General features: G+C 71.9%; 47 protein-coding genes and 1 riboswitch (2 of these 48 cut by a window edge). Of the genes, 21 read left to right on the forward strand and 26 right to left on the reverse strand.

What is annotated here, in order from left to right; genetic code table 11:
* Window positions 1–1,065, forward strand: partial view of a hypothetical protein gene (locus ACIBAD_RS12245; RefSeq protein WP_398906207.1) — the 3' portion only. Its footprint begins 954 nt before the window's first position; only the last 1,065 of its 2,019 coding nucleotides appear in the window; the start codon falls outside the window, past its left edge; it ends in the stop codon at window positions 1,063–1,065.
* 17 nt (window positions 1,066–1,082) lie between these two features.
* On the opposite strand, the gene ACIBAD_RS12250 is transcribed toward ACIBAD_RS12245, so the two are convergent.
* Window positions 1,083–1,778, reverse strand: coding sequence for a helix-turn-helix transcriptional regulator (locus ACIBAD_RS12250; protein WP_134071059.1), 696 nt, complete (start codon window positions 1,776–1,778; stop codon window positions 1,083–1,085).
* A gap of 336 nt (window positions 1,779–2,114) precedes the next feature.
* Between ACIBAD_RS12250 and ACIBAD_RS12255 the strand changes: the two genes are divergently transcribed.
* Together ACIBAD_RS12255 and trxA are read left to right on the forward strand one after the other, a co-directional pair.
* On the forward strand, window positions 2,115–2,510 hold the full coding sequence (locus tag ACIBAD_RS12255) for a MerR family transcriptional regulator (protein WP_053689464.1): 396 nt from the start codon (window positions 2,115–2,117) through the stop codon (window positions 2,508–2,510).
* 15 nt (window positions 2,511–2,525) lie between these two features.
* Complete coding sequence (gene trxA, locus ACIBAD_RS12260) at window positions 2,526–2,873, forward strand: thioredoxin (protein ID WP_134074387.1); 348 nt, start codon at window positions 2,526–2,528, stop codon at window positions 2,871–2,873.
* Here the strand turns inward: trxA and glgB are convergent.
* From glgB to ACIBAD_RS12280, 4 genes are all read right to left on the reverse strand, one after another.
* Complete coding sequence (glgB, locus tag ACIBAD_RS12265) at window positions 2,863–5,151, reverse strand: 1,4-alpha-glucan branching enzyme (protein WP_398906210.1); 2,289 nt, start codon at window positions 5,149–5,151, stop codon at window positions 2,863–2,865. The genes trxA and glgB overlap by 11 nt on opposite strands.
* On the reverse strand, window positions 5,148–6,599 hold the full coding sequence (locus ACIBAD_RS12270; RefSeq protein WP_398906212.1) for a maltokinase: 1,452 nt from the start codon (window positions 6,597–6,599) through the stop codon (window positions 5,148–5,150). The genes glgB and ACIBAD_RS12270 overlap by 4 nt, the downstream gene beginning before the upstream one ends.
* Window positions 6,600–6,752: 153 nt before the next feature.
* Complete coding sequence (treS, locus tag ACIBAD_RS12275) at window positions 6,753–8,447, reverse strand: maltose alpha-D-glucosyltransferase (RefSeq protein ID WP_398906214.1); 1,695 nt, start codon at window positions 8,445–8,447, stop codon at window positions 6,753–6,755.
* Entirely contained in the window at window positions 8,444–10,438 is a 1,995-nt protein-coding gene (locus ACIBAD_RS12280; protein ID WP_134071055.1) for an alpha-1,4-glucan--maltose-1-phosphate maltosyltransferase, read from the reverse strand. The genes treS and ACIBAD_RS12280 overlap by 4 nt, the downstream gene beginning before the upstream one ends.
* A gap of 1,172 nt (window positions 10,439–11,610) precedes the next feature.
* On the opposite strand from ACIBAD_RS12280, the gene glgP reads away from it, so the two are divergent.
* Window positions 11,611–14,265, forward strand: a complete 2,655-nt coding sequence (gene glgP / locus ACIBAD_RS12285; RefSeq protein WP_134071053.1) for an alpha-glucan family phosphorylase — start codon at window positions 11,611–11,613, stop codon at window positions 14,263–14,265.
* Window positions 14,266–14,311: 46 nt separating this feature from the next.
* On the opposite strand, the gene ACIBAD_RS12290 is transcribed toward glgP, so the two are convergent.
* On the reverse strand, window positions 14,312–15,334 hold the full coding sequence (locus tag ACIBAD_RS12290) for an AsnC family transcriptional regulator (protein ID WP_134071051.1): 1,023 nt from the start codon (window positions 15,332–15,334) through the stop codon (window positions 14,312–14,314).
* Window positions 15,335–15,500: 166 nt separating this feature from the next.
* Between ACIBAD_RS12290 and ACIBAD_RS12295 the strand changes: the two genes are divergently transcribed.
* A complete protein-coding gene (locus ACIBAD_RS12295) occupies window positions 15,501–17,039 on the forward strand; it encodes an MFS transporter (RefSeq protein WP_134071049.1) in 1,539 nt (512 codons plus the stop codon).
* Between the two features lie 132 nt (window positions 17,040–17,171).
* Window positions 17,172–17,879 carry a hypothetical protein gene (locus ACIBAD_RS12300; protein WP_398906218.1) on the forward strand — a complete coding sequence of 236 codons (708 nt, stop codon included), beginning with the start codon at window positions 17,172–17,174 and terminating at the stop codon, window positions 17,877–17,879.
* 240 nt (window positions 17,880–18,119) lie between these two features.
* Here the strand turns inward: ACIBAD_RS12300 and ACIBAD_RS12305 are convergent, their stop codons facing one another.
* On the reverse strand, window positions 18,120–20,387 hold the full coding sequence (locus tag ACIBAD_RS12305) for a M4 family metallopeptidase (protein WP_134071045.1): 2,268 nt from the start codon (window positions 20,385–20,387) through the stop codon (window positions 18,120–18,122).
* 379 nt (window positions 20,388–20,766) lie between these two features.
* On the opposite strand from ACIBAD_RS12305, the gene ACIBAD_RS12310 reads away from it, so the two are divergent.
* Window positions 20,767–22,254 (forward strand): sugar transferase, encoded by a 1,488-nt coding sequence (locus ACIBAD_RS12310; protein ID WP_134071043.1) that lies wholly within the window; start codon window positions 20,767–20,769, stop codon window positions 22,252–22,254.
* 20 nt (window positions 22,255–22,274) lie between these two features.
* Here the strand turns inward: ACIBAD_RS12310 and ACIBAD_RS12315 are convergent, their stop codons facing one another.
* Window positions 22,275–23,219, reverse strand: coding sequence for a GDP-L-fucose synthase family protein (locus tag ACIBAD_RS12315; RefSeq protein ID WP_398906221.1), 945 nt, complete (start codon window positions 23,217–23,219; stop codon window positions 22,275–22,277).
* 207 nt (window positions 23,220–23,426) lie between these two features.
* On the opposite strand from ACIBAD_RS12315, the gene gmd reads away from it, so the two are divergent.
* From gmd to ACIBAD_RS12335, 4 genes are all read left to right on the forward strand, one after another.
* Complete coding sequence (gene gmd, locus ACIBAD_RS12320) at window positions 23,427–24,440, forward strand: GDP-mannose 4,6-dehydratase (RefSeq protein ID WP_030159241.1); 1,014 nt, start codon at window positions 23,427–23,429, stop codon at window positions 24,438–24,440.
* Between the two features lie 245 nt (window positions 24,441–24,685).
* The gene (locus ACIBAD_RS12325; RefSeq protein WP_398906223.1) at window positions 24,686–27,466 is read left to right on the forward strand and encodes a LamG-like jellyroll fold domain-containing protein; all 2,781 of its coding nucleotides are present in this window, start codon (window positions 24,686–24,688) and stop codon (window positions 27,464–27,466) included.
* Between the two features lie 102 nt (window positions 27,467–27,568).
* Window positions 27,569–28,246 (forward strand): hypothetical protein, encoded by a 678-nt coding sequence (locus ACIBAD_RS12330; RefSeq protein ID WP_398906225.1) that lies wholly within the window; start codon window positions 27,569–27,571, stop codon window positions 28,244–28,246.
* 201 nt (window positions 28,247–28,447) lie between these two features.
* Entirely contained in the window at window positions 28,448–28,660 is a 213-nt protein-coding gene (locus tag ACIBAD_RS12335; protein WP_134071035.1) for a DUF6458 family protein, read from the forward strand.
* Window positions 28,661–28,664: 4 nt separating this feature from the next.
* Here the strand turns inward: ACIBAD_RS12335 and ACIBAD_RS12340 are convergent, their stop codons facing one another.
* Window positions 28,665–29,780, reverse strand: a complete 1,116-nt coding sequence (locus ACIBAD_RS12340; RefSeq protein WP_134071033.1) for a glycosyltransferase — start codon at window positions 29,778–29,780, stop codon at window positions 28,665–28,667.
* A complete protein-coding gene (locus ACIBAD_RS12345; protein WP_398906228.1) occupies window positions 29,777–30,346 on the reverse strand; it encodes a WcaF family extracellular polysaccharide biosynthesis acetyltransferase in 570 nt (189 codons plus the stop codon). The genes ACIBAD_RS12340 and ACIBAD_RS12345 overlap by 4 nt, the downstream gene beginning before the upstream one ends.
* Before the next feature lie 115 nt (window positions 30,347–30,461).
* Between ACIBAD_RS12345 and ACIBAD_RS12350 the strand changes: the two genes are divergently transcribed.
* Entirely contained in the window at window positions 30,462–31,982 is a 1,521-nt protein-coding gene (locus ACIBAD_RS12350; RefSeq protein ID WP_398906230.1) for a hypothetical protein, read from the forward strand.
* Window positions 31,983–32,011: 29 nt separating this feature from the next.
* Here ACIBAD_RS12350 and ACIBAD_RS12355 read toward each other — a convergent pair whose 3' ends face one another.
* Genes ACIBAD_RS12355 through ACIBAD_RS12365 form a run of 3 tightly spaced genes read right to left on the reverse strand, consistent with a single transcriptional unit; the run spans window position 32,012 to window position 36,212 of the window.
* On the reverse strand, window positions 32,012–33,235 hold the full coding sequence (locus ACIBAD_RS12355) for a hypothetical protein (protein ID WP_398906232.1): 1,224 nt from the start codon (window positions 33,233–33,235) through the stop codon (window positions 32,012–32,014).
* Window positions 33,232–35,010, reverse strand: coding sequence for a lipopolysaccharide biosynthesis protein (locus tag ACIBAD_RS12360; RefSeq protein WP_398906234.1), 1,779 nt, complete (start codon window positions 35,008–35,010; stop codon window positions 33,232–33,234). The genes ACIBAD_RS12355 and ACIBAD_RS12360 overlap by 4 nt, the downstream gene beginning before the upstream one ends.
* Complete coding sequence (locus ACIBAD_RS12365) at window positions 35,007–36,212, reverse strand: glycosyltransferase family 4 protein (protein WP_134074385.1); 1,206 nt, start codon at window positions 36,210–36,212, stop codon at window positions 35,007–35,009. The genes ACIBAD_RS12360 and ACIBAD_RS12365 overlap by 4 nt, the downstream gene beginning before the upstream one ends.
* Before the next feature lie 172 nt (window positions 36,213–36,384).
* Here ACIBAD_RS12365 and ACIBAD_RS12370 point away from each other — a divergent pair, with 172 nt between their 5' ends.
* The gene (locus ACIBAD_RS12370) at window positions 36,385–36,855 is read left to right on the forward strand and encodes an adenylyltransferase/cytidyltransferase family protein (RefSeq protein WP_134071025.1); all 471 of its coding nucleotides are present in this window, start codon (window positions 36,385–36,387) and stop codon (window positions 36,853–36,855) included.
* Here the strand turns inward: ACIBAD_RS12370 and ACIBAD_RS12375 are convergent.
* Window positions 36,836–37,558: a CDP-alcohol phosphatidyltransferase family protein gene (locus ACIBAD_RS12375; protein WP_398906236.1), complete on the reverse strand. Its 723-nt coding sequence runs from the start codon at window positions 37,556–37,558 to the stop codon at window positions 36,836–36,838. The genes ACIBAD_RS12370 and ACIBAD_RS12375 overlap by 20 nt on opposite strands.
* A 131-nt stretch (window positions 37,559–37,689) precedes the next feature.
* Complete coding sequence (gene glgX / locus ACIBAD_RS12380; protein WP_398906238.1) at window positions 37,690–39,996, reverse strand: glycogen debranching protein GlgX; 2,307 nt, start codon at window positions 39,994–39,996, stop codon at window positions 37,690–37,692.
* Between the two features lie 180 nt (window positions 39,997–40,176).
* Between glgX and ACIBAD_RS12385 the strand changes: the two genes are divergently transcribed.
* From ACIBAD_RS12385 to ACIBAD_RS12415, 7 genes are all read left to right on the forward strand, one after another.
* The gene (locus ACIBAD_RS12385; RefSeq protein ID WP_134074384.1) at window positions 40,177–41,397 is read left to right on the forward strand and encodes an Ig-like domain-containing protein; all 1,221 of its coding nucleotides are present in this window, start codon (window positions 40,177–40,179) and stop codon (window positions 41,395–41,397) included.
* Window positions 41,398–41,601: 204 nt separating this feature from the next.
* Window positions 41,602–42,846: an Ig-like domain-containing protein gene (locus tag ACIBAD_RS12390; protein WP_166682040.1), complete on the forward strand. Its 1,245-nt coding sequence runs from the start codon at window positions 41,602–41,604 to the stop codon at window positions 42,844–42,846.
* A gap of 85 nt (window positions 42,847–42,931) precedes the next feature.
* A complete protein-coding gene (locus ACIBAD_RS12395; RefSeq protein WP_119095225.1) occupies window positions 42,932–43,699 on the forward strand; it encodes an enoyl-CoA hydratase-related protein in 768 nt (255 codons plus the stop codon).
* A 243-nt stretch (window positions 43,700–43,942) separates the two neighbouring features.
* Window positions 43,943–44,446 carry an ATP-binding protein gene (locus ACIBAD_RS12400; protein WP_134071019.1) on the forward strand — a complete coding sequence of 168 codons (504 nt, stop codon included), beginning with the start codon at window positions 43,943–43,945 and terminating at the stop codon, window positions 44,444–44,446.
* Between the two features lie 397 nt (window positions 44,447–44,843).
* A complete protein-coding gene (locus tag ACIBAD_RS12405; protein WP_398906241.1) occupies window positions 44,844–45,623 on the forward strand; it encodes a polysaccharide deacetylase family protein in 780 nt (259 codons plus the stop codon).
* Window positions 45,620–46,810, forward strand: coding sequence for a YncE family protein (locus ACIBAD_RS12410; protein WP_134071015.1), 1,191 nt, complete (start codon window positions 45,620–45,622; stop codon window positions 46,808–46,810). The genes ACIBAD_RS12405 and ACIBAD_RS12410 overlap by 4 nt, the downstream gene beginning before the upstream one ends.
* A 114-nt stretch (window positions 46,811–46,924) precedes the next feature.
* Window positions 46,925–47,137, forward strand: a complete 213-nt coding sequence (locus ACIBAD_RS12415; protein WP_030159204.1) for an EF-hand domain-containing protein — start codon at window positions 46,925–46,927, stop codon at window positions 47,135–47,137.
* A gap of 65 nt (window positions 47,138–47,202) precedes the next feature.
* Here ACIBAD_RS12415 and ACIBAD_RS12420 read toward each other — a convergent pair whose 3' ends face one another.
* From ACIBAD_RS12420 to ACIBAD_RS12440, 5 genes are read right to left on the reverse strand one after another with little or no spacing between them, the layout of a single operon-like run.
* The gene (locus ACIBAD_RS12420; RefSeq protein ID WP_398906244.1) at window positions 47,203–47,739 is read right to left on the reverse strand and encodes a PadR family transcriptional regulator; all 537 of its coding nucleotides are present in this window, start codon (window positions 47,737–47,739) and stop codon (window positions 47,203–47,205) included.
* 25 nt (window positions 47,740–47,764) lie between these two features.
* Window positions 47,765–48,586, reverse strand: a complete 822-nt coding sequence (locus ACIBAD_RS12425; RefSeq protein ID WP_398906419.1) for an energy-coupling factor ABC transporter ATP-binding protein — start codon at window positions 48,584–48,586, stop codon at window positions 47,765–47,767.
* Window positions 48,587–48,591: 5 nt separating this feature from the next.
* A complete protein-coding gene (gene cbiQ / locus ACIBAD_RS12430; protein WP_398906245.1) occupies window positions 48,592–49,341 on the reverse strand; it encodes a cobalt ECF transporter T component CbiQ in 750 nt (249 codons plus the stop codon).
* A gap of 3 nt (window positions 49,342–49,344) precedes the next feature.
* Entirely contained in the window at window positions 49,345–49,704 is a 360-nt protein-coding gene (locus ACIBAD_RS12435; protein ID WP_398906421.1) for an energy-coupling factor ABC transporter substrate-binding protein, read from the reverse strand.
* Between the two features lie 5 nt (window positions 49,705–49,709).
* The gene (locus tag ACIBAD_RS12440) at window positions 49,710–50,402 is read right to left on the reverse strand and encodes an energy-coupling factor ABC transporter permease (protein ID WP_134071009.1); all 693 of its coding nucleotides are present in this window, start codon (window positions 50,400–50,402) and stop codon (window positions 49,710–49,712) included.
* Between the two features lie 28 nt (window positions 50,403–50,430).
* A riboswitch (cobalamin riboswitch) is annotated at window positions 50,431–50,625 on the reverse strand.
* Between the two features lie 83 nt (window positions 50,626–50,708).
* Here ACIBAD_RS12440 and ACIBAD_RS12445 point away from each other — a divergent pair.
* Window positions 50,709–51,422: a flavodoxin family protein gene (locus tag ACIBAD_RS12445; protein WP_398906248.1), complete on the forward strand. Its 714-nt coding sequence runs from the start codon at window positions 50,709–50,711 to the stop codon at window positions 51,420–51,422.
* Between the two features lie 154 nt (window positions 51,423–51,576).
* On the opposite strand, the gene ACIBAD_RS12450 is transcribed toward ACIBAD_RS12445, so the two are convergent.
* From ACIBAD_RS12450 to gcvT, 6 genes are all read right to left on the reverse strand, one after another.
* On the reverse strand, window positions 51,577–52,077 hold the full coding sequence (locus ACIBAD_RS12450) for a hypothetical protein (protein ID WP_398906250.1): 501 nt from the start codon (window positions 52,075–52,077) through the stop codon (window positions 51,577–51,579).
* A gap of 117 nt (window positions 52,078–52,194) precedes the next feature.
* Window positions 52,195–52,602, reverse strand: a complete 408-nt coding sequence (locus ACIBAD_RS12455; RefSeq protein WP_398906251.1) for an SsgA family sporulation/cell division regulator — start codon at window positions 52,600–52,602, stop codon at window positions 52,195–52,197.
* Window positions 52,603–52,998: 396 nt separating this feature from the next.
* A complete protein-coding gene (locus ACIBAD_RS12460; RefSeq protein ID WP_134071001.1) occupies window positions 52,999–54,381 on the reverse strand; it encodes an L-serine ammonia-lyase in 1,383 nt (460 codons plus the stop codon).
* 360 nt (window positions 54,382–54,741) lie between these two features.
* Window positions 54,742–55,998 carry a serine hydroxymethyltransferase gene (gene glyA / locus ACIBAD_RS12465; protein ID WP_030857337.1) on the reverse strand — a complete coding sequence of 419 codons (1,257 nt, stop codon included), beginning with the start codon at window positions 55,996–55,998 and terminating at the stop codon, window positions 54,742–54,744.
* 15 nt (window positions 55,999–56,013) lie between these two features.
* Entirely contained in the window at window positions 56,014–56,394 is a 381-nt protein-coding gene (gcvH, locus tag ACIBAD_RS12470; protein WP_134070999.1) for a glycine cleavage system protein GcvH, read from the reverse strand.
* 124 nt (window positions 56,395–56,518) lie between these two features.
* Window positions 56,519–57,522, reverse strand: the 3' portion of a protein-coding gene (gcvT, locus tag ACIBAD_RS12475) for a glycine cleavage system aminomethyltransferase GcvT (protein ID WP_134070997.1). Its footprint extends 112 nt past the window's final position; the window shows 1,004 of its 1,116 coding nt (coding positions 113–1,116); its start codon lies beyond the right edge, outside the window — the gene reads right to left on this strand; it ends in the stop codon at window positions 56,519–56,521.

Genomic DNA, 57,522 nt, shown 5'->3' on the forward strand with positions numbered 1-57,522 from the left:
ATGGGCCGCGCCGAATTCGTCCTCGTCGCAGTGGCGGCCCTGGTCTCCGTGACCTTCGTCTACAACCTCTACGGCGTCCTCGTCGGCATCACCCTGGTCGCCGTCCTGGTCGTCCACCGGCGGCGCTTCGCCCCGCACCGCCGCCTGGTCATCGGTGCGCTGGCGGTCGGCACCCTGGTCGCGGGACTGCCCAGTGCCATCTCGGTCCTCGCCGAGCTGGACGTCTCGAAGACGTCCAACCTCGCCGGACCGATGGTCATCCCCGACCGCCCGGTGTTCATCGGCTGCGGACTGCTCGCCCTGGCGGCCGCGTCCCTGCCGCTGAACCGCAGGACGGGCACGGGGCAGATGGTCCTGGCCCTCGTCCTCGGTGCCACCGCGGTGATCGGCCTCTTCGGCGCCTGGCAGAAACACACCATCGGCTACTACTCGTACTACTTCGAGAAGCTGACCGCCGCCGGGCTCGTGATCGCCCTGGTCTCGCTGGGCATGGTCGGGCTGATGCTCCAGCCCACCGCGCGCACGACGGGATCTCCGCTCCGCCGGAGGGCCGGCCTGCTGCTGCGGTCCGGTGTGGCGACGGCCGCCGCCCTCGCACTCTTCGGCCACGTCCAATGGGGCGTGCCGTCCGGGTGGGGTCACCCCTCGGCCTGGTACGACAGCCAGATGGTCAAGTGGGCCCGGGGCGAGCACGAGAACGACATCGGCCCGGCGGCCAAGACGCTGACCGGGCGCGATCTGAAGGGTGTCGACTCACCCGTGATAGCCCTCTACGGGGACGACAGCTACCTGAACCTGCGGGCGACGTTCCTCGCGCAGCTCCTCTCCCACCGGGCGGGCACGATGGTCGGGCTCTACGAGGTCTACCACGTCAAGATCGGCGGCCCGGCCGCCGTCGACGAGAAGGAGTACCAGGCGTCGCTGGGCCGGCTGAAGGGTGCGATCGCGTCGTGCCCGACCCCGCCGACCGTCCTGGTCGGAGACCAGATGGCCGCCGACCGGCTCAGGCAGGACCTCGGCCGCGCGGGCAGCGCCGCGACCGTGGTGTTCGCGCCGCTGAAGTAGGCGCGGCCCGGTTCAGGTCACTGGCGGGGGCCGGAGGCGTAGGACCAGAAGTGGGCCACTATGTCGGCCAGGAACTGGCGGCCCGCGTCGCCCGTGCCGGCGTCGCCCGATGCGCCGCCCCAGCTCAGCGTGGCCACCATCTTCGACTGGTAGTCCCCGTGCAGCCGTTCCAGGACCGGCTCCAGGTGCTGCTTCGGCACCGGCAGCAGCTTGGCCAGCGGCTTCACGTACGCCTGCCAGCGGGTGGTCACCGCGTTGCGCAGCAGCTCGGCGAGCTCGTCCTGCTTGCCCGTCGCCGCCACGAACTGGGCCAGCGACAGCCCGAGCACCTGCGCCAGGGCCACGGACTGCCGCTCGTTGCCCTTCCAGCGCCCGGTGTCCTCCATCTTCTGGTACGCGGCGGTCTCCAGCCCGATCCGCCGGGCCAGCTCGTCCGCGGCCATGCCGCGGGCCATCCGGTGCTCCCGAAGGGTCACGGGCTCGGCGAGCAGTTCACCGGGGGCGCACCACAGGACACCGGCCAGCGCCGTGAGCTCGGCGGAACTCGGCGATATCTCACCGCGCTCCCACGCCATCACGGTCTCGGGCTCGACGATCAGTCCGTACTGGGCGCGCAGGCCATAGGCGACATGACCGGGAGCCATGCCCAGGGCTGCGCGGAGGCGACGCGCGGCGGGGGCATTGAAGGGAGGGCTGGAGTGCACAGGGCACACCGTAGGAGTGCCCAAGGGGTGGCGACTACAGACCGTTCAAACAAGCCCAGAACTCGTAGGAACGTCCTAGGGAGTTCCACGCGGGGGGCGAGCTTCCCGGCGACTGTCCGGTAATCGGACCAGCACTAGATCCATTTCCCAGCGTACGGTCCCGGCCGACGGTGCGAAACCCCTGCGCACGATGTTCACGGATCTTCCGCACCCCCTCCTGAACCGGACTTCCGCCCCGTGCGTGATCCATGTCGGGGCCCTCGCGTACGGGGGTGGCGAGGGCCCCGCCCCTCCCCCCGTTCCGCTGCTTGCCTTGACGTCGGCGTCAAGCCTTACGGTCGGGACATGCGAATCGGCGAACTGGCGGAGCGGGCCGGGACCAGCACGCGGACCCTGCGGTACTACGAGTCGCGCGGACTGCTGCCCGCGCGCCGCGCCGGCAACGGCTACCGCACGTACGACGAGGACGACCTGCGGCTGCTGCGCCAGATCCGCATGCTGCAGGACTTCGGCTTCGAGCTGGAGGAGACCCGTCCGTTCGTCGACTGCCTGCGCGCCGGCCACCCCGCCGGGGACTCCTGTCCCGCGTCCCTGGCCGTGTACCGGCGCAAGCTCGCCGAGCTCGACGGGCTGATCGGCCAGCTGGCCGACGTACGGGAGCAGGTCGCGCGGCAGCTCGCCGCCGCCGAGGACGCCGCCGGGGAGGCGGCGTCTCCGCGCTGTGAAATGACCGGACCATAAGAGAGGGTGAACGAGATGATCCACGCCCAGGGTGTCGCCGAGGTGACCGACCAGGACTTCGAGGCGGAGGTGCTCGCCGAGCGGGGGCGGCCCGTCCTCGTGGAGTTCACCGCCGACTGGTGCGGGCCGTGCCGGCAGCTCGCGCCCGTGCTGTCCGCCGTCGCCGCCGAGGAGGCCGACCGCCTCAAGGTCGTGCAGATCGACGCAGACAGCAACCCCGCCACCGTCGTCCGGTACGGGGTGCTGTCCATGCCGACCCTGCTCGTCTTCCGCGACGGCGAGCCCGTGAAGCAGATGGTCGGGGCCCGCGCCAAGCGCAAGCTCCTTCAGGAGCTCGAGGACGTCACCGCCGTCACGGCCTGAGCCAGACCGTCGCCAGGGGCGGGAGCGTCATGCGCAGGCTCGCCGGGCGGCCCTGCGCGGGCACGGGCTCGGGCCGCAGCGGCTGCAGATGGCGCACGCCGCTGCCGCCGTACTGCTCCAGGTCCGTGTTCAGGACCTCCCGCCACCACGGCACCTCCGCCGGGACGCCGATCCGGTAGCCGTGCCGCACCACCGGCGAGAAGTTCGAGACGCACAGCAGCTGCGAGCCGTCCTGCGCGTACCGCAGGAACGCGAACACGTTGTCCTCCGCCGCGTCCGCCTCCACCCACGCGAAGCCCTCCGGCACCGTGTCCCGCTCCCACAGCGCGGGCGTCGCCGTGTACGTGCGGTTCAGATCGCGCACGAGGTCGCGCACGCCCCGGTGGTCGTCGGCCGCCGTGTACGAGGAGTCCAGCAGCCACCAGTCCGGCCCGTGCGCCTCCGACCACTCCGAGCCCTGCGCGAACTCCTGGCCCATGAACAGCAGCTGCTTGCCGGGGTGGGCCCACATGAAGCCCAGGTACGCGCGGTGTATGGCCCGCTGCTGCCACCAGTCCCCGGGGATCTTCGACACCAGCGAGCCCTTGCCGTGCACCACCTCGTCGTGCGAGATCGGCAGCACGTAGTTCTCGCTGTACGCGTAGATCATCCCGAACGTCATGTCGTGGTGGTGGTACTTGCGGTGCACCGGGTCCTTCGTCGCGTACCGCAGGGTGTCGTGCATCCAGCCCATGTTCCACTTCAGCCCGAAGCCGAGCCCGCCGGCGTCCGTGGGCCGGGTCACGCCCTCCCAGGCCGTGGACTCCTCCGCGATCGTCACCACGCCCGGACAGCGCCGGTACACCGTCGCGTTCATCTCCTGGAGCAGCGCCACCGCGTCCCAGTTCTCCCGCCCGCCGTGCTCGTTCGGCGCCCACTCGCCCTCGCCGCGCGAGTAGTCCAGGTAGAGCATCGAGGCGACGGCGTCCACCCGCAGCCCGTCCACGTGGAACTCCTGGCACCAGTACACGGCGTTCGCGACGAGGAAGTTGCGGACCTCCTTGCGGCCGTAGTCGAACTCCAGCGTCCCCCAGTCGGGGTGCGCGGCCCGCCGCGGGTCGTGGTGCTCGTACAGCGGCCGTCCGTCGAACTCCGCGAGCGCCCACTCGTCGCGCGGGAAGTGCGCCGGAACCCAGTCGACGATCACACCGATCCCGGCCCGGTGCAGCGCGTCCACCAGGAACCGGAAGTCGTCCGGACCGCCCATCCGCGAGGTCGGCGCGTAGTACCCGGTGACCTGGTAGCCCCACGAGCCCCCGAAGGGATGCTCGGCGACCGGCATCAGCTCCACGTGCGTGAAGCCCAGCTCCTTGACGTACGGCGGGAGCTGCTCGGCCAGCTGCCGGTACGAGAGCCCCGGCCGCCAGGACGCCAGGTGCAGCTCGTACACCGAGAACGGGGCCTGGTGCGGCGGGAGGGCCCCGCGGCGCGCCATCCACTCCGCGTCCTGCCACTCGTAGTGGGACGCGGTGACCACCGAGGCGGTGGCCGGCGGGACCTCCGCGGAGCGGGCCATCGGGTCGGCGCGCAGGGTGTGGCTGCCGTCGGGCCGCGTGATGTCGTACTTGTAGAGCGTGCCCTCGCCCACCCCCGGCAGGAACAGCTCCCACACGCCGCTCGCGCCCAGCGAGCGCATCGGGTACGCGACCGAGTCCCAGTACGAGAAGTCCCCGGTGACCCGGACCCCCTGGGCGTTCGGCGCCCACACCGTGAACCGGGTGCCGGCCACGCCCTGGTGCTCCATCGGCCGGGCGCCGAGCGCCGTCCACAGCTCCTCGTGCCGGCCCTCGCCGATCAGGTGCAGGTCCAGCTCGCCGAGCGCGGGCAGGAACCGGTAGGGGTCGTGCACCTCGATCTCGGCGTCGGCGTACGCGACCAGCAGCCGGTAGTCCGGCACGCCGGTCAGCGGCAGCAGCCCCGAGAACAGCCCGTCGCCGTCGTCGTGGAGCTCGGCCCGCAGTCCCTTGGCGATGATCGTGACCGCCTTGGCGTACGGGCGCAGCACGCGCACGACCACCCCGTCCCGCCGGGTCCGGGCGCCCAGCACTCCGTGGGGGTCGTGGTGGCGGCCCTCCAGCAGCCGGGCCCGTTCCTCGGCGCCGAGCGCGGGTGCCGGCCGTACCCCGTGCGCGGGAGCCCGCCGGGCGCGCGGTGCCTGGGCTCTGCGCGGAGCCGCCGCGGCCGGAGCCGGGGGCGGGGACGGCGGGGTGGTGGCGGGTGACTGACGGGAGGGGCTCACGTGTGCGGCCTCCTAGGCGGCTGCGGGCGGGGGTGGGGCGAGAGGGAGGGGAAGCCTTCGCCGGGGGCGGGGCCGGCGCCCGGCTGCGCCCGGCCGAACCCCCGGTCCGATCCGGCGGCCAGCCGCCGGATGGCGGCCATCGGCACGTGCAGCCAGTCCGGGCGGTGCCGGGACTCGTAGCGCGCCTCGTACACCGCCTTGTCGGTCTCGTACGCGCGCAGCAGGACGAGGTCCTCGCGCGGGTCGCGGCCCGTGGTGCGGGCGTAGCCCTCGCAGAAGGCGGCCCGGCAGGCGTCCGCCCAGGCGGGGGCGAACGGACGGTGGGAGCGGGCCGCGTAGTCGAACGAGCGCAGTATCCCGGCGATGTCGCGGACGGCGGGTTCGGGGCGGCGGCGGTCGGCCAGCGGCCGGGCCGGCTCGCCCTCGAAGTCGATCAGCGCCCAGCTGCCGTCGGCGGTGCGCAGGGTCTGGCCCAGGTGCAGGTCCCCGTGGATCCGCTGGGCGGGCACCCCGGCCCCGCGGGACACGGCCAGCGCGTCGAACGCCCCGCGCAGCCCCGCCTCGTACGGCCGCAGCGCGGGCACCTCACGGGCGGTGGCCGCCAGCCGGGCCGTCATCCCGGAGGCGAGCCGGGCGGTCTGCTCCGGGCCCAGCGCGAGGGTGGGCAGGGCGTCGGCGAGCGCGCTGTGCACCTCGGCGGTGGCCCGGCCCAGCGCGTGCGCCTCGGCGGTGAAGTCGGCTCCGGCGCGCAGCCGGCCCAGCGCGAGCTGCCAGCCGTCGTCGGAGCCGCGCAGATAGGGCTGGAGCACGCCCAGGGTCAACGGTTCTCCACCGGGCAGCGCGGCCTCGTACCAGGCGACCGGCGCGGGGACGCGCGCGCACCCGGCGGCGGCCAGCGCTCTGGGCAGCTCCAGGTCGGGATTGACCCCGGGCCCGACCCGGCGGAACACCTTGAGAATGTAGGAATCCCCGTAGATCAGCGAGGAGTTGGTCTGCTCGCCGGACAGCGGCCGGGGGGCGAGCGCCGCCGGGATCAGCGCCATCGGGTCGCGGTCGAAGCGCAGCGGGCCGAGGGTGCCGGGCGCGCGCAACCGCTCCAGCAGCAGCGCGGCCAGCCGCGGATCACCCAGCCCCTCGTACACGCACTGGCCTGCGTACGGGCCCTGTTCGGCCCGCCCGATCAGCGCGGGCGCCAGGGTCGGCGGCAGTGCGGGTCGGACGCCGAGCAGCAGCTGGTAGCAGTCGCCGTCGACATCCAGGAGCAGGTGGACGAGCCGGGGGGAGGAGCCCGGCGGCAGCAGGTCCGCCGCCGAGATCATCCGGAGCCGGCCGATGCGCCGCCCCTTGCCGGCGAACCAGCGTTGGAGCGGCAGCCAGTCCCGGAGCATCGGCTCCAGCGGACTGAGTCCGGTCGTGCTCGTCGTCCCGGCGGATGCAGCCTCCGACATGGCGTCGCGTCCTTTCCCCGGGCCGTCACAGAATGCGGAGAGTGTCCCGGATCGCGTCAGTTGCTTCTCCGGTGGTGTACGAGTGTCGGGTCAGGATGATCCGTACAGGGGCGGGCGATTGACCCATTCGCGCGCCCACCCCGTACTCGGCGGCTACTCGCCCAGCAGGCGGAACCAGTAGAAGCCGTGCCCCGCGAGCGTGAGCAGGTACGGCCACTCGCCGATCGGCGGGAAGCGCACGTCACCCGTGAGCTCCACCGGGGTCCGCCCGTTGAACGACCGCAGGTCCAGCTCGGTGGGCTGCGCGAAGCGGGAGAAGTTGTGCACGCACAGCACCAGGTCGTCCCCGTACTCGCGCAGGAAGGCCAGTACCGCCGGGTTGGACGAGGGCAGTTCGGTGTACGAGCCGAGGCCGAAGGCCGGGTTCGCCTTGCGGACCTCGATGAGCCTGCGGGTCCAGTGCAGCAGTGAGGAGGGCGATGCCATCGCGGCCTCGACATTGGTGACCTGGTACCCGTAGACCGGGTCCATGATGACCGGCAGGTTCAGCCTGCCCGGATCGCAGGAGGAGAAACCGGCGTTGCGGTCCGGGGTCCACTGCATCGGGGTGCGGACGCCGTCGCGGTCGCCGAGCCAGATGTTGTCGCCCATGCCGATCTCGTCGCCGTAGTAGAGCACCGGCGAGCCGGGCAGCGACAGCAGCAGGGCGGTGAACAGCTCCATCTGGTTGCGGTCGTTGTCGAGGAGCGGGGCGAGCCGGCGCCGGATGCCGATGTTGGCCCGCATCCGCGGGTCCTTGGCGTACTCGGCGTACATGTAGTCGCGCTCTTCGTCGGTGACCATTTCGAGGGTGAGCTCGTCGTGGTTGCGCAGGAAGATGCCCCACTGGCAGCGGTCCGGGATCGCCGGGGTCTTGGCCAGGATTTCGGAGACGGGATAGCGCGACTCTCTTCGTACGGCCATGAAGATGCGCGGCATGACCGGGAAGTGGAACGCCATGTGGCATTCGTCCCCGCCGCGCGCGAAGTCGCCGAAGTAGTCGACGACGTCCTCGGGCCACTGGTTGGCCTCGGCGAGCAGCACGGTGTCCGGGTAGTGCGCGTCGATCTCGGCGCGGACCCGCTTGAGGAGCTGGTGGGTGCGCGGCAGGTTCTCGCAGTTGGTGCCCTCCTCGGCGTACAGGTAGGGTACGGCGTCGAGCCGGAAGCCGTCGATGCCGAGGTCGAGCCAGAAGCGCAGCGCCGAGACGATCTCCTCCACCACGGCCGGGTTCTCGTAGTTGAGGTCCGGCTGGTGCGAGAAGAACCGGTGCCAGTAGTACTGCTTGCGGACCGGGTCGTACGTCCAGTTCGAGGTCTCGGTGTCGATGAAGATGATGCGGGCGTCCTGGTACTGCTTGTCGTTGTCGGCCCACATGTAGTAGTCGCCGTACGGACCCTCGGGGTCCTTGCGGGACTGCTGGAACCACTCGTGCTGGTCGCTCGTGTGGTTCATGACGAAGTCGATGATCACCCGCATGCCGCGGTGGTGCGCGGCGTCCACGAACTCCACGAAGTCGGCGAGGTCGCCGAACTCGGTCAGCACGGACGTGTAGTCGGCGACGTCGTAGCCCCCGTCACGGAGCGGCGAGGCGAAGAACGGCGGCAGCCAGAGGCAGTCGACGCCCAGCCACTGCAGGTAGTCGAGCTTGGCGGTGAGCCCCTTCAGGTCCCCTACGCCGTCACCGTTGCTGTCGTGGAAGGACCGTACGAGCACCTCGTAGAAGACCGCCCGCTTGAACCAGTCGGGATCGCGGTCCTTCGCAGGGGTGTCCTCGAACGTGTCGTGGACGGGATCGTTGATCATCATGTGGTGGGTGACCCTCCGGTGGGCGGGGACGGTCGCAGGGCCACGAGCACGTGGGCGGGCGTTCGACCCGGCTCCAGGCGTACGTAGTTGGCCCTGCCCCAGTGGTAGGTCTCGCCGGTGAGCTCGTCGCGCACCGCGAGGGACCCGTGCCAGTCGAGGCCGAGTACCGGCATGTCCAACGACACCGTCGCCTCCTGGGTGTGGTGCGGATCGAGGTTGACGACCACCAGTACGGAATTGGCCCCCGCATGCTTCGAATAGGCGATCACCTGTTCGTTGTCGGTCGTGTGGAAGTGGATGTCGCGCAGCTGCTGGAGCGCCGGGTTGCGGCGGCGCACCCGGTTCAGGGAGGTGATCAGCGGGGCGATCGTGCGGCCCTCGCGGTCCGCGGCCGCCCAGTCGCGTGGCCGGAACTCGTACTTCTCGGAGTTCAGGTACTCCTCGCTGCCCTCGCGGACCGGGGTGTTCTCGCAGAGTTCGTACCCGGCGTAGACGCCCCAGGTGGGGGAGAGGGTGGCGGCGAGTACGGCGCGCACCTCGAAGGCCGGGCGACCGCCCTTCTGGAGGTACTCGTGGAGGATGTCGGGCGTGTTCACGAAGAAATTCGGCCGCATGACGGAGGCGGAGCGCGTGTCCGCGAGCTCGGTCAGGTACTCGGTCAGCTCGGCCTTCGTGTTGCGCCAGGTGAAGTAGGTGTACGACTGCTGGAAGCCGATCGCGGCCAGCGTGCGCATCATGGCGGGCCGGGTGAAGGCCTCCGCCAGGAAGATCACGTCGGGATCGGACTTGTTGATGTCCGCGATCACCTTCTGCCAGAAGACGACCGGCTTGGTGTGCGGATTGTCCACCCGGAAGATGCGGACGCCGTGGTCCATCCAGTACCGCAGGATGCGGACCGTCTCCTCGACGAGCCCGGCCATGTCGGTGTCGAAGTGGATCGGGTAGATGTCCTGGTACTTCTTCGGCGGGTTCTCGGCGTACGCGATCGTCCCGTCGGCCCGGTGCCGGAACCACTCAGGGTGCTTTTCCACCCAGGGGTGGTCCGGGGAGCACTGGAGCGCGAAGTCGAGCGCGATCTCCATGCGCAGCTCGCGGGCGCGGGCGACGAAGGCGTCGAAGTCCTCGATGGTGCCGAGGTCGGGGTGGACGGCGTCGTGGCCGCCCTCGGTGGAGCCGATGGCCCACGGCACCCCCGGGTCCCAACTCCCGGCTGAAAGAGTGTTGTTCGGGCCCTTGCGGTACGTACTCCCAATCGGGTGGATCGGTGGCAGGTACACCACGTCGAACCCCATCGCGGCGACGGCCGGCAGCCGCTCCGCGGCGGTGCGCAGCGTTCCGCTCACGGGCTCCTCGCCGGGCTCGACGACGGCGCCCTCGGAGCGCGGGAACATCTCGTACCAGGAGCCGTAGAGGGCCCGCTTGCGCTCCACGACCAGCGGCAGGGCCTTGGAGGCGGTGACCAGCTCCCGGTACGGGCGCCGGGTGAGGGCGGCCTGCACCGGGGGCGCGAGGGCGGCGGCGTACCGCAGCGAGACCGGGCGGTCCTCGTCGCGCATCGCCGCGGCGGCGGCCAGGACGTGCTCACGCCCGTCCTTCTTCGGGATCCGGGAGCCGGCCCGCTCGTAGAGCTCGGCGCCTTCGAGCAGCGTGAGCCCGGGGTCGATGCCCGCGGGGATCTTGATGGCGGCGTGGGCCTGCCAGGTGCCGACCGGGTCGCTCCACGCCTCGACGGTGTACGTCCACCTCCCTTCGGCCTCCGCGGAGACGCGCGCGCCCCACCGGTCGGTGCCGGGCGCCAGCTCGCGCATCGGCACGGGGGGCCGCAGCCGCCCGCTGGGGTCGCGGAGCACGACGTGGGCGGCGACGGCGTCGTGGCCCTCGCGGAACACGGTGGCGGAGATCTCGAAGACCTCGTCCACGACCGCCTTGGCGGGTCTGGCCCCGCAGTCGACGGCGGGGCGGACGTCCAGCACGGGAATGCGACCGATCATGATGGGATCACCTGGGGGCAGTTCGCGGGGCTCGGTGACAACAGCCCAGCCGGAGCACCGGCTGGTCGTGCACGCTCTGTTCGCTCTGTTTCTAGCCGCTCGGAAGACGGCTGGGCTGCGGGCATGGCCGCTCCTGTCCGCGTTCACTCGGGTGGCGGGAGAGGTGGTGGGGCGGGGTGCCGTGCGTGTACGCGGGGAGCCCTGCCCACTCTCACCCCGCTCAATCCGTGCTCTCGGTTAACTACTCGTACGTAGTGGTGAGGCCCAGACCAAGGTCTTGGCCGACATCCGCCGAGGCTCCGTCAAGTCCGTTGGGACTAACGGATGTACGCCCTGAAACCCCCGCCTCACCGGCATCACAGGCACCGTCTGTGACCGCGCATTTGGGGCGGTGAGGGTGGAATGTCCGCAGTGGCACCGCTCTTCGGAAGAGAGATCACGAGCGCCGTCTCGGCGGATTCCACGAAGCGTTTCGGCTGCCGGAATGTCCGAAATCCGCATCCCTTTTTCCGACGGATCGTTCTTGTTGCGTGCCACTCGTACGGTGGTCCTGCTCACCGCGGGCCTCGTCACCCTTATCGGTGTCCCGGGCACCGCGGCCGCGGACGCACCGCCTCGCTCTACGGCGACGCGGCCGATGCCGCCTGCCCCGACGCCGGGTCCGGTGCACGGGCAGCGCCGTTCCGCACCGTCCCGGCGGCCGCCGAGGCCGTCCCGCCGGGCCGGACCGGTCCGGTCCGGCTCCACATCGGGGAACGGCCGACCTGGACATCGCCCACGGCGGGCTCGAAGACCCCGTCGTACGGATGCGGCGTCACCCGCCCGGGCGCCCGCAGCCTCAACACCCGTCCAGGTGACACCGTTCCCAGCCACGTCGCCACCCCGGTGGCCGACGGCGGCGTCAGCATCTCCCACCGCGAAGGCGGCGGCACCCACGTGACCACCGACCTGCTCGGATGCTGCACACGGCCCCGACGCCCGCCGACCGACCCGCGGCACCCGGCCGCCCCGGCCGCCCGTGCACCGCACCCGGCGGCCGGGGCGGCGGCGGTCGGCGAACGAGGCACCGTGGCAGCGCGGGGGCCGGTGAGGCTAGCCTTCCCGGGGTGATGCGCGGACGCACAGCGTGGTGCGGCCGCTTCGATCCGCAATCGCCTGCGAAGGTAGAACGTGTGAAGGCTATCCGTCGATTCACCGTGCGCCCCGTCCTCCCGGAACCATTGCTTCCGCTTGCCGATCTCGCGCGCAATCTGCGCTGGTCCTGGCATTCCGAGACCCGTGAACTCTTCCAATCCGTCGACCCCGAGGGCTGGCAGGCCGCCGGCGGCGATCCCGTCCGGCTGCTCGGCGCGGTCTCCGCACCCCGCCTTGAGGAACTGGCCGGCGACCGGCGGTTCCTGCGGCGGCTCGCCGTCGTCGCCGCCGACCTCGACGACTACGTCCACGGGGGGAGGTGGTACCAGAGCCACGAGGACCATGCCGAGCTGCCCGCCGGGATCGCCTATTTCTCCCCCGAGTTCGGGATCACCGCCGCCCTGCCGCAGTACTCCGGCGGGCTCGGGATCCTCGCCGGGGACCACCTCAAGGCCGCCAGCGACCTCGGCGTCCCGCTCATCGGAGTGGGACTGCTCTACCGCCACGGCTACTTCCGCCAGTCTCTCTCCCGCGACGGCTGGCAGCAGGAGCACTATCCCGTCCTCGACCCCAACGAACTCCCCGTCTCCCTGCTGCGCGACGGCGAAGGGGCACCGGCCCGGGTGACCCTGAGCCTGCCCGGCGGCCGGGCCCTGCACGCGCACATCTGGCAGGCCCGCGTCGGCCGCGTACCGCTGCTGCTCCTCGACTCCGACGTCGAGGACAACGACTCCGGCGCCCGCGAGGTGACCGACCGGCTCTACGGCGGCGGCAGCGACCACCGCCTCCTCCAGGAGATGCTGCTCGGCATCGGAGGCGTGCGCGCGGTGCGCACGTACTGCCGGATCACCGGGCATCCCGACCCCGAGGTGTTCCACACGAACGAGGGACACGCCGGCTTCCTCGGACTCGAACGCATAAGGGAACTGGAAGGGGAGCAGGGGCTCGGCTTCGAGGCCGCCGTCGAGGCGGTGCGCGCCGGCACGGTGTTCACCACGCACACGCCGGTGCCCGCCGGCATCGACCGGTTCGAGCGCGCCCTGGTCGCCCGGCACTTCGGACCCGGCGCGGAGCTGGCCGCCCTGCCGGTCGACCGGATCCTGGAACTGGGCGCCGAGTCCTACCCCGGAGGCGACCCCGGGGTCTTCAACATGGCGGTGATGGGGCTTCGCCTGGCCCAGCGGGCCAACGGCGTCTCCACCCTGCACGGGGCGGTCAGCCGCGGAATGTTCGCCGGGCTGTGGCCGGGCTTCGACCCGGCCGACGTGCCGATCACCTCCGTGACCAACGGCGTGCACGCCCCGACCTGGGTGGCCCCCGAGGTGGTCCGCCTCGGCGTCCGCCAGATCGGCGCCGGGCGGACCGAGGACGCGCTGTCGGTCGGCGGCTCCCAGCGCTGGGACGCGGTCGCCGACATCGCGGACCAGGACGTCTGGGACCTGCGGCGCGTGCTGCGCGAGCAGCTGGTGCAGGAGGTGCGCGACCGGCTGCGGGCCTCGTGGCTCCAGCGCGGGGCCGCGGAGGCCGAACTCGGCTGGGTGGACTCCGTACTCGACCCGGACGTGCTCACCATCGGGTTCGCCCGGCGCGTGCCCTCGTACAAGCGGCTCACGCTGATGCTGCGCGACCCCGAGCGGCTGCGCGCGCTGCTGCTCCACCCGGACCGGCCCGTGCAGATCGTCGTCGCGGGCAAGGCGCACCCGGCCGACGACGGGGGCAAGCGGCTCGTGCAGGAGCTGGTGCGGTTCTCCGACGATCCGAGGGTGCGGCACCGGATCGTCTTCCTGCCCGACTACGGCATGGCCATGGCGCAGAAGCTCTACCCGGGCTGCGACGTCTGGCTGAACAACCCGCTGCGGCCGCTGGAGGCCTGCGGGACCAGCGGGATGAAGGCGGCGCTCAACGGCTGCCTCAACCTGTCCGTGCTGGACGGCTGGTGGGACGAATGGTTCGAACCGGACTTCGGCTGGGCCATTCCGACGGCCGACGGGCTCGGGACGGACGAGGACCGGCGCGACGACCTGGAGGCGGGCGCCCTGTACGAGTTGATCGAGGACCGGGTCGCGCCGCGGTTCTACGACCGGGCCGGGCGCAGCGGACTGCCGGTGCGGTGGATCGAGATGGTCCGGCGCACCCTCGTCTCGCTGGGGCCCAAGGTGCTCGCGGGCCGCATGGTGCGGGAGTACGTGGAGCGGCTGTACGCACCGGCCGCGCGCGCCCACCGGGGTCTGGACGCGGACGCGGCACGGGACCTGGCCTGGTGGAAGGGCCGCGTCCGGGCGGCCTGGCCGCGGGTCGTCGTCGAGCACGTGGAGGCGCTGGCCGCCGCTCCGGTGAACGGCACCGCCGAGCTCGGGGCCACCCTCACGCTGCGCGTGCGGGTGGCGCTGGACGCGCTCACGCCCGAGGACGTCGAGGTGCAGGCCGTCGCCGGGCGGGTGGATCCGCAGGACGTGATCCGCGACGGGCGGTCCTTCCCGCTCAAGCCGACCGCCGGGCCCGACCTGGAAGGGCGCTGGATGTACGAGGGCCCGCTGGCCCTCGACCGCACGGGGCCCTACGGGTACACCGTCCGGATCCTGCCCGCGCACCCGATGCTGGCGACACCGGCCGAACTGGGGCTGGTCGCGGCCCCGGCGGACACCGAATCGGCCGGTGACGCGGGCGCGGGGGGCGGCGTACTCCTGCGCTAGCGGCCCCGAGCCGACGGGGCCCGGGCTCCGGGCCCCGGTTCCGGGGTCAGGGGGCGGGCGGCGGATCGACCAGCCGCCCGCCCTCCACCAGCATCCCGGCCCGCTTGATGTTGCGCAGGGTCGGGATCACTTCCAGGTGCTGGACGCCGGGCACCGCGCCGATCCGCTCCGTCATGTACGTGTACAGGGCGTCGGTGTCCCGGCACACCACCACCGCCATCAGGTTGGCCGTGCCGGTCACCGCGGCCGCGAAGGGCACCTCCGGGTGCGCGGCGAGCGCGGCGCCCGCCTCCGCCAACCGGGCCGGGGCCGCGGTCAGCAGCAGCGTCGCCTCCGCCTCGAAGCCCAGGGCCGACGGGACGAACTCCACGTCGAAGTAGAGCGCCCGAAGCTCCCGCAGCCGGTCCAGCCTGCGGCGGGCGGTGGACTCCGACAGGCCCGAGGCGCGCGCCAGCTCCGGATAGCCGGCCCGGCCGTCCTGGGCGAGCACCGCCAGCAGCGCGAGTTCGGCTTCGTCCAGGGCGTACCGCTCCTGCTCCGGCCCGCGCACCACGGGGATCCGCGCCGGCGGCCGTTCCAGCGCCGCGATCTGCCCGGGCCGCAGGACGTCCAGACCGCACCACTGCGCCGGGCCGCCGATGTAGACCCGCAGGATGGTGTGGGCGCTGACCCCGGTCACCCGGCGGGTGCGCGGGAGCTTGTCCAGCAGCAGGCCGTCGCGGTCCTGCCGGGTCCGGGCCTTGGTCAGGCAGTTGATCTCGGTGCCGCCGGAGCCGAGCTTCACCCAGGAGATGTCCGGCCGCCGGGCCAGCGCCTCGGCCACCGCGAGCGCGGCGTCCGGCGCGCACTGCACGCGCAGCCAGGATTCGAAGAGCCCGACCCGGTTGCCCAGGGGCAGCCCGACCACCCGGAGCAGGCCCGAGGTCCGCAGCCGGCGGTAGCGGCGCACCACCGTCTGGTCCGAGACCTCCAGCACCTCGGCGATCCTGCTGAACGCGGCCCGGCCGTCGATCGTCAGGGCCTGCATCAGGGCGCGGTCGAGGTCGTCCAGCTGTACGGGCGTGGTCATGGTTTCCATCATGACAGGGGTGGTGATGGGTGAAATCCGGCAGGCACGGGGGTCTGGGTGGGGGATCTTCCGTCCGGATGGGAGTTTGGAACCACAGCCACAGCCACAGCCACAGCCACAGCCACCCCACCCCCTGCCGGGCCTCCGGGTCCCGAGGAGTTCTCCCATGCGTAAATGGCTCCCGCTCACCGCGGTGTGCCTCGGGGCGTTCATGCTCCTGGTCGACGTCACGATCGTGATGGTCGCCCTGCCCGACATGGCCGCCGACATGCACACCGGTTTCGCCGGCCTCCAATGGGTCATGGACGTCTACGCCCTGGCCCTCGCCGCGCTGCTGCTCGGCGCCGGCTCGCTCGCCGACCGGATCGGCCGCCGCCGCGTCTACCTCGGCGGGCTCGGGGTCTTCGCCGCCGCTTCGCTCGCCTGCGGTCTGGCCGGCGGCCCGGCCGCGCTGATCGCCTTCCGCGCCGTCCAGGGCATCGGCGGCGCCGCGATGTTCGCCACCACCATGGCCCTGCTCAGCAGCGCGTACCAGGGCCGCGACCGCGGGGTCGCCTTCGGCGTCTGGGGCGCGGTCAACGGCGCCGCCGCCGCGGCCGGCCCGATCATCGGCGGGCTGCTCACCGAGCACTTCGGCTGGCGCTGGATCTTCTTCATCAACCTCCCCGTCTGCGCCCTGGCCGTCTACGTGACCCTCATGTCGGTCGCCGAGTCCCGCGATCCGCGGGCCAAGGGCCTCGACCTGCCCGGCATGGCCGCGTTCACCACGGGCGCGGCGGCCGTCACGTACGCGCTGATCCGGGTCGGCGAGAACGGCTGGACCGGCGCCGCCACCCTCGGCCTGTTCGGCCTCGGCGCGGCCGCCTTCGCCGCCTTCGTCCTGGTCGAACTGCGCAGTTCCCACCCGATGCTGGACCTCTCGCTGTTCCGCAGCCGCTCCTTCGTCGGCGTCATGGCCGGGGCGCTGCTGCTGTCCGGCGCGGCGTTCTCGTACCTGATGTACGTCTCCTTGTGGCTGCAGTCCGCGGAGGGGATGGGCCCGGTCTCCGCCGGGCTGGTGCTGGTGCCGCTGAGCATCTCCTCGTTCGCCGTCTCCGCGGTGGCCGGGCGGCTGCTGCACGGGGCTCCGGCGCGGCTGACCATCGGCGGCGGGCTGCTGCTGATCGGTGCGGGCGCGCTCCTCCAGGCCTGGATGACGGACGCGGGCGACGGCTGGGCGGCCTTGGTCCCCGGGCTGGTGGTGACCGGGCTCGGCGTGGGCATGGCGACCCCGGCGCTGGCGGCCGCCGCGATGGGGGCCGTGGCCCCGTCCCGGGCCGGCATGGCCGGCGGGGCCCTGAACACCGCGCGGCAGCTGGGCATGGCGCTCGGCATCGCGGTGCTCGGCGCGGTCTTCCAGGCCGGGCTGCGGGACGGTCTCAGCGGCACCGGCCAGGGGCACGGCACGGCCGAGGCGCTGGCCTCCGGGCGGGCCGGGCAGCTGCTGGCGGCGGGGCCGGCGGCCAGGGTCTGGGTGGAGGAGGCCTTCGCGAGCGGGCTGCGGGGGACGTTCCTGGTCTCGGGGCTGATGGGGCTGGCGGGGGCGCTGCTGGTGCTGGTGATGGTCCGTACGAAGGCTCCGGGGCAGGCCCCGGCCCGTGCATCGGCGCCGCTCGCGGGCCCGGCCGCCGCCGGTGCTCCGGCATCCGAACGCGCATCCGCGTAGCGGGTGCGGGCGGGTGAACCTTCGAACGTGCTGCGCATGCCGAAACGTTCCGGCATGGGCCGGCGCTCCTACGCTGCCCGCTGGATGCCACTGGACCGGCATTCAAATGCCCACAGAACGGACTGCCTTCCCATGCGTCTTCGCCCCACCGCCGTAGCGCTCCTCGGCGCTCTCACCCTCGTCCTGCCGACCGCCGGCCCGTCGCTGGCCGGCGGCCACGACGACCTCGGCCGGCTGCAGTACATCATCGACAACGACGAGCGGGCGCAGATCCGCCCGTCGGACAACGACACCTGCTACGAGTTGACGGGCACCTCGCGCAACCGCCCTGCGACGGCGGTCCACAACGACACCGAATCGCGGGCCCTGCTCTACCCGAACCACGCGTGCGGCGGCCGGGTGGAGCGCGAGCTGCAGCCGGGCGACACGGTGTACAACGTCGAGGTCCTCTCGGTGAGCTTCGTGCCGACCCACGGCCGCCGTGACGACTGGGGCGACAACCGCCGCGACGACTTGGGCGACAACCGCCGTGACGACTGGCGCGACGACGAAGACGACTTCCGCTCGCACCGGACCCCGATGGACCAGCCCGGGCAGGAGCAGGGCAAGCAGGAGGAGCACGGCCAGGACGAGGGCAAGGAGCAGGGCAAGCAGGAGGAGCACGGCCAGGACGAGGGCAAGGAGCAGGGCAAGCAGCAGGAGCACGGCCAGGACGAGGGCAAGGAGCAGGGCAAGCAGGAGGAGCACGGCCAGGACGAGGGCAAGGAGCACGGCCGGCACCAGGAGCACCACAAGGGCGGCCACGACCTCTTCGACTTCATCTTCCGCGGCAGGGGCTGACCTCCGGACCCGCTGAGCGCGAGGGCCCGGCACCCACGAGGTGCCGGGCCCTCGCGGGCTTCCGTTCCGGTCTCCGGCGCCCGGGCCCGGGGACGGTCGCTCGCCGAAGGTCCCGGCTCGGCGGGGGAGCGGGTCCCCTACCGCACGGGCACATGGAACAGGGCCGTCCGGGAGGGTTTCTCCCGGACGGCCCCGCGCTTTCATGGGGTCAGCCGATCGGCTTCACCTGCCCCGGTGGGGTCAGAAGGTGAGCTTCCAGCTGTTGATGTAGCCGGTGTCCAGGCTGGCGGCGTCCCGGACGCGGAGCTTCCAGGTGCCCTGGGCGACCTCGGAGGAGGCGTTCACGGTGAAGCTCTGGACGATGTTGTCCGCGCTGCCGCCGCTGCGGTTGCGCAGGTTGTAGACGGAGCCGTCGGGGGCGACGAGGTCGACCACGAGGTCACCGACGTAGGTGTGGACGATGTTCACGTCCACCTTGAGGGTGCTCGGGGCGTTGCCCGTGCGGGTCACGGCGATCGGCGACTCGACGGTCGCGTTGTCCGCGATCTGGTAGTCGTTCGTGTTCTCGAACACGTTCTGCTGGGACGTGCCGACGGCCCAGGTGAAGGACGCCGTGCCCGTCTTGCTCGCCGAGTCGGTCACGGTCACCGTCACGTTGTACGTGCCCGCGGTGGTGGCCGTACCCGAGATCAGACCGGTCGAGGAGTTGATCGACAGGCCGGCCGGCAGGCCGGTCGCCGCGTAGCTCAGCGCACCCGGGTTGGTGCTGGTCGCCTGGACCTGCAGGCTCACGGCGGTGTTGATCTGGGTGGTCTGGGTGGCGATCGGGGTGACCGAGACGCCGGAGACGATGCGGGCGCCGACGTTGATGCCCGCCCAGGCGTTGGCCACGTTGTTGTACGTGGTCGAGCCCTGGCCGTACAGGTCGGCGGCGGCCTGGAGGGTCGCCGTACGGGCGGCCGCGTAGTTGGTGTTCGACTTGAAGTAGCCCACCGTCAGCGCGCGGAACCAGATCTTCGCGGCGGCGTCACGGCCGATCGCGGTGACCGGGAGGCCGTCGGAGGTCGGCGAGTTGTAGCTCACGCCGTTGATGACCTTGGCGCCGGAGCCCTCGGACATCAGGTAGTAGACGTGGTTGGCCGGGCCCGAGGAGTAGTGGACGTCGATGCCGCCGATGCCCGAGTACCACGCGTCCTTGGAGCCGCCGTCCTTGCTCGGCTTGTCCATGTAGCGCAGCGGGGTGCCGTCGCCGTTGATGTCGATCTTCTCGCCGACCAGGTAGTCGCCGACGTCCTGCGGGTTGTTGGCGTAGAACTCGACGTTCGCCGCCATGATGTCGGAGGTCGCCTCGTTCAGGCCGCCGGGCTCACCGCTGTAGGTCATGTTGCCGGTGACCGAGGTGAGGCCGTGGGTCATCTCGTGGGCGGCCACGTCGATGGACGTCAGCGGGTGCGTGTTGCTCGTACCGTCGCCGTACGTCATGCAGAAGCAGGAGTCGTCCCAGAACGCGTTCACGTACGCGTTGCCGTAGTGGACCCGGCTGTACGGGGCCACGCCGTCGTTGCGCAGGCCGTTGCGGCCGTGCACGTTCTTGTAGTAGTCCCACGTCAGCTGTGCGCCGTAGTGCGCGTCGGCACCGGCGGTCGCGCGGTTGGACGCGGCGCCGTTGCCCCACACGTCGGTCGTGTTGGTGAAGAGGCTGCCGGTGCCGGAGCTGCCGCCGTTGAGGTCGTACGTCTTGTGGTTGCCGCGCCCGGCGTCGGTCAGCGTGTAGTTGCTGCCCGACTGCGAGGTGCCCATCGTGACCTGGCCGCTGTACATGGTGTTGCCGGTGCCGGTCTCGATGGCCTGCCACTGGGTGATCTTCGCGCCGGTCTTGGCGTCGGTGACCACGTGCAGTTCGCTCGGGGTGCCGTCGTCCTGGAGGCCGCCGACGACGGTCTCGTAGGCGAGGACGGGGGCGCCCTCGGCGGCCCAGATCACCTTGCGGGCGCTCTTGGACGCCTTGGCGTCCTTGGAGCCCGCGGCGTTCGCCGCCGAGACGGCCTGGCCCTCGGCGCCGGCCGGGGTCACGGTCGCGGTGGTGTCCGCGACCTTGATCTCGTGGTTGGTCGCCTTGGTGATGCTCTTGGTGACGCCGCCCTTGGCATGGACCGTCAGGTCGCCGCCGAGCACGGGGAGTCCGCCGTAGGTGCGCTCGTACGTGGTGTGCGTGGTGCCGTCGGCGTCCTTGACGACGTCGCGTACGACCAGCTTCTCCTGCTCGCCGAGGCCGAGGGCCTTGGCCGCCTGGACGGTGGTCGAGTTGGCGTCCGCTATGAGCGTCGCACGCTCGGACGGACTGAGGTTGACGGCAGACGCGCCCGGGTTGGGCTGAGCGGCGTTGCGTGCCTGCGACGCGGTGGCGTCGGCGCTGGCGGTGCCGGCCTGGATGCCGACGGCGAGCAGTGCGGCGGCGGCGACGAGAGCGCCGGCCGCGGTGGCACGCCTGTGGGGGGTGTGACTCAACGCAGACTCCTTCTGCAAGGGGTTCCGGACGGCTGGGTGGGCCTCCGGGCAGAGCAGGCTGGTGCGGAGAACGGATCGAAGAGTGCCAGCTGCGGGCGTCGATGTCAGGGCCGCGTCAAAATGTTGGCTGGAAACGGTTCGTTGACCGACGAGACGTATCCGGTATCCGGACCATTCACCTTCGCGTGCGAAAGGGGGCTCCGATATCTGGAACGGTTGGTACCGGTTGCTAACACTTGCGCAACAAGAGGTCTCGTTCGCGCAATCGGCATTTGTCGTACGGGTGTTTGTCGTACTGTTTCCCGGTGCGCCAGTTGTCCGGAGCCAGGGGAAGCCGCGGGCACGCGCCACTGTCATAGACCACGTGCCAGGGGGGCCCATGAGGCATGTCCATTTTCCTGCGCAAAGACTGGCCGGAGCGGCAGCAGCGACCGCGGGGCTCGCGGCAGCCCCGGCGAGGCGGATCGGCGACAAGGCCCGCTGGTACCTGCCCGCTGCCCTCACGGCCGACTTCCTCGGCGCCGCGATCCCCGTAGGGCTGGTCTTCCAGGCGGCGCAGCAGGTCCGGCCGGTGTACTGCGCCCTCGGCGCCGCGCTCGCCTGGACCGGGGTGCAGGCGGTGCGCCGGCGCTACGCCTCGCGCGCGCTGGGAGAATCCCGCGGAGTGCTGCCCGTCCTGCACGACTGGCTGATTCTCATCGGTGTTCTGGCCGTGGCCCGCGTAGTGACCGGCGAGAGCACCCCGCGGCTGTCCGCGCTCGGCGCCCTGGTGCCCGCCCTCCTCATCACCGTGGCCTGCCACAAGCTGACCTACCGCCACCTCTCGGCGGCCCGCCGCGAGGCGCACGCCGTCAGCCGGGTGCTGGTGGTCGGCGAACCCGGCGCTGCCGGGGCCGTCATCGAACACCTGGCCGCGCGCACCGACCACCCCTACGTGGTCGTCGGCGTGGTGCCGGTCGGCGCCGGTCCGCTCGAAGGCGGGGTGCCCGTCGCGGCCCGGCTCGAAGAGACCGTGCCCGATGCCCCGAACGCGGACTCCGCCGCCGTCCTCGGCGCCGTCCGCAGCCACCACGCCGACCTCGTCCTGGTCGCCCCGGGCGCGCGGATCGCGGGGGAGCGGCTGCGCAAGGTCGCCTGGGCGCTGCACGACGCGGGGCTGGAACTCGCCGTCTTCCCCGGGCTCGTGGAGGTCTCCGTCAAGCGGTTGGAGACCCTGTCCGCGGGCGGTCTCGCCGTCCTGCGGGTGGCGCCGCCCGTTGGCCGGGGCGTGCAGACCCTGCTCAAGTCGGTCCTCGACCGCACGGGGGCGGCCGTCGGGCTGCTGCTGCTCTCGCCGGTCTTCCTCGGCATCGTCCTGGCGATCCGGCTCGGCTCGCGCGGCCCGGCGTTCTACCGACAGCGGCGCATCGGGCGCGACGGCGTCCCGTTCGTCATGTGGAAGTTCCGCACCATGGTCGTGGACGCGGACCGGCTGAAGCACGAGCTGTCCGGGGCCAACGAGAACGACGGCCTGATGTTCAAGATCCGCCGCGACCCCCGGGTGACACGGGTGGGCCGGCTGCTGCGCCGCACCTCCATGGACGAACTGCCGCAGCTGTTCAACGTGTTGAGCGGGCACATGTCACTGGTCGGCCCGCGCCCGCCGCTGCCGGAGGAGGTGGCCCAGTACGACGAGGTCGAACTGCGCCGGCTCACCGTGCGTCCGGGCATGACCGGGCTGTGGCAGATCAGCGGACGCTCGGACCTCTCCTGGGACGAGACGATCCAGCTCGACCTGCAGTACGTCGACAACTGGTCCTTCACCAGCGACGTCGACGTCATGGGCCGTACCCTCCGAGCCGTCGTCGACGGCCGCGGAGCGTACTAAGGGGTTGCCGGCACGTGCGTTCAGCCCTGCTCGCGCCACCACCGGTAGGTGGCGGCGATCCCGTCCCGCAGCCCGATCTCCGGCTTCCAGCCCAGCGAGGTCAGGCGGGTGACGTCGAGGAGCTTGCGCGGCGTGCCGTCCGGCTTGGACGTGTCCCAGGCGAGCCGGCCGCGGAAGCCGGTCACTTCGGCGACGGTCTCGGCGAGGGCCTTGATGGTGAGGTCCTCGCCGCAGCCGATGTTGACCGGCTCGTCCCCGTCGTAGCCGCCCAGCAGCACCGCGCAGGCGGCCGCCAGGTCGTCCACGTGCAGGAACTCGCGGCGCGGCGTGCCGCTGCCCCACAGAGTGACCTCCTCGCGGCCCTCGGCGGCGGCCTCGTGGAAGCGCCGGATCAGGGCGGGCAGGACGTGCGAGGTCTCCAGGTCGAAGTTGTCGCCCGGACCGTAGAGGTTCGTGGGCATCGCCGAGATGTACGAGGCCCCGTACTGCTTGCGGTACGACTGGACCTGGACGATCCCGGCGATCTTCGCCAGGGCGTACGCCTCGTTGGTCGGCTCCAGCGGGCCCGTCAGCAGGGCGTCCTCGCTGATGGGCTGCGGCGCCAGCTTCGGGTAGATGCAGGAGGAGCCCAGGAACAGCAGGCGGCCGACCCCGGCGGCGTGCGCGCCGCCGATGACGCTGAGCTGGATCTTGAGGTTGTCCTCCAGGAACTGCACCGGGTAGGTGCTGTTGGCCATGATCCCGCCCACCTTGGCCGCCGCCAGCACGACGGCGTCGGGGCGGACGTCCCTCAGGTACGCCTCCGTGGCGGCGGCGTCGCGCAGGTCGAGGTCGGCGCGGCCCCGGGTGAGCACCTCGTGGCCGTCGGCGGTGAGCCGGCGGGCGACCGCGGAGCCCACGAGGCCGCGGTGGCCCGCGACGAAGACGCGGGCGTTCGGGGGCAGGAGCGGCAGCGAACTTGTCATACCGCCGATGATGCCAGTCCGCCGCGGCGGGGTGCGGACGAGGTCCGGCCGCCGGACGGGGCCGCCCGGCCGCCGCGAGCGGAATCCGGGCGAAGGGGGCGGGTGCGGGGCCGTGTACGGTACGCATCCAGCCTCGTACGGGTGGGGCGGCTGGGGCGGGGCCCCGCTCACCAGAACAGACCGACACGATCCCCAGGGGGACCCCAGATGGGCAAGACCGCACTCATAACCGGCGTCACCGGGCAGGACGGCTCGTACCTCTCCGAGCTGCTGCTCTCCAAGGGCTACACGGTGCACGGCCTGGTGCGGCGGTCCTCCAGCTTCAACACCGAGCGGATCGACCACATCTACCAGGACCCGCAGACCGCGAACCGGTCCTTCGTCCTGCACCACGCCGACCTCTCCGACGGCGTCGCGCTCGTGAACCTGCTCCGCGAGATCCGGCCCGACGAGGTCTACAACCTCGGCGCCCAGTCGCACGTGCGGGTGTCCTTCGACGCCCCCCTCTACACCGGGGACGTGACCGGGCTCGGCGCCCTGCGCCTCCTGGAGGCGATCCGGGCCAGCGGCGTGGACACCCGGATCTACCAGGCCTCGTCCTCCGAGATGTTCGGGGCCACCCCGCCCCCGCAGAACGAGAAGACCCCGTTCCACCCGCGCAGCCCGTACGGAGCCGCGAAGGTGTTCGCGTACTGGACGACGGTGAACTACCGCGAGGCGTACGACATGTTCGCCGTCAACGGGATCCTCTTCAACCACGAGTCCCCGCGCCGCGGCGAGACCTTCGTGACCCGCAAGATCACCCGCGCGGTGGCCCGGATCAAGGCCGGCCTCCAGGAGCACCTCTACCTGGGCAACCTCGACGCGGTCCGCGACTGGGGCTACGCCCCCGAGTACGTGGACGCCATGTGGCGGATGCTCCAGCAGGACGAGCCGACCGACTACGTCGTCGCCACGGGCGTGGCCGCCACGGTCCGCGAGTTCGTGGAGTCCTCCTTCGCCCACGCGGGCCTCGACTGGGCCGAACACGTGCGCTACGACCCGAAGTACGAGCGCCCGAGCGAGGTCGACGCCCTTATCGGGGACGCCTCCAAGGCCAACGAACTGCTTGGCTGGAAGCCGACGGTCCTCGTGGCCGAGCTGGCGCAGATCATGGTCGATGCCGACATCCGGCAGGTCGAGGACCAGCTGGCGGGCGCGACGGTCCGCATCGACCGCTGAAGGCCTTATATTTCCCCTACGATTTGCCGTGTCCCGGTCATCTCCACTGGTATCGGTGGGTGTGGCCGGAGCAAACCCGTCGTATGTCCGCTGTGCGCCCTCCAGCCTGAACCGTTCATTCCAAGTTGGTATGCAATGGGTCAAGGGAGGTGACCGGGTCCTCACGCGAGCCCTAGTCTGCGCCAGTACATATGGCTGTTCGGATAGTTCAAGCCATCAAACCGGGCAACTGCCCTGGGGGGCTCATGCGTAGATCCAGAGGGCTGACTGCTGCCCTCGTCCTGTCACTGGCCGGCGCCGGCACCGGCATAGGTCTGGTGCTGATGCCCGAGGCGTCCGCCATCACGCCTCCCGTGGCATTCACCGCCGACGAGCTGCCCACCTGGCAGCCCAACGGCGTCGTCTTTGCGATGGCCCAGGCCAACGGGACCGTCTTCGCCGGCGGCACCTTCTCCGCCGTCCGCCCGCCCGACGGCACCAGCGGTGCCGAGCAGGAGGCGGTCAACTTCGTGGCGCTCGACGCCGCGACGGGCAACCCGACCTCGTGCAAGCTCGCCTTCACCATCGGCGACGGCAGCGCGACCGTGCGCGCCCTCGAAGTCTCCAAGGACAAGAAGACCCTTTACGCGGGCGGGTACTTCGGCGCCGTCAACGGCACCCCGGTCTCCAGCCTGGCCGCGATCGACATCGCGACCTGCACCCCCAAGGCCGCCTTCCACCCGGGCTTCCCCGCCACCGTGCGCGGCCTCGCCGTCACCGACGACACCGTCTACGCGGCCGGCGACTTCGGCACCGTCGAGGGCCAGACCCGCGAGCGGTTCGCCGCCGTGGACACCGGCTCCGGCGCCCTCAAGCCCTTCACCGCCAACGCCGACGAGCCCGGCCGCGCGGTCGAGGTCACCCCGGACGGCAAGAACGTCCTGCTGGGCGGTGACTTCTTCGACGTCAACGGCAAGAGCACGCACGCCCTGGCCGTCGTGAACGCCACCACCGGCGCGGTCACCAAGACGTACAGCAACATCCCGTCGAACTCCGTGGTCAAGGACATCGCCACCGACGCGACCGGCTTCTACACCGGCAACGAGGGCTCCGGCGGCGGCGTCTTCGACGGCCGCATCGGCCTGAACCTCAGCGACTTCAGCGAGAAGTGGCGCGACCGCTGCCTCGGCGCGACCCAGGCCGTCCTGCCGTACGACGGAGTCCTCTACAGCTCCTCGCACGCGCACGACTGCTCGCTGGAGGGACAGTTCCCCGACGGCAAGCGCAACTTCTTCAACGCGCAGCTGACCAACTACGAAGGCGCCGCCCCCGCGCCCGTGGACGGCTTCGTGCGCAGCCCGCGCAAGCTCGGCTGGCACCCCACCGCCAACGACGGCATCGGCGAGGGCATCGGCCCGCGCGCCATGACCATCGCCGAGAAGAACGACGTCAAGTACATGTGGGCCGGCGGTGAGTTCACCGCCATCAACGGCCGACCCCAGCAGGCGCTCACCCGCTTCGCCTCCACCGGCGACGTCGGCGCCCCGACCACCCCGGTCGCGAGCGCCGGCAGCGTCAAGCCCGGCGAGGTCCAGGTCCGCTGGCGCACCAGCTACGACGCCGACGACAGCAAGCTGACGTACCGGATTTACCGCAACGGCTCGTCCAGCCCCATCGCCACCGTCGCCGCCGAGTCCCTGGAGTGGCAGCGTCCGCAGGCCTCCTGGACCGACACCACGGTCAAGGCCGGCCAGTCGTACACCTACCGCGTGACGGCCACCGACGCGGCGGGCAACACCAGCGCCCTGTCGGCCAACGCCGCGGTCACCGTCCCGACCTCGGTCCAGTCGTACCCGGACCAGGTCCGCGCCGACGGCGCCACCCTGTACTGGCGCTACGACGACACCGTCAGCCCGTACGTCGCCGACTCCTCGGTCGCCGGCAACACCAGCGGAGTGCAGCTCAACGCCCCGGCCCTGCGCCAGACGCCCGGCGCGATCAGCGGTGCCAGCACGGCGATGGGCTTCAACGGCACCAGCCAGCAGGTGTACAGCGACCACCGCCAGACGGTGGGCAGCGCGTTCGCGGTCGAGACCTGGTTCAAGACCGGCACCACGCGCGGCGGCAAGCTGATCGGCTTCGGCAACAACACGGACCGCAGCAGCGGCTCGTACGACAAGCAGATCTACATGACCAACACCGGTCGTCTGGTCTTCGGCGTCAGCAACGGCTCGGCCCGCACCATCACCACCGGCCTGTTCGACACGTACAACGACAACAAGTGGCACCACGTCGTCGGCAGCATGGGCGCCGGCGGCATGGAGCTGATCGTCGACGGACAGAGCAAGGGCACGCTGAGCAACGTCACCAGCGCGGTCTCGTACGAGGGCTTCTGGCACGTCGGCGGCGACAACCTCGGCGGCTGGCCGACCAAGCCGACGAGCAACTTCTTCGCCGGCCAGATCGACGAGACGGCCGTCTACCCGAAGGCGCTCACCGCGGCCCAGGCCAAGAGCCACTTCGACCTGGCCAAGGCGCCGTCCGACTCGGTCTCCAAGGTCTCCGCGAGCGAGGACACCTACGTCAACCAGGGCGCCCCCAGCGCTGCCAACGGTGCGACCACCTCGCTGGCCGTCCGCGGCACGTCGGCGTACGAGACGTACCTGCGCTTCAACCTGCCGGCCGCGCCGGCCGGGCAGGTGCTGAAGTCCGCCTCGCTCCAGATCAAGACGTCGACCCAGGCGAACGCCGGTACGACCGACAAGATCTCCGTGGTCCCGGTCACCGGCACCTGGAGCGGCGCGAGCACGACCTTCACCACCAAGCCCGCCCTCGGCACCACCGAGCTCGGCGCGTTCGCGAGCGTGCCGGACGGCTCGGCGATCCAGAGCACCCCGCTGGACACCGCCGCGCTCACCCCGGTGCTGGGCACCGCCTACAGCCTGGCGCTGACGAGCACGGGCACCGACCCGCTGTGGATCTGGTCCATGGAGTCGACGGCAGCGGACGCCGCTCCGCAGCTCGTCCTCACCTTCGGCCCGAAGTAGCCGCCGAGGCCGATGCGGGGCCCGGCACGCACGACGTCCGGGCCCCGCGCTCCACCCCCGAGTTCCGCCGATCAACTGGCACGTAATACAGGAGCCCCAGAGATGTACCGACGCTCCGCCGCGGCTGCTGTTCTGCTGGCCGCGGCTCTGACCCTGACCGCCTGCAGCTCGGGCGGCGACGGCAAGGCCGACGCCGAGGCGGCGAAGCCGAAGCCGCCCGCCGCATCGGCGGTCCCGGACCCGGCGGACGCCTCGGCGGCGCCGGTCTCTCCCGACGCGAAGCCGACCGGCCCGGTCCTGCCGGACTCGAAGCTCACCCCGAAGACGGGCAGCTTCAAGCCCAACGAGAAGCAGTACCTGAGCGGCCGGGTCCCGGAGAAGATGGACCCGGCGGCGGTCCTCCAGACCGGCCAGGAGTCCTGCCAGCGGGTGGAGCGCACCGCGAAGCGCGACAAGGACGCGGCGACCGGGGCCGTCGTGGCCGGGGAGATCCCGGGGGCGAAGGACGCGATCACCTACCTGTGCCCGGAGCAGAAGCCGATCCTGGACGCGGCGTCCAAGGGCTTCGCCGACGGCACCCGCCAGTCGCCCGCAGCGGGCACGTACCGGGCGCTGACCCAGGCCACGACGTGCACCTGGGAGGCGAAGGGCAAGGACGGCGCGGTCCTGGCCTCGGGCCCGGAATCCCCCCCGAAGGCCGGCGACAAGATCACCGCCGCGATCCCCTCGGGCACCGCGACCTTCACCTCGACGGGCTGCTACGCCTGGATCCCGGCCTAGCGAGTCTCGTCGAAGTGGCGTCGGCGGCCCGGAGGACGGGGCCGGCGGGGCCGGACGGGACTTGGACGACACTCCCCAGCCCCGCAGTACGCGTAAGAGGACGCCGCTCCCAGCCCGAACTCCGGGCCGGGGGCGGCGTTTTCGTACGCGCTTCCCGGGTAGCCGCGCGGTCAGACGACCACGACTGCGGAGGCGAATCACATGGGAGGCATCGGCGGCTGCATCGCGCTGATCGTGGTGGGGGCCATCCTCACCTTCGCGACGGACTGGAAGATGGAGAGCGTCAACCTCGACGTCGTCGGGCTGATCATGATGGCGGCGGGCGCCGTCGGCCTCGCCGTCTACGCGAGCGTCTTCAAGCGGCGCCGCGCCGCGGCGCTCCCGGTGGTGGACGAAACCCACCGCGAGCTGTAGCGCGTCAGCGCAGAGCGGCCTCGTAGACCGGGAGCAGGGTGTCGAGGACGGCGTCCATGGAGAAGGAGTCCGCGGCCAGTTTGCGGGCCGACTCCCCGGCCTTGGCGTTCTCGGTGGGGTCCAGGAGGGCCAGGACGGCCTCCGCCACTCCGTCGGGGCCCGGGGTGACCGCTCGGCCGGCGCCCGCGGACGCGATGTCGCGGGCCAGGCCGTTGGAGTGCGTGACCACGGACGGGACGCCCACCGACAGGGCTTCCAGGACCGACATGGGGAACGGCTCGTCCACCGACGGCAGGACGTAGACGTGGGCGCGGCGCAGCTCCGCCAGGACCTCGGCGGTCGACAGCGCGCCCGGGACCGTGAAGCGGGACGCGAGCCCCAGCTCGGCGATCCGCGCCCGGACCGCCGCCAGTTCGCCCTCGTCCGGGCCGGCCACCACGAACTCCGCGTCCGGGTGGGCCGCCAGGACCGCCGGGGCCGCGTCCACGAAGTCCACCGGGCGCTTACGGGCCTGCAGGCGCGCCGAGTACAGGATGCGCGGGGGCCCGGCCGGGGCCGGCCGCTCCTCCTGCGCGGGCGTGCCGTTCACCAGCCGGACGGCCCCCGCGAGCGCGCCGCCCACCACCGCGTCGAGGCCCTCCCGTTCGTGCGGGGTCAGGTACAGCACCGCGTCCGCGCCGCGCAGCAGCCTCCGTACCGCCACCGCGTCCAGCACCTTGGCCAGCGCCTTCTCGCTCGGGTCCACCATGCCGTGGGTCTGCAGCACCAGCGGCTTGCCGGCCCGCAGCGCCGCGAGGGCCACCGGCAGGGTCACCAGGTCCCGCGCCAGGTGGACGTGGACCACGTCCGCGTCCCGGACCAGCCGGCCCGCCGAGGCCAGCAGGGCCGGCGAGGTCATCCCGCTGAAGCCCAGCGGCAGGATGCGGCGGGCCGGGAACAGCTTCGCCGGCACCCCCTCCACCGAGGTCGGCCACGGATCCGGGAAGCCCTCGCCGAGCGCCAGCAGCCCGGCCTCGTGGCCGCGCGCCCGCAGCCCCTTGGCCAGGTTCAGCGCAACCCGGACCGGCCCGCCGAACGCGTGCGAGGGGGAGTGGAGCGTGACGGCGTGCAGGACTCTCACTTGGGCTCCTCGGCCTTCGGCTCCTCGGCCTTGGGCTCCTCGACCGGGCGGCGCTGCCCGTCCATCGTCTGCAGGGTCAGTGCAGGAAGGTTTCTGTGGACCACTGATCCGGCGCCCGCCACCGCGCAGCGGCCCACCGTGACCCCGGCCAGCACGGTCGCCCGTACGGCCACCCACGCACCGTCCTCGACCACGATCGGCGCGTTGCGGTAGCGGAAGTCGGCGGCCCGGTGGTCGTGCGAGCCGGTGCAGAGCATGGCCTCCTGAGAGATGCAGACGTTCGCACCGATGGTCACCGGCTCCAGGTTCAGCAGCCAGGCGCCCTCGCCGATCCAGGTGTGATCGCCGACGGTGAGCTTCCACGGCCACAGCACCCGTACCCTGTGCCGGATCAGCACGCCCTCGCCGATCCGCGCGCCGAACGCGCGCAGCAGCGCCACCCGCAGCCGGGCCGGGCAGAACCACGCCATGAACAGCGTGTTCATCACCGCGAACCAGAGCGCCTGCGTCAGCAGCCCGCGCCCCTTGTCGTATCCGGCCAGGGTGAAGGCAGGAAGATCACGCAACTGTCGCCCCTCATCGTGCGCTGCGGGCTCGTCGCGCTCCGCAGGCGCGCCTCCCCGGGCGCCGCCCGCTCAGACTAGACTGCGCGCGGACCAGGCACATGGGGTGGGGGCAGCAGTGGCAACGGACGTACGCAAGCCCCCGGTGACCCCGCCGGTTCCGCCCGCCCCCGCGCCGGAGGACGTGCACCGGTGGGGCCGGGTCACCACCCCGCGCACCCTGCTCTCGCGCGCCCTGTCCGTCCCGCTCATCCTCGGCTTCACCGTCTTCCTGCCGCTGATCGTCGCCGTCCAGTCCGGCGACGGCCAGCGCGACGCCGCCTTCTGGCTCCAGCTCCTGCTCACGATGTACGCGGGAGCCCGGCTCTCGGCGATGGTCCTCACCAGCCGGCGCAAGCTGCTCCAGGGCTCCTTCTGGCTCTTCGTCTACATGGCGATGGGCGTGGCCCCCCTCGCGCAGGCCGTCCTGGGGCGGGTCCCGACCCCCGTGGTCGGCCCCCGCTCCGACCTCACCGTCGCGATCGGCCTGGTCCTGCTCGGCTGCACGGCGTTCGACGTCGGCGTCCTGCTCGCCCGCCACCGGCCGACCGGGCGGGCCGGCGGCTCCCAGCGGGAGCCGCGGCCGGTGATGGCCCACCGGCGCCGCCTCCAACTGCTGACCGGGCTCGCCTTCCTGTGCAGCGCCGCGTTCATCATGAAGCTCGGCGGCCCGGCGGTGTTCTTCTCCAGCCGCCAGGAGATCATCGCGGGCATCGAGGAGGCGGGCGTCTCCAACGGCGACGGCCAAGCCGGCCAGGCCCTGCTGCGCGGCTTCGGCACGGTCCCCGCGCTGCTCGCCCTGCTGCTGTACACGCGCTGGCTGATCACCTCGACGTACGCCCGGCGCAAGGTGTCGATCATCGTCACCTGGGGGGCGCTGGCCCTGCTCAACCTGGTGGTCAACAACCCGATCTCCAACCCGCGGTACTGGTTCCTCACGGTCATGTTCGCGATGCTGTTCACCGTCTTCCCGGTGAGCGCCGCGATGTACCGGGTGGCGCTGTCGATGGCAGTGGTGATCGCCCTGCTCGTGTTCCCGTTCGCGGACCGCTTCCGGTACGACGAGAAGAACTACAAGCCGGTCGAGACGACGTCGTTCCTGGAGCCGATGGCGCTCAAGGACTACGACCAGATCGGCATGTTCGCGAACACCATCACGTACTCCAACTCCGGACCCGGGCACCTGTACGGGCGCCAGCTCGCGGGATCCGTCTTCTTCGCGGTGCCGCGCTCGGTCTGGCCGGGCAAGCCGAAGGACACGGGCGTGATGGTCGGCGAGTGGATGGGGACGGTCAACACCAACCTCTCGTCCCCGATCTGGGCCGAGCTGTGGCTGGACTTCGGCCCGCTGGGCATGGGCGCCGGCCTCCTGGGCGTGGGGTACGCGGCCGCCCGCGTGGACCGCCGCTACGCGAAGCGCGCCACGCGGCGCTCGCCTCCGGGCAGCCTGATCTCGGTGGTGGTCCCGCTGGTCGCGGGCTACTCGTTCATCCTCCTGCGGGGCCCGCTGCTCCAGGCCTCCGGCCGAGTGGCGATCGCAGCCCTCTGTCTGGCGCTGGTCGCGACGTACCGCCAGGACAAGACGACCGTCCTGCGCTAGACGTTGTCGCCGGGCGAAGACCCGGCAGGTCAGGCCGCCGTCGTCACGGGCGGCTCCGGCGCGCGGGCCGGGACGCGGGAGACGCGGAGCCAGGCCGCCGCGGCCTTCAGGGCCGAGCCCGCCGCCAGCCCCCAGGCGGCGCCGGCCACGCCGGCCACCGCGTAGCCGCCCAGCAGCAGCGCCACCGACAGCAGCGAGAACACCACCTGCAGGGACAGCGTCGCCTTCGGGTTCAGCACCCGCAGGGTCAGCAGGGCGCACGTGCCCAGGCCCATCACCGCGTACTGGGCTCCCGTGGCGGGGAGCAGGGCGGACGCCGCCGCCCACGTGTCGCCCAGCAGCTCCCGGCCCAGGCCGTCGGGCAGCGCGTACAGAGCCGCGCCCCAGCCGGCGCCCAGCGCCGCCAGCACACCGCCCATCGCCGCCGTCAAACGGACCACGCCGCGCTTGCCCGACGCCCGCCCCACCACGGGCGGGCCGAACGCGTTCGCCGAGTTGAACAGCACGTTCAGCGGTCCGAACAACGTCGTCGCACCCCGCAGCGCGCCCACGGCCAGAGGGGTCGCGAACAGGCCGAGCCCCAGCACCGCCAGCTGGCTGGAGCCGTTGCCCACCACGAACTCGACCACGAACCGCTGCCCCAGGTGCCCCCGCCGCACGTACGGCCGCAGATCGGCGACCGAGCCGCGGACGTACGGGCGCAGCAGCCAGAGCCCCAGCGCGAGCGCCGGAAGCGCCGAGACCCCCCACACCAGCACCAGCCGCCCCGCCGAAGCCCCTTCGGGCTGGAGCAGCAGCGCCGCGACGACGCACACCAGCCGCAGCCCGTCCGCGGCCAGCGCCCGCTCGGGCGTGCGCAGCGCGGAGAAGCAGTACCGCAGCCCGTCCTGGACGAGCACCAGCGGCAGTACGAGGCCCAGCGCGAGGAAGGCCCAGCCGCCGGCGCCGGGCACGGCGAGGCCGACGACGGCCAGCGCCGCGCCCGCCGCCGCCGAGGCGGCCCCGGTGAACGCGAGGCCCGAGCGGCAGACCGCGCCCAGCCGGTCCTCGTCCTTCTCCAGCACCACCGTCTGGCCCACGTACGCCATGTTCAGCCCGAGGAGCACGCTGAACGTCACGTACACCATCGAGAAGTCGGCGAAGCCGGACGCCGAGGAGAGCCGGGCGGCCAGCACCAGCACCAGGATGTTGGTGGCGCTGGACGCGGCCTGGTCCAGGACCGAGGAGACGGCGGCGAGGCCGCGCCGGCTCACCTGCGGCCCATGCGCACCGTGCGCAGGGCCACCGTGTCCGTGCCGTCGCCCGGGATGTGCTGCTCCGGTTCGGCCTGCCGGCCCCCGCTCTGCTGCCCGTGGTTCGGCTGCCGCGTGAGCGGCTGCGCCTGCGGGCCGGACGGCCGGGAGGCCTGCGCCGGGGCGGCGGACGCGCCCTTCGCCTTGCCGCCGCGGCCGGCCCGGCCGCGCTTCTCGCCCGGCAGCGGAGCGTGCAGCACCGCGCCGAGCACCGTGCCGCCGGCGCCGCTGATCAGCTCGCGGATCCGGGACAGGTCGGTGCGGTGGACGGCGCGCGGATCGCAGACGACCAGGACGCCGTCGACGCGGTCGACGAGCGCGAGGGCGTCGGCGTAGGAGAGGACGGGCGGCGCGAGTACGACGACCGTGGAGTTGGGGGAATCGGCCTCGGAGATCAGCCGGGTGGCGCGCGGGGAGGTCAGCGCGCGGGCCACGTTGCGCACCGGCTCGCCCGGGATCAGGTCGAAGGCGCCGGACTCCCCGGCGTCGACGACGAGCTGGCGCCCGTCGGGCCAGTCGGTGTCGCCGTGGGCCGCGGCCGCTCCGCCCTGCGCCTGGCTCCAGCGCGGCCGCGCGCCGGCGCCGGTCGGCAGCTGGCTGGCCAGGACCGGCGTGCGCAGGTCGGCCTCGATGAGCAGGACGTCCTTGCCGGTCTCCGCGAAGGAGGCGGCCAGGTTCACCGCCACCGCGGCGGCGGTCTCGCTGCTGCCGCGCGGGGCGACGACCAGCAGGCGGCGCCGGTCGGCGAAGCGGGAGTCGTAGGCGAGCCGGAAGGCCACCGAGCGGAACTCCTCGGCGAGGCGGGGGTCCTCCTCGCCGGCCGCGAGCAGCGGACCGCCGCCGGTCTTGGAGCGCGGAAGGTAGCCGAGTACGGGCGCGCGCAGGGCCCGGGCGACATCGCCCTCGGAGCGCGGCGCGGGGTCGAACACGAGCCGGACCCACGCGGCGAGCAGGCCCAGGGCGAGGCCCACGGCCGCGCCGAGCGCCAGCGACATCACGAGGCCCGGGCCGTCGGTGTCGGACGGCGGGGTCGCGGGGCTGGTGACCCGGCCCGGGCTCATGTCCAGGGCCTGGAGCTTGGCGATGTTGCTGTTGAGGGTGTTGACCTTGCTCTGCAGGTCGGTCTTCGAGGCGTACGCGGCGTCGCGGCCCGTGCCGGCCGGCATGGTGTTGATCTGCTTGACGAGCTCGTCCAGGTTCTTGGCGACCGGGTCGCGCTGGTCCTGGTAGCCCTTGACCATCTTGTCGCGCGTGACGTCGAGGGAGTCCTGCCGCTTGAGCAGGTACGCCTCGGTCATCGCGTTGGCGCGGGTGGCGGCCTCCTTGGCGGAGGACGCGGTGTACGTGAAGCGCAGCACCATCGTCTGCGGCGGGTTGGTCACCTGGAGGCCGCTGCGCAGGCCGGCGAAGTCCTTCGAGGTCACGCCGAGCTTCTTCGCGGCCTCGTTGGCTATGGAGGAGCTGAGCGCGACCTGCCGCTCCGAGCCGATGTTGATCGCCTTGTCGGGCGCGAGGCTCGGGTTGAACGGGTCGTCGGTGGGCGCGCGCAGCACGATGTCCGCGGTGGCGACATAGGTGTCGGACGTGGATATGCCGAGGTAGACGCCGCCCAGCAGGCCGACGCCGATACCCGCCCCGAGGAGGCGGCGGTAGCGCAGGAGCTGTTTGAACTGGTCCCTGAGGAGGTCCGGTTCGTCCTCCGCCGGGACCGACGCGGGGCGGTTGGTCTCGATCACGGCTGCGGACCCCCAAGTGCTTCGTCTATCAGTGCGTCGATGCGGGCCAGGCCCGCGTCACGGCTCAAGTGGGCCGCCACGTGCCGCGGCCCGGCCGCCCCGAGCGCATCCGCGCCCTCGGGGTCCTCGGCGAGGGCCCGTACGGCCTTCAGCAGGGCGTGGGGGTCCTCCGGTGGTACGAGCACCCCCGCGCCCGAGCGTTCCACTTCCTGGGCCGTGCCGCCCTCCGCCGCCACGGACGCGATGACGGGGCGGCCGGCCTGGAAGTAGGAGGTCAGTTTGGACGGCACGCTCATGTCGAGCACGGCCGCGTGCTGCGTCACGGCGAGGACGTCCGCCGCCGCGAGGATATCCGGGAACTCTCCGTCGGCGGCAGGGGGGATGATGTCCAGATTCGGGACGTCTGCCGCGAGGTCGGCCAGGGCCGAGCGCTGACTGCCGTCGCCCATGAGGACGAAACGGACACCCGGATCCAGCCGGGCGGCGCCCACGAGCACTTCGAGGCCTTGCTTGAGGCCCATGTTGCCGGAGTGCAGGACGACCGGCTCGCCGGGGGCCCAGCCGAGGTGGCGCCGGGTCTGGCCCCGCGGCCGGGTGGGCTGCGGGACGTGGGACCAGTTGGGCACGAGGCGGATCTTCTTCGGATCCACGCCCATGCCGACGACCCGGTCCACGAAGGTCTCGTGGATGACGCCGACCAGCGCGGCCCGCTTCAGGGCGAACGCCTCCGCGCGCCCCGCGATCGCGGCCGCCTTGTCGCCGCCGCTGATCCCGCTCTGCGCGGCGGCCGCGCCCATCAGGTCCTGGACGACCGGGATGAACGGGACCTTCCAGCGGGCGGCGAGCCGGGCCGCGAGGACGCCGCCGGCCAGGCTGGGCATCTGGGCCATGACCGCGTCCGGGCGCGGCATCCGGGGCGGCGCCACGGAACCGTGCAGCAGAATCGATCCTTCAAAGAGGGCCCGCTTGACGGCGGTCTGGCGCGGCGGCACGGTGTGCGCACGCCGGTGCACTGTGACCCCCGCGCGCCGTTCCGTGCGCCGGAGCGCCCCCTTGTACTCCGGCTCCAACGACCACGACGGGTAGTGCGGCATGCCGGCGAGCACGTGGGTGTCGTGGCCGAGATCCGCCCAGTGCTCCGCGATCTGGGTGGCGTAGGGCCCAATCCCCGCGTGCTCGGGAGCGTAGTTGGTGGAAACCAGCAGTAGGCGCCGGTGACCGGATCTCGACACTGAACGTCCCCTTCTCCCCAGGATGATGCGCACGTCACCCTATTCGTTCACCGACAGCCTGCGGAACGTGCACGCTATTGTCTGCTAATCCACCACACCGGGGGGTGTGGTCGCTGGGGGGTAACTCATGACGGAGCGCGACATGTCCGACCTTGGCGCACCTGCGCACAGACCGTACCGAGTGGGGTACGCCCCAGGTGCGTACGATCTGTTCCACATCGGACATCTCAATATCCTTCGGCACGCCCGGAGCCAGTGCGACTACCTGGTCGCCGGGGTGGTCTCCGACGAGATGGCGGAACTGGCCAAGGGGCGCCGCCCGATGATCCCGCTCGTGGAGCGGCTGGAAATCGTCCGCAGCGTCCGGTACGTGGACGCGGCGTTCGTCGAGACGGTCCCGGACAAGGTGGAGACCTGGAAGCAGGTCCGCTTCGACGTGATCTTCAAGGGCGACGACTGGAGGGGCACTCCCAAGGGCGACAGGCTGGAGAGGGACTTCGCCGCCGTCGGCGTCGACGTCGTCTACTTCCCCTACACGGTGCACACCTCCAGCACCCAGCTGCGCCGGGCCCTGGACGCGCTGTCCGAGCCGCTCAGCGCGGAACGGCGCTGAGCTCCCGGAACCACTTCGCGAGGAACGCGGCCAGGAACAGCACGGCGACCGCGCCGAGTCCCGCGTACGCCCAGCGGAACAGCCCCCCGCCCCCGAGCGCGACGAACACCAGGCAGAACACGCCGTAGTCGACGGGCAGCAGCGCCACCGCGCGCACGGTCGAGGGCGCGGCGGCGGGGCTCCCCGGCGCCGGCTTCGGCTTGAGCTTCTCGGTCAGCAGCCCGCCGAAGAAGGTGACGACCGAGGCGAACTGGAAGCCCAGCGGCACCAGCAGCCAGCCGTCCTGGCCCGTCCCGTACTCCTCGGGGAAGCGGTAGAACGCGATCAGCACGCAGCTGTGCAGGGCGGTCAGCTTGGCGCAGTCCACGACGTGGTCCAGCCACTCGCCCGCGGCGCTGCCGCCCCCGCGCAGCCGGGCCAGCTGCCCGTCGGCCGAGTCGAAGGCGAAGCCGACGGCGAGCGCGGCCCACACGGCGGCGCCCAGCCCCCACGAGGGCGCGGCGAGCGCCACGCAGGCCGCGGCGGCGAAGCTGAAGGCGGCGCTGACCAGCGTCACCTGGTTCGGGGTCAGTCCGAGCGCATACGACACGGCGGCCAGATACCGCCCCGCGGGCCGGTTGACGAACCGCGAATAGAGCGACACCCCCTTCGCCGACTTCTGCGCCCCGCGCAGCTCCCGCAGCGCGGTCCCCACTCTCGCCATGCGTACCCCTGATCCCTGCCGATGTGGCACACGCGTACGGGTGCACGTGTGTACGAGGCCACATCATCGCAGGACCGGTGAGGGTTCCCGCTCCGGTTCAGCCGACCACCCGCAACACCCGGCCACCCGCCTCAGCCGACCACCCGCAACAGCAGCACCGACCGGGCCGGCACCGTCAGCGTCTCACCACCCCGGTGCCGGGTGCCGGGTGGCGCGGCCTGGTCCTCCCGCGCGGTGTCCAGCACCAGTTCGTAGACCGCCGCCCACGGCGCGCCCGGCAGCACCCACGCCGCCGGCCGGTCCCCGGCGTGCAGCAGCGCCAGGAAGCTGTCGTCGCTGACCTGCCGGCCCCGCTCGTCGCGGCCCGGGATGTCCCGCCCCGACAGGTACATCCCGAGTGCGGCGGCGGGGGCGTACCAGTCCCGCTCGGTCATCTCCGTGCCCGCGGGTGTGAACCAGGCCAGGTCCCGCAGCCCGTCCGCGCCCTGCGGCCGCCCCGAGAAGAAGGCCCGCCTGCGCAGCACCGGATGCTCCTGGCGCAGCGCCACCAGCCGCGAGGCCAGTGCGAACAGCTCCCGCCAGGCCGGATCCTCCAGCAGCGACCAGTCCACCCAGCCCGTCTCGTTGTCCTGGCAGTACGCGTTGTTGTTCCCGCCCTGCGTCCGCCCGAACTCGTCCCCGGCCACCAGCATCGGCACCCCGGTCGACAGCAGCAGCGTGGTCAGCAGATTGCGCAGCTGACGCCGCCGCAGCACCCCGATCCGGGCATCGTCCGCCTCACCCTCCACCCCGCAGTTCCACGAGCGGTTGTCGTTCGTCCCGTCGCGCCCCGCCTCCCCGTTGGCCTCGTTGTGCTTGCGCTCGTACGACACCAGGTCGCGCAGGGTGAAGCCGTCGTGCGCCGTCACGAAGTTCACCGAGGCGTACGGCCGCCGCCCGCCCCACGCGTACAGGTCGCTGGAGCCCGACAGCCGGTACCCGAGGTCCCGCACGTCGGGCAGCGCGCCCCGCCAGAAATCCCGCACGGCATCGCGGTACCGGTCGTTCCACTCCGTCCACAGCGGCGGGAACGCCCCCACCTGGTAGCCGCCCGAGCCCACGTCCCAGGGCTCGGCGATCAGCTTGACCCGCCGCAGCACCGGGTCCTGGGCGATCACCGCGAGGAACGGCGACAGCATGTCCACGTCGTGCATCGAACGGGCCAGGGCCGCCGCCAGGTCGAAGCGGAAGCCGTCCACCCCCATCTCGGTGACCCAGTAGCGCAGCGAGTCCGTGATGAGCCGCAGTACGTGCGGGCGCCCCGCGTGCAGGGTGTTCCCGCAGCCCGTGTAGTCGGCGTACCGGCGCTGGTCCGACTGGAGCCGGTAGTAGCCCCGGTTGTCGATCCCGCGCAGCGACAGCGTCGGGCCCAGCTCGCCCGCCTCCGCCGTGTGGTTGTAGACCACGTCGAGGATGACCTCGATCCCGGCCGTGTGCAGGGCCCGCACCATCCGCTTGAACTCGCCCACCTGCTGCCCGGTCGTGCCGGACGAGGAGTAGCCGGCGTGCGGGGCGAAGTAGCCGATCGAGTTGTAGCCCCAGTAGTTGCGCAGGCCCCGGCGCAGCAGGTGGTCCTCGTGCGCGAACTGGTGCACCGGCAGCAGTTCGACCGCCGTCACGCCCAGCTTCACCAGGTGCTCCACCGCCGCCGGATGGGCCAGGCCCGCGTACGTGCCGCGCAGCTCCTCGGGAACACCCGGATGGCGCATCGTGAACCCGCGCACGTGCAGCTCGTAGATCACCGAATCGGCCCACGGGGTCTTCGGCCGGACGTCGTCCGCCCAGTCGTCGTCATCGTGGACGACGACCCCCTTGGGGACGTACGGCGCCGAATCGCGATCGTCGCGCACGGTGTCCGCGATGTACTGCTGCGGCCAGTCGCGGACGTGCCCGTACACCTCCGGCGGCAGCGCGAAGTCCCCGTCGACGGCCCGGGCGTACGGGTCCAGCAGCAGCTTGGCCGGATTGAACCGGGCCCCCGTCCAGGGGTCCCAGCGGCCGTGCACCCGGAACCCGTACCGCTGCCCGGGACGCACCCCGGGCAGGAAGCCGTGCCAGATCTCGTGCGTCAGCTCGGTCAGCGCGCACCGGGTCTCGGCGCCCGCCGCGTCGAAGAGGCACACCTCCACCGCTTCCGCGCCCTGCGCCCACAGAGCGAAGTTGGTGCCCGCCGTCCCGTCGGGGCCGGTACGGAACCGCGCCCCCAGCGGGTGCGAGGAACCCGGCCACACCGGGGGCCCCGAGCGCGTGACGGCCCGTAAGGCCGCCTCGCGCGCCTGTACCAGCGGCCCGCTCCGCTGACCGTTGACATGCGGGGCGGGCGACTCCACTGAGGTCACTGAGGTCACTGACTCCACGGCGGCGGTATCCACCGCCTCTTGCTCGGCTGCGCTCGACACTGCCCGCCTCCACGGCTCCCGGGTACCGCCGGGGGAAGGGAGTGCGGCCCCGGCGTCCCTGCCCGGGCCCGCCCCCGTCTGGTCCTTCCCACTGTTCTGCCCGGAGAGATCTGCCCGGAACGTGGCCCGCGCTCACGTTTCCCCCGGAGGGGCCCGGTCGTTGGAGGGATCGTGACCATTCTGACGAGGCGGGCAGGGGCGGGCTTGGCCGCCGTGGCGGCATGGGCGGGCCTGTTGGGCGGCCTGGCCGGATGCACCGCGAGCGGCGGTTCCCCCGTCGAGATCCAGCTTCCCGGCAAACCCCGGTCGCCCGACGAGGCCATCCGGATCACCCCCGAGGACAACGCCAAGGGGGTTCCGGCCGAGGGGCCGCTGACCGTCAGAGTGCCCGAGGGCCGCCTCGAACGGGTCGTGGTGACCAAGGTCGAGGACGCCCAGGAGGAGCGCGTGCCCGGCTCCATCGCCCCCGACGGCCTCAGCTGGAGCCCCGACACCGAGGGCGGCCGGCTCGCGCTCGCGGCCAAGTACACCGTGGACGCGGTCGCCCTCGACGGCCACAACCGGCGCCAGGCCCGGCACACCACCTTCACCACCTACGTCCCCGAGGAGCGGTTCATCGGCTACTTCAAGCCCGAGAACCGCTCCACCGTCGGCACCGGCATGATCGTCTCCTTCAACTTCAACCGGTCGATCGCGAACCGCGCCGACGTCGAGCGGGCCATCACCATCACCTCCAAGCCGCCGGTACAGGTCGTCGGCCACTGGTTCGGCAAGGAGCGCCTCGACTTCCGGCCCAAGGCGTACTGGAAGCCCGGCACCGAGGTCACCATCACGATGAACCTGCGGGACGTGCAGGGCGCGCCCGGCTCGTACGGCATCCAGGACAAGTCCGTCACCTTCACGGTCGGCCGCTCCCAGGTCTCCCTCGTGGACGCGGAGGCGCACACGATGGAGGTCCGCCGGGACGGGAAGCTGGTCCAGACGCTCCCGATCAGCGCCGGGGCGCCGAAGCACACCACCTACAACGGGAAGATGGTGGTGCTGGAGATGTTCGACGTGACCCGGATGAACGGCCAGACCGTCGGGTTCGGGGGCGAGTACGACATCCCCGACGTCCCGCACGCCATGCGGCTCACCACCTCCGGGACCTTCCTGCACGGGAACTACTGGGCCAGCCCGGACACCTTCGGCTCCACCAACACCAGCCACGGCTGCGTGGGGCTGCGTGACGACAAGGGCGGCGGCTCGGACACCCCGGCCGGCTGGTTCTTCGACCGGACCCTGGTCGGGGACGTGGTGGAGGTCGTGAACTCCCAGGACAAGACGGTGGCCCCGAACAACGGGCTGGGCGGCTGGAACATGTCCTGGGCGGACTGGGTCGCGGGCTCCGCCATCACCTGAGGCTCGCCGGGCCCCTGCCGGAGGCGCCCGGCGCGCGGCCGCGACGGCCAGGAGTGCACCGAACCCGGTACGGAGGACCGAGCCCGCCGCCGTCCGCCGGGCGTTCCCCCTCTTGGGACGGAACGGTGACAAGACCGTTTCTCTTCGTCATCCCCCCGTGTGATTTCCTGTCGACATGCGCGCGACTGTCCGCGCGCGGGGGACATGGGGAGAAGAAGAGTGAACCTGCAGCCGATACGCGGCCGCGCCCGCCGCACCGGCCTGCCGGCCCTCCTGCTCGGAGCGGCACTGCTGCTCACCAGCGCGTGCAGCGGAGGCGGCAACACGGGTGGGGGAGGCGGCGACAACAGCGGCGCCGGCGGAGGCGGCAAGAACGGCACCGAGGCGTCCAAGGCCGTCGTGAACGTCAAGCCGGACGACGGGGCCAAGGAGGTCGCCACCAGCGGCGTCCTGAAGATAACCAGCACCGGCGGCAAGCTCACCACGGTGACCGTCGCCGACACCAAGGGCAACGCCGTCGACGGAAAGCTCGCCGCGGACGGCGCGAGCTGGGAGCCCGGCCGCAACCTGGCCGCCGCCACCGAGTACAAGGTGCACGCCGTCGCCAAGGACGAGGCCGGCCGCGAGTCCGCCAAGGACACCACGTTCACCACCCTCACCCCGACCAACACCTTCGTCGGCCACTACACGCCCGAGGACGGCGAGACCGTCGGCGTGGGCATGCCGGTGTCGTTCAACTTCACCCGCGGCATCACCAACACCGAGGCCGTCGAGAAGGCCATCACGGTGACGGCCGAGCCGTCGGTCCCGGTCGAGGGCCACTGGTTCGGCAACGACCGCCTCGACTTCCGCCCCGAGAAGTACTGGGCCGCGGGCACCAAGGTCACCGTGAAGATCGCCCTCGACGGCGTCGAAGGCCGTCCCGGCGTCTACGGCAAGCAGACCCGTACGGTCACCTTCACCATCGGCCGCTCGCAGGTCTCCACGGTCGACGCGAGCGAGCACACGATGCAGGTAGTCCGGGACGGCCAGGTCCTCAAGGACCTCCCGATCACCGCGGGCGCCCCGTCGACGACCACGTACAACGGGCAGATGGTCATCAGCGAGAAGTACAAGGTGACCCGGATGAACGGCGCGACCGTCGGCTTCGGCGGCGAGTACGACATCTCGGACGTCCCGCACGCGATGCGCCTGTCGCAGTCGGGCACCTTCGTCCACGGCAACTACTGGGCCTCCTCGGGCACGTTCGGCTCCGAGAACGTCAGCCACGGCTGCGTGGGCCTCAAGGACGTCCGCGGCGCGGGTGACGGCAACCAGCCCGCCGCCTGGTTCTTCAACGAGTCGCTGATCGGCGACGTCGTCATCGTGAAGAACTCCAAGGACAAGCAGATCGCCCCGGACAACGGCCTCAACGGCTGGAACATGGACTGGGCGGAGTGGATCAAGTAGTCCTCTCCCGTACGTAGTCGAGTGGCCCGGTGCTGTGACCCACAGCACCGGGCCACTCGCGTTAGCCACCGCTAACCTTCCGCGTATGACCCTCTCTCTCGAAGTCTCCGAAGGCGTCGGCACCCTCCGCCTGGACCGGCCGCCCATGAACGCCCTGGACATCGCCACCCAGGACCGGCTGCGCGAGCTCGCGGTGGAGGCCACCGACCGGGCCGACGTGCGCGCGGTGATCATCTACGGCGGCGAGAAGGTGTTCGCGGCCGGCGCGGACATCAAGGAGATGCAGACGATGGACCACGCGGCGATGGTCGCCCGGTCCCGCGCGCTCCAGGACGCGTTCACCGCGGTGGCCCGGATCCCCAAGCCCGTCGTGGCCGCCGTCACCGGCTACGCCCTCGGCGGCGGTTGCGAGCTCGCGCTGTGCGCCGACTACCGGATCGCCGCCGACAACGCGAAGCTCGGCCAGCCCGAGATCCTGCTGGGCCTGATCCCGGGGGCCGGCGGCACCCAGCGGCTGTCCCGGCTGATCGGCCCGTCCAAGGCCAAGGACCTGATCTTCACCGGCCGCATGGTCAAGGCGGAGGAGGCGCTCGCCCTCGGGCTCGTGGACCGCGTCGTGCCCGCCGCCGAGGTGTACGAGCAGGCGCACGCCTGGGCCGCCAAGCTGGCCCAGGGCCCGGCGATCGCGCTGCGCGCCGCCAAGGAGTGCGTGGACGCGGGTCTGGAGGCGGACATCGACACCGGCCTGACCATCGAACGCAACTGGTTCGCGGGCCTGTTCGCCACCGAGGACCGCGAGCGCGGCATGCGCAGCTTCGTCGAGGAGGGCCCGGGCAAGGCGAAGTTCGTCTGACCGCAAAGCCGTTGGTCCTCCCTAGGGGTGGATTAGCCAGGCCTTAAGGGAGCCTTAAGGACTGGTGGAGATCCACTGCGAGTGATCTTCCGGGAGCGGTGGGTCACCGCAGATCAGGGTGGTCCGACAGCTCTCCGCTTGCCTGGCGCATATGACGGAACACCCCCTCGGAATCGATGATTCCGGGGGGTGTTTTCCCAAGGAACGGCCCGGGCGGGCGCATCGGCCCTCCATGATGGGTGCATGGCGGGCCTGGAGGGTGTGGAACAGCCGCGGCAGCGCAACGGCGCTTCCGCCGTACGGCTGACGGCGGCTCTTGAGGACGAACAGGGTCTCAAGGCACTGGAGTTGTACGGGAATCCGGCTGAGGCGGAAGTGAACCTCCCGTCCATGCCGGAGTCGGCGAGCACGGCCCGCCGGCTCGCCCAGTACGTGGTGATCCGGTTCTGGGGCTTCTCCCCGCAGGTGTCCGAACACACCGTCCTGCTGGTCTCCGAGCTCGTCGGCAACGCGGTGCGGCACACCGGTGCCCGGTCGTTCGGCTTACGGATGCACCGGCGGCGCGGCTGGATGCGCGTCGAGGTGCGCGACCCCTCGCGCGGGCTGCCCTGCCTGATGCCGGTGCACGAGCTGGACACCACCGGACGGGGGCTCTTCCTCGTCGACAAGCTCTCCGACCGCTGGGGCGCCGACCTGCTGCCGCGCGGCAAGATCACCTGGTTCGAGATGCGGGTGGCCGACCGCTGACCGCCCCCGGCGCAGGACCCCGGAATGCCTGAAGCCCCCGGTCGCCGCGGTGGGGCGTCGTGGGGGCTTCATGGATGCGCCGAGGATCGAAGGGGGTGTGATCCTCGGCGTGGCGACTTCGCTCGGGTCAATGGGGAAGCCGTGATTCCGACTATGGCAGACGGGCGACCAAACACCAAAAGTCCCAACCTGGACATAAGTGTGCAAATAGTGAGAGTTTCGGGTTGAATCCTAGGTGAGGTGGGCCACTCACCTCGCAATCGATGAATAACTATCCGTCGCTCCGTGTGATTCATTGATCGAATATCGGACACTCCCTCATCCGGGTGTACTCCGATAGAGGGCCCGAAATGGGTCAATCGTTATCTTTCGCGTCATCCACCCCTTAAATGGGCAGGTGCTCTGCTACCCGGACCGCCGATCCGCCCTCCGCGCCGGAGCCGCGGCCGCCTTCGGCGTCCTCACCGCCGCCTGCGGCACGGGTGCCCGTACGCCCGCCGGCCCGCCCGCCGAGGCGCCCTCGGCGAAACCCGCCCCCGTGCGGGCCGCCGCCGTCCCGCGCCGCTACCCCGGCCAGCCCGACGAGATCGCGCACGGTCCGCGCGACCGCCCCCTGGTCGCCCTCACCTTCCACGGCAACGGCGACCCCGCCATCGCCCGGGCCGTGCTGGCCGAGGCCGAGAGGGCGGGCGCCCGGGTCACCGTACTGGCGATCGGCAGCTGGCTCGACGCCCACCCGGAGATGGCCCGCCGGGTCCTGGACGGTGGCCACGAGCTCGGCAACCACACCCAGCGCCACCTCGCGATCAACACCATGCCCGAGGCGGAGGCCTACGCCGAGATCACCGGCTGCGCGCAGCGGCTCAAGCGGCTCACCGGCTCCATCGGCACCTGGTTCCGGCCCTCCCAGACCCAGTACGCCACCCCGCTCGTCAAGGAGCTCGCCCGGCGGGCGGGCTACCCGCACGTCCTCTCGTACGACGTGGACTCCCTCGACTTCACCTCGCCCGGTGCCGCGGCCGTCATCCGCACCGTCACCGGCACGATCCACGGCGGATCGGTGGTGAGCCTGCACTTCGGCTACGCGGACACGGTCGACGCGATGCCGCCCCTCCTCGAAGAACTCGCGCGCCGCAAGCTGCGCGCGGTGACCACCACGGAGCTGCTGACCTCATGACGACCACCCGCCTTCCCCGGAAGGCCACCGTGCTGCTGGCCGGTCTGGTCCTCGCCGCCCTGGCCGGCTGCGGATCGGCCGACAAGGAGCCCGCCGAGGCGCTCGGCTCCGCGGCCCCGGCCCGGCAGCCCGTCAAGGCCGTCCCGGCCGTGCCGCCCGGCCTGGCCGGCATGCCGCCGCTCCTGGACCCGAAGGACGTGTACGCGGCCGACCGGCCGAACAACCTCTCGCCACTGGTCAAGGACTTCCCGTCGCGGGTCTACGTGCCGAACACCACCTCCAACACGGTGTCCGTCATCGACCCGAAGACGTACAAGGTCATCGACACCATCCCGGTCGGGATCCAGCCCCAGCACGTCGTCCCGTCCTGGGACATGAAGACCCTGTGGGTCAACAACAACCGAGGCCACACGCTCACCCCGATCAACCCGGCCACCGGCGAGGCGGGCGAGCCGGTCGAGGTGCACGACCCGTACAACCTGTACTTCACGCCGAACGGGAAGTACGCGATCGTGATGGCCTCCATGGACCGCGAGCTGGTCTTCCGCGATCCGCACACGATGAACCGGGTGAAGACGGTCCCCGTGACCTGCTTCGGGGTCAACCACGCGGACTTCTCCGCCGACGGCCGGTACTTCATCGTGAGCTGCGAGTTCTCCGGCGAGCTCCTCAAGGTCGACACCGAGAGGATGGAGGTCGTCGGCCAGCAGAAGCTGCCGTTCGAGGGCGCGATGCCGCAGGACGTGAAGGTCTCCCCGGACGGGAAGACCTTCTACGTCGCGGACATGATGGCGGACGGCATGTGGGTGCTCAGCGGGGACAAGTTCGACGTCCCCAAGCTGCTGCCCACCGGGAAGGGCACGCACGGCCTGTACGTGAGCCGCGACTCCAGGGAGATGTACATCTCCAACCGCGGCGAGGGCAGCATCTCCGTCTTCGACTTCAAGCAGAACAAGCTCACGAAGAAGTGGGAGCTGCCGGACGGCGGCAGCCCGGACATGGGCGGCGTCTCCGCCGACGGCAAGGTGCTGTGGCTGTCGGGGCGCTACAACTCCGAGGTCTACGCGATCGACACGGCGACCGGTCGGCAGCTCGCCAAGATCCGGGTGGGCGGCGGCCCGCACGGCCTGGCCGTCTACCCCCAGCCGGGCCGCTACTCGCTCGGCCACACGGGGATCTTCCGCTAGGGCGTCTCCGGCGGGTCGGGGCCGGAGAGCCCCGGGGGCGGCCCCCGGACAGGGCGGGGGGCGGGTGCCGCTACCCTTGGCCGGTCAACAAGCACCGAGAAGGGGTGGATCCCAGTGGCTGACATCGAGAGCGCGCGGGCGACGTTCGGCAAGTTCGACGCGGACGGTGACGGCTTCGTCACGGCGGACGAGTACAGCGCGGCCATGAAGGCGATGGGCGACGCGTTCGTCACCGGCGCCGTCGCGGACGCCGTGATCGCCGCCAAGGACGCGAACGGCGACGGCCGCATGAGCTTCGACGAGTTCTGGGCCGCCCTGAACAAGTAGGCGAGCCAGCCCTTGCGGAGCCCCCGTGCCGCCCCCTGTGGGACGGTACGGGGGCTCCGCGCCGCTCAGGCCATGCCCTCGACCTCGGCCAGGGCCTCCTCCAGCCAGCGCAGCCAGAACGTCTCCAGGCCGGTTCCGCCGTGCAGGACGAGCCTCCGCAGGCGGTCCTCGTCGGAGTCCCGCCCCGGCGGGAAGTCCTTCCGCTCGATGGCCTCGTAGACCGCCAGCTGCCGTCGGTGCAGCTCCAGGTGGCGCCGCAGCTCCGCGGCCAGCCCGTGCGGCCCCACCACGGCGGCCGCCCGGATCCGCAGCAGCAGCGGATCCCGGATGGCCTTGGGATCCTGGCTCTCGCCGACCCACCGCGCCAGCTCCGCGCTGCCGGCGTCCAGGACCTCGTACTCCTTCTTCTGCCCCCGTACGGGCACCTCGCTGGGCAGCGCCCGGATCAGCCCCGCCTCCTCCAGCCGGCCGAGCTCGCGATAGATCTGCTGGTGCGTCGCGGACCAGAAGTACCCGATCGACTTGTCGAACCGCCGCGTCAGCTCCAGCCCCGACGAGGGCTTCTCCATCAGGGCGGTGAGGATGGCGTGCGGCAGCGACATGCCGCCATCCTAGGGAAGCCCGCCCCTACTGCCAGGCGGACAGTGCCTCCGGGGTCTTTGGGCCCGGCGCCTGCGGGGCCAGGAGGGCGTGGGCGCGGAGGAAGGACGCCACCGCCGGGGACCAGGCCGGGCGCAGTCCCGCCGAGGCCAGGAGCTGAGGGTCCGACAGGAGCGTCTCCGCCGGGCCCGTGCGGATGCCCGACGGGGTCAGGACCGCCGCGTCGTCGGCCCAGCGGACCGCCAGGTCGACGTCGTGCGTGGCCATCACCACCGTGGTGCCGGCCGCGCGCAGCCCCGCGAGGGCGTCCAGCAGGCGCTCCTGCCCGTCCGGGTCCAGGCCCGCCGTCGGCTCGTCCAGGATCAGCACCCGCGGGGCCATGGCCACCGCCCCGGCGATCGCCGCGCGCTTGCGCTGGCCGTACGAGAGCAGGTGCGTCGGGCGGTCCCGCAGCGCCGTGATGTCCAGCGCGGCGAGCGCCGAATCCACCCGGGCGCGGACCTCGTCCGCCGCCAGCCCCATGTTCATCGGGCCGAACGACACGTCCTGCTCCACCGAGGCCGCGAACAGCTGGTCGTCCGGGTCCTGGACCACCAGCTGCACCGCCGTGCGCAGGCGGGTCAGCCCCGCCCGGTCGTACGAGACCGCCGTGCCGTCGAGGCGCAGGGACCCCGAGCCGGGTCGCAGGCCCCCGCTCAGCAGCCGCATCAGCGTGGTCTTCCCGCTGCCGTTGCGGCCCAGCAGGACCAGCGCCCGGCCCTGCGCGATGGCGAAGTCGACGTCGGCGAGGACCACCGGGCCGTCCTCGTACGCGTAGCCGGCGCCGGCCAGTTCCACCAACGGGTCCAACGGGTTCACAGGTACAGCCCCTTCAGGGTGAGGGTCAGGGTGATCAGGGCCGCCAGCAGGGCCCCCGACGCCGCCAGGAACCGCCACGACAGCGTCGCCTCCGGTACGAGGACCCGCAGCGTGCCGTCGTACCCGCGCCCGGCCAGGCCCTCCTGGAGCCGTGCCGCGCGGTCGAAGGCCCGTACGAAGGAGGTCGCGGCGAGCCCGGCCAGGGAACGCCACACCGCCGCCCGCCCGGACTGGCCCAGACGGGCCGCCTGGGCGCGCCGGACCTGGGCCATCGAATCCAGCAGCAGGAAGCCGATGCGGTACATGACCAGGGCCACGTCCACCACCGGCGCCGGGACTCCGGCCCGGACCAGCCGGGGCAGGACGTCCGAGACGGGCGTGGTGAACGCGAACAGCAGCACCCCGAGGGAGGCCGCCGAGGTCCGCAGCAGCAGATCCGCGGCATGCCGGGGGCCGTCGGGCGCGAGCGAGACGAACCCGGCCGGGCCGCCGACGGCGACGAGCAGCGGCAGCGCGCCGGTGAAGCAGAAGCCCAGCGGGATCCGGAAGGCCCGCCACAGCTGGCGCCCGGCCACGCCCGCCGGGCCGAGGAGCACGGCCAGCGTGGCGGCGGCGACCAGCGGCCCGCCGGGCCAGGGCGGCAGGCACACGGCGGTGACCGTCAGGCCGAGCCCCAGCAGGGCCTTCTCCAGAGGGTGGCGGCGGCGCCACCGACTGCCGTGCGCCGCCACGTCGATCGGCAGCACCGCCTACGACTCCGCGGCGGCGGGATCCGCCGCCGGGGCGGGGGCGGGGGCAGGAGCCGGAGCCGCGGCAGCGGCCTGGCGGCGGCCCTTTCGGACGCCGAAGTAGTACGCGAGCACACCCGCGCCCAGTGCGGCCTGGAGGGCGAACAGCGCCGACTCCACCTCCCCGGAGGGGGGTTCGTACAGCGGCGAGAACCACGGCTCGTAATCCGGCTTCAGCTCGGTGATAGCCGTCTCCGCCTGCGCGTCGGCGCCCGCGAACGGCTCCTCCTTGCCCTCGCCCATCCCCAGGGCGAGCGGCAGTACGGCCAGTGCCGCCACCAGGAGCAGCAGCAGGCCGTTGATCTTCGCGTTCCGGCTCATGCTCATCAGACCGCCGCCTTCTGCCCGCTGCGGCCGCTCAGCTTCGCCACGCCCAGCCGGACCAGGTCCGACTTGCTCGACTGCATCAGCAGCCGCATCACGAGGACCGTCAGCAGCCCCTCGCTCACCGCGAGCGGGATCTGGGTCACCGCGAAGATGCCCCCGAACTTCGCGAGGGCGCCCGGGAACCCGGAGCCCGGGTCCGGGAAGGCCAGCGCCAGCTGCACGGAGGTCACGCAGTAGGTGACGAGGTCGGCGAAGAAGGCGCCGAAGAAGACGGTCACCATCAGCGGGACGTCGAAGCGCTTCAGCAGCAGGTAGACCCCGTAGCCCGCCCAGGGCCCGGCGATCGCCATCGAGAAGACGTTCGCGCCGAGGGTGGTCAGCCCGCCGTGCGCCAGCAGCAGCGCCTGGAAGAGCAGGGTGATCGTGCCGAGCACCGCCATGATCGGCGGTCGGAACAGGATCGCCCCGAGACCGGTCCCGGTGGGGTGCGAGCAACTACCCGTCACCGATGGGATCTTCAAGGCGGACAGGACGAAAGTGAACGCTCCCGACGCCCCGAGCAGCAGCGTGCTCTCCGGGTTCGCCTTCACCTCGCGCGTGAGGGCGCGGACACCGTGGACGACGAACGGAGTGGACGCGGCGCCCCAGGCGACCGCGTGCAAAGGGGGCAGAAACCCCTCGGCTATATGCATGAGTGGCGAGACCTCTCCAGCACCTCGTGGATGGACAACGCGCCTCGGCCGGTCTCCTGGCTCACGGGTGCTGATGCCCTGGCTCCGCCTTCCCGGGCGGTGCGGAACCTCCCGCGCCGCCCAGTGGCCTCCCGCAGGATGGAGCCGGACTTCCCGTTCACAGTGGCGAGGGCCGCACCGGTTTTCCACCGGTTTCCCGAACACCAAGGCCAGACGACCCTAGTCGGACGGACGGACCGGCACCAACCCGGCCCGAACGGGTGCGGTCCGGTGGCGGTCCCGGCCGAGGCCGCGCAGGCTGGCGGCGTGGCCGCCGCATACGATTACTCCGACCTGACCGCCGTCTACGTCAACTGCACCCTCAAGCGCTCGCCCGAGCCCAGCAACACCGAGGGCCTCATCGACCGCAGCCGCGCCGTCATGGAGGCGGCCGGCGCCCGGACTTCGCTCATCCGCGCCGTGGACCACGACATCGCCACCGGCGTCTGGCCCGACATGACCGAGCACGGCTGGGAAACCGACCAGTGGCCGGTCCTGTACAGCCAGATCATGGACGCCGACATCCTCGTGCTGTGCGGCCCGATCTGGCTCGGCGACAACAGCTCCGTCATGAAGCAGGTCATCGAGCGGCTCTACGCCTGCTCCTCGATCCTGAACGAGCAGGGCCAGTACGCCTATTACGGGCGAGTCGGGGGCGCGCTCATCACCGGCAACGAGGACGGCGTGAAGCACTGCGCCATGAACGTCCTCTACAGCCTCCAGCACCTCGGCTACGCGATCCCGCCGCAGGCCGACGCGGGCTGGATCGGCGAGGCCGGGCCCGGGCCCTCGTACCTCGACCCCGGCTCGGGCGGGCCCGAGAACGACTTCACCAACCGCAACACCACCTTCATGTCCTGGAACCTGATGCACCTGGCCGCCCTCCTCAAGCGCGCGGGCGGCATCCCGGCGCACGGCAACCAGCGGTCGGAATGGGACGCCGGCTGCCGCTTCGACTTCCCGAACCCCGAGCACCGCTGAACCGCCTGCTTCGGATCACGCCGGTGCCTCGGTGCCTCGGTGCGTCGGCCGGCGCCGGCTCCAGCTGCGCCGGCAGGGGCCGGGCGTTCATGTGGTCCGACCCGGCGGAACGGAGGAGGGCGGGCACCCGGCGGACCCGCCCTCCCCCTCGCCTTCAGCGGCACACGTTGCGGTGGGCGACGTCCAGTACGAACCGCTCGGGCGCGTGCAGTGTGAAGGAGTTGACGGAGGGCTTGGCGCCGAAGGCCGCGCCGAAGGTCACGTAGCCCTCGAAGTCGCCGGTCAGGGCGAGGCCCTTCAGTTGCGGCAGGTGGATCCTGACCAGCTTCGGCCCGCGGTAGCTGCTGTCGCCCGCGCGGTGGTGCGCCGCGGCGGGATGCAGCCGGATCTCCAGGAAGTACTTCCCGGCGAGCGGGACGGGTGCGCCGGACCCGTCGTGCACCAGCCGCGGGACGCGGGTGACGGTGGCCCGGGGACCGTATCCCCGCAGGTCGATGACGATGCGGTCGTACGTGCAGTGTCCGCCCCAGCGGGCGTTCACGACGAGCGGCGTGGGCCGGGCGGCGGCCGAGGCCGGCGCGGCGAGGGTGATCCCGGCGGTGAGCAGCGCACCTGTGGCGAGTGCCACGAGCTGCCGGCGGCGGAGGTGGTTCATGACGTCCCCCTGATTCTTCGGAGGCGGGGACCGGTGTCACTGCTGAGGACACTCCCGGCGGGCTCATGGTTGCACCCAAACCGGACCAAAATTAAATAAACCGTCCCGAATCCGTCGCTACCGGGGGAGGAGGGTGCTGAGCTCGGCGTCGAGGTCGTAGTGCCGCCGCTCCTCGCCCCGGGGCACCAGCCCGACCAGCCGCCGGCACAGCGCCCGTACGTCCTTCGCCCGGGCGGACACCACGCAGCTCTGCGTGCCGTTGCTGAAGGCGAGGAAGACCCGCGGCTCCCCGCCCTGCCACCGCGGCCACACCTGGACGTCCCCCTCGCCCGTCGGGCAGGTCTCCCCGTCGAGCAGCAGGTCCCGGGAGAACACCCAGCGCGCCAGGTGCGTCCCGGCTCCCCGGAAGTCGAGCGCCAGCTCGTAGGGCCGGTCGCGGCGGTACGTGAAGGCCCCGCACACCGGCACGGGCCCGGGCGGGGCCTCCAGCCGGAGCGGGAGGACGCGGTGCTCGATGCCGTCCATGCGCTGCGCCTCTCTGTCGTGTCCCGGCGGGGGTTTGCGGCCCTCTCGGGCAAGCTAGCCCACCCCACGGCCGCCCCGGCGGGCCGAAGGTCCCGACCCCGGGGGCCGCTGGGCCCGTCTTCGCACAGGAACGGGTACGGGAACGCGGAGGGGCCCGCCCTCCGGGGGAGGGCGGGCCGCCGCGTCGCCGGTCCGCTACGGGACGGGGTGAACACGAACGAGTCGTCGGACTGCCCGACGGCGGTGAAGCCGGCGCCGTTGGCCTGGGCGCCGTTGCCCTGGTGGGACGCCCCGGAGCGCGGAGTTGCCGAGGTTGCCGCCGGCGAAGTCGAACGCGGGAGGGGCCCGGCGCACCGCGCCGGGCCCCTCCTGACTCATGCGTGCCGGATCAATGGATCAGCATTCGATGACGTTGACCGCCAGGCCGCCGCGGGCGGTCTCCTTGTACTTGACCTTCATGTCGGCGCCGGTCTCCTTCATGGTCTTGATGACCTTGTCGAGGGAGACCTTGTGGCTGCCGTCGCCGCGCATGGCCATCTTGGCCGCGGTGACGGCCTTGACCGCCGCCATGCCGTTGCGCTCGATGCACGGGATCTGGACGAGGCCGCCGACCGGGTCGCAGGTCAGGCCCAGGTTGTGCTCCATGCCGATCTCGGCCGCGTTCTCCACCTGCTCCGGGGTGCAGCCCAGGACCTCGGCGAGGGCGCCCGCCGCCATCGAGCAGGCCGAGCCGACCTCGCCCTGGCAGCCGACCTCGGCGCCGGAGATCGAGGCGTTCTCCTTGAAGAGCAGGCCGATCGCACCCGCTGCCAGCAGGAAGCGGACCACGCCCTCCTCGTCGGCGCCGGGCACGAAGTTCATGTAGTAGTGCAGGACCGCCGGGATGATGCCCGCGGCGCCGTTCGTCGGAGCGGTGACCACCCGGCCGCCGGCCGCGTTCTCCTCGTTCACGGCCATCGCGTAGAGGGTGATCCACTCCATCGAGAGCGCCTGCGGGTCGCCCTCGGAGCGGAGCTTGCGGGCGGTGTTCGCGGCCCGGCGCCGGACCTTCAGGCCGCCCGGCAGGATGCCCTCACGCGACATGCCGCGCGCGACGCACGCCTGCATGACCCGCCAGATCTCCAGCAGGCCCTCGCGGATCTCCTCCTCGGTGCGCCAGGCCTTCTCGTTCTCCAGCATCATCGCGGAGATCGACAGGCCGCTCTCCCGGGCCATGCGCAGCATCTCGTCGCCGCTGCGGAAGGGGTACTTCAGCACCGTGTCGTCGAGCTTGATCCGGTCCTCGCCGACCGCGTCCTCGTCCACCACGAAGCCGCCGCCGACCGAGTAGTACGTCTTCTCCAGCAGCGGGGCGCCCGCGGCGTCGTACGCGAAGAGCGTCATGCCGTTCGCGTGGTACGGCAGGGACCGGCGGCGGTGCAGGATCAGCTGGCTCGGCTCGTCGAAGGCGATCTCGTGCGCGCCCCCTATCTCGGTGCCGAGCAGGCGCAGGCGGCCCGTCTTGCGGATGCGCTCCACTTCGTCGTCGGCGCTCTCCACGTTCACCGAGCGGGGGGAGTGGCCCTCCAGGCCCAGCAGCACCGCCTTGGGCGTGCCGTGGCCGTGGCCGGTCGCGCCGAGGGAGCCGTACAGCTCGGCCCGGACCGCCGCGGTCTGGGCGAGTACGCCGTCCTTCTTCAGCCGGGTCACGAACATGCGGGCGGCCCGCATCGGGCCGACCGTGTGGGAGGAGGAGGGGCCGATGCCGATGGAGAAGAGATCGAAGACGGAGATGGCCACGGTGGCGGACTCCCTTGTCTGCTCGTGGGGCGGGAGGGGGCAGGAGAGGCGGTGCGGGTGGTTCGGGTGTTTCAGGAGGGGTGATTGTTCGGTTTTTGTCCGACAGTCGAGCTTAACGTGGTGAGGTGAACGGCTCGGCTGCCGGAACGGGTGCGCGAGGTTGCGGTTGGGCGTGGGTCAGGTCACGTTCCCGCTCCAGCGGCGTCCGCGGCGGGGGCCGCGCCGTCTCCAGGACGGGGTCGGGCCCTGGCAGACCGGCGGAGTGGGCCTGGACGCCCCGCGCGGCGCAGACGGGCGGCTCCGGTCATGGGAAAGGCCCGGCCCTGTGGGAAACAGGGCCGGGCCCCTCCGGGCCGGCGCCTAGAGCGTCGGGTACAGCGGGAACTTCGCGGCGAGCGCCGAGACGCGCGCCTTCAGGTCCTCGGCGTCGTAGGCGGGCTTCAGCGCCTGCGCGATGATCTCGGCGACCTCGGTGAAGGCCTCGGCGTCGAAACCGCGGGTGGCCAGCGCCGGCGTACCGATCCGCAGACCCGAGGTGACCATCGGCGGCCGCGGGTCGTTCGGGATCGCGTTCCGGTTGACCGTGATGCCGACCTCGTGGAGGCGGTCCTCGGCCTGCTGGCCGTCCAGCTCGGAGTTGCGCAGGTCGACCAGGACCAGGTGCACGTCGGTGCCGCCGGTGAGGACGTCCACGCCCACGGCCTTCACGTCGTCCTGGACCAGGCGGGCGGCGAGGATCTTCGCGCCCTCCAGGGTGCGCTCCTGGCGCTCCTTGAACTCGGGCGAGGCCGCCACCTTGAAGGAGACCGCCTTGGCCGCGATCACGTGCTCCAGCGGGCCGCCCTGCTGACCCGGGAAGACCGCGGAGTTGATCTTCTTGGCCAGCTCCTGCGTCGACAGGATGACACCGCCGCGCGGACCGCCGAGGGTCTTGTGCGTGGTGGTGGTGACGACGTGGGCGTGCGGCACCGGGTTCGGGTGCAGGCCCGCGGCCACCAGGCCGGCGAAGTGCGCCATGTCGACCATCAGGTACGCGCCGACCTCGTCCGCGATGCGGCGGAAGGCGGCGAAGTCCAGCTGGCGCGGGTAGGCGGACCAGCCGGCGACGATCAGCTGCGGCTTGGACTCCTTGGCGAGGCGCTCGACCTCGGCCATGTCGACCTCGCCGGTCTCGTCGACGTGGTACGGGACCACGTTGTAGAGCTTGCCGGAGAAGTTGATCTTCATGCCGTGGGTCAGGTGACCGCCGTGGGCCAGGTTCAGACCCATGATCGTGTCGCCCGGCTTCAGCAGCGCGAACATCGCGGCGGCGTTCGCCTGCGCACCGGAGTGCGGCTGGACGTTCGCGGCCTCGGCGCCGAACAGGGCCTTGATCCGGTCGATCGCGATCTGCTCGACCACGTCGACGTGCTCGCAGCCGCCGTAGTAACGGCGGCCCGGGTAGCCCTCGGCGTACTTGTTGGTCAGGACCGAGCCCTGGGCCTCCATGACGGCGACCGGAGCGAAGTTCTCCGACGCGATCATTTCCAGGGTGGACTGCTGGCGGGCGAGCTCGGCGTCGACGGCGGCGGCGACGTCCGGGTCGAGCTCGTGGAGGGGGGTGTTCAGAACAGACATCAGGATCCCCTGTGGTCAGTTGCCGGCGGTGAGCTTGGCGTACTCCTCGGAGGAGAGCAGGTCGGCCGGCTCCTCCGAGATGCGCACCTTGAACAGCCAGCCGCCCTCGAACGGAGCGGTGTTCACCAGCGCCGGGTCGTCCACGACGTCCTGGTTGAACTCGACGACCTCACCGGTGACGGGGGAGTACAGGTCGCTGACGGACTTGGTCGACTCCAGCTCGCCGCAGGTCTCGCCCGCGGTCACCGTGTCGCCGACCTCGGGGAGCTGGGCGTAGACGACGTCACCGAGCGCGTTGGCCGCGAACTCCGTGATGCCGACCGTCGCGACGCCGTCCTCGGCGTCCGACAGCCACTCGTGCTCCTTGCTGTAACGCAGCTGCTGGGGGTTGCTCATGACCTGATTCTCCTGGATGCGGGGGAGTGCGAACGAACAGTGGTCTTGCGTACTGAGACGGTCGGTACGGAGCCGGGGAGGGCGCCCGTACGGGACCGCCGCGGCACCGGTACGGCGTACGGGGCTACTTCTGCCGCTTGTAGAACGGCAGGGCCACGACCTCGTACGGCTCATGCGTACCGCGAATGTCCACGCCGACGCCGGAGGTGCCGGGCGCGGCGTGCGCCGCGTCCACGTAAGCCATCGCGATCGGCTTGCCCAGCGTCGGGGACGGGGCGCCCGAGGTGACCTCGCCGATGACCTGGCCGCCGGCCACGACGGGGAACCCGGCGCGCGGGACGCGGCGGCCCTCGGCGATCAGGCCGACGAGCTTGCGGGGCGGGTTCGTCGCGGCGCGCTCGGCGGCGGCCTCCAGGGCGGCGCGGCCCACGAACTCGCCCTCCTTCTCGAACTTCACGACCCGGCCCAGCCCCGCGTCGAACGGGGTCAGGGAGGTGGTCAGCTCGTGCCCGTACAGCGGCATGCCCGCCTCCAGGCGCAGCGTGTCGCGGCAGGACAGGCCGGCCGGGACCAGGCCGACGCCCTCGCCGGCCTTCGTCAGCGCCTGCCACAGCTCCACGGCGTGCTCGGGGGCGACGAACAGCTCGAAGCCGTCCTCGCCCGTGTAGCCCGTACGCGCGATCAGCGCGGGCACGCCCGCGACCGTGCCCGGCAGGCCGGCGTAGTACTTCAGCCCGTCCAGGTCGGCGTCGGTGAGGGAGGCGAGGATGCCGGGGGACTCGGGGCCCTGCACGGCGATCAGCGCGTACGCGTCACGGTCGTCGCGGACCTCGGTGTCGAAACCGGCGGCGCGCTCGGTCAGGGCGTCCAGGACGACCTGGGCGTTGGAGGCGTTCGCGACGACCATGTACTCGGTCTCGCCCAGGCGGTAGACGATCAGGTCGTCGACGATCCCGCCGTCCTCCTGGCAGATGTGCGTGTAGCGGGCGCGGCCGACGCCGACGGTGGAGATGTTGCCCACCAGCGCGTAGTCCAGGGCCTTGACGGCCTCCGGGCCGGTCAGCGTGATCTCGCCCATGTGGGAGAGGTCGAAGAGGCCGGCCTTGGTCCGGACGGCGTTGTGCTCGT

The sequence above is a fragment of the Streptomyces sp. NPDC051109 genome (assembly GCF_044455885.1).
In the GTDB taxonomy this organism is placed as follows: Bacteria; Actinomycetota; Actinomycetes; order Streptomycetales; family Streptomycetaceae; genus Streptomyces.

What these genes read in the sequence shown, in the direction of transcription:
- ACIBAD_RS12335 (WP_134071035.1), top strand. Translation starts at nt 28,448, where the DNA reads ATGGGAGGCATCGGCGGCTGCATCGCGCTGATCGTGGTGGGGGCCATC.
- ACIBAD_RS12390 (WP_166682040.1), top strand. Translation starts at nt 41,602, where the DNA reads ATGGGGAGAAGAAGAGTGAACCTGCAGCCGATACGCGGCCGCGCCCGC.
- ACIBAD_RS12295 (WP_134071049.1), top strand. Translation starts at nt 15,501, where the DNA reads ATGCGTAAATGGCTCCCGCTCACCGCGGTGTGCCTCGGGGCGTTCATG.
- ACIBAD_RS12395 (WP_119095225.1), top strand. Translation starts at nt 42,932, where the DNA reads ATGACCCTCTCTCTCGAAGTCTCCGAAGGCGTCGGCACCCTCCGCCTG.
- ACIBAD_RS12270 (WP_398906212.1), bottom strand. Translation starts at nt 6,599, where the DNA reads ATGTCGGAGGCTGCATCCGCCGGGACGACGAGCACGACCGGACTCAGT.
- ACIBAD_RS12375 (WP_398906236.1), bottom strand. Translation starts at nt 37,558, where the DNA reads ATGGCGAGAGTGGGGACCGCGCTGCGGGAGCTGCGCGGGGCGCAGAAG.
- ACIBAD_RS12410 (WP_134071015.1), top strand. Translation starts at nt 45,620, where the DNA reads ATGACGACCACCCGCCTTCCCCGGAAGGCCACCGTGCTGCTGGCCGGT.
- glyA (WP_030857337.1), bottom strand. Translation starts at nt 55,998, where the DNA reads ATGTCTGTTCTGAACACCCCCCTCCACGAGCTCGACCCGGACGTCGCC.
- trxA (WP_134074387.1), top strand. Translation starts at nt 2,526, where the DNA reads ATGATCCACGCCCAGGGTGTCGCCGAGGTGACCGACCAGGACTTCGAG.
- ACIBAD_RS12370 (WP_134071025.1), top strand. Translation starts at nt 36,385, where the DNA reads ATGTCCGACCTTGGCGCACCTGCGCACAGACCGTACCGAGTGGGGTAC.
- ACIBAD_RS12440 (WP_134071009.1), bottom strand. Translation starts at nt 50,402, where the DNA reads ATGCATATAGCCGAGGGGTTTCTGCCCCCTTTGCACGCGGTCGCCTGG.
- ACIBAD_RS12435 (WP_398906421.1), bottom strand. Translation starts at nt 49,704, where the DNA reads ATGAGCCGGAACGCGAAGATCAACGGCCTGCTGCTGCTCCTGGTGGCG.
- ACIBAD_RS12330 (WP_398906225.1), top strand. Translation starts at nt 27,569, where the DNA reads ATGTACCGACGCTCCGCCGCGGCTGCTGTTCTGCTGGCCGCGGCTCTG.
- ACIBAD_RS12280 (WP_134071055.1), bottom strand. Translation starts at nt 10,438, where the DNA reads ATGATCGGTCGCATTCCCGTGCTGGACGTCCGCCCCGCCGTCGACTGC.
- ACIBAD_RS12400 (WP_134071019.1), top strand. Translation starts at nt 43,943, where the DNA reads ATGGCGGGCCTGGAGGGTGTGGAACAGCCGCGGCAGCGCAACGGCGCT.
- ACIBAD_RS12315 (WP_398906221.1), bottom strand. Translation starts at nt 23,219, where the DNA reads ATGACAAGTTCGCTGCCGCTCCTGCCCCCGAACGCCCGCGTCTTCGTC.
- ACIBAD_RS12450 (WP_398906250.1), bottom strand. Translation starts at nt 52,077, where the DNA reads ATGAACCACCTCCGCCGCCGGCAGCTCGTGGCACTCGCCACAGGTGCG.
- ACIBAD_RS12325 (WP_398906223.1), top strand. Translation starts at nt 24,686, where the DNA reads ATGCGTAGATCCAGAGGGCTGACTGCTGCCCTCGTCCTGTCACTGGCC.
- ACIBAD_RS12420 (WP_398906244.1), bottom strand. Translation starts at nt 47,739, where the DNA reads ATGTCGCTGCCGCACGCCATCCTCACCGCCCTGATGGAGAAGCCCTCG.
- ACIBAD_RS12455 (WP_398906251.1), bottom strand. Translation starts at nt 52,602, where the DNA reads ATGGACGGCATCGAGCACCGCGTCCTCCCGCTCCGGCTGGAGGCCCCG.
- treS (WP_398906214.1), bottom strand. Translation starts at nt 8,447, where the DNA reads ATGATGATCAACGATCCCGTCCACGACACGTTCGAGGACACCCCTGCG.
- gmd (WP_030159241.1), top strand. Translation starts at nt 23,427, where the DNA reads ATGGGCAAGACCGCACTCATAACCGGCGTCACCGGGCAGGACGGCTCG.
- gcvH (WP_134070999.1), bottom strand. Translation starts at nt 56,394, where the DNA reads ATGAGCAACCCCCAGCAGCTGCGTTACAGCAAGGAGCACGAGTGGCTG.
- ACIBAD_RS12255 (WP_053689464.1), top strand. Translation starts at nt 2,115, where the DNA reads ATGCGAATCGGCGAACTGGCGGAGCGGGCCGGGACCAGCACGCGGACC.
- ACIBAD_RS12300 (WP_398906218.1), top strand. Translation starts at nt 17,172, where the DNA reads ATGCGTCTTCGCCCCACCGCCGTAGCGCTCCTCGGCGCTCTCACCCTC.
- ACIBAD_RS12310 (WP_134071043.1), top strand. Translation starts at nt 20,767, where the DNA reads ATGAGGCATGTCCATTTTCCTGCGCAAAGACTGGCCGGAGCGGCAGCA.
- ACIBAD_RS12290 (WP_134071051.1), bottom strand. Translation starts at nt 15,334, where the DNA reads ATGACCACGCCCGTACAGCTGGACGACCTCGACCGCGCCCTGATGCAG.